The 57,671-nt window shown below is 62.7% G+C and carries 42 protein-coding genes and 1 tRNA gene (1 of these 43 running past the window's edge); 13 read left to right on the top strand and 30 right to left on the bottom strand.

What is annotated here, in order from left to right; genetic code table 11:
* The 3 genes from ABWW33_RS21715 to ABWW33_RS21705 all read right to left on the bottom strand — a co-directional run.
* Positions 1-1,483: the 5' portion of a hypothetical protein gene (locus ABWW33_RS21715; protein WP_353403721.1), read on the bottom strand. 911 nt of this gene lie to the left of the window's left edge; only the first 1,483 of its 2,394 coding nucleotides appear in the window; its start codon is at positions 1,481-1,483; its stop codon lies beyond the left edge, outside the window.
* Between the two features lie 29 nt (positions 1,484-1,512).
* A complete protein-coding gene (locus ABWW33_RS21710; RefSeq protein WP_353403720.1) occupies positions 1,513-2,163 on the bottom strand; it encodes a hypothetical protein in 651 nt (216 codons plus the stop codon).
* Between the two features lie 255 nt (positions 2,164-2,418).
* Positions 2,419-3,405: an Lnb N-terminal periplasmic domain-containing protein gene (locus ABWW33_RS21705; protein ID WP_353403719.1), complete on the bottom strand. Its 987-nt coding sequence runs from the start codon at positions 3,403-3,405 to the stop codon at positions 2,419-2,421.
* 223 nt (positions 3,406-3,628) lie between these two features.
* Here ABWW33_RS21705 and ABWW33_RS21700 point away from each other — a divergent pair, with 223 nt between their 5' ends.
* From ABWW33_RS21700 to ABWW33_RS21690, 3 genes are all read left to right on the top strand, one after another.
* Positions 3,629-4,540: a LysR family transcriptional regulator gene (locus ABWW33_RS21700; protein ID WP_353403718.1), complete on the top strand. Its 912-nt coding sequence runs from the start codon at positions 3,629-3,631 to the stop codon at positions 4,538-4,540.
* An 89-nt stretch (positions 4,541-4,629) separates the two neighbouring features.
* Positions 4,630-5,007, top strand: coding sequence for a 4-fold beta flower protein (locus ABWW33_RS21695; protein WP_353403717.1), 378 nt, complete (start codon positions 4,630-4,632; stop codon positions 5,005-5,007).
* A 99-nt stretch (positions 5,008-5,106) separates the two neighbouring features.
* Positions 5,107-6,099, top strand: a complete 993-nt coding sequence (locus ABWW33_RS21690) for a gamma-glutamyl-gamma-aminobutyrate hydrolase family protein (protein WP_176651422.1) — start codon at positions 5,107-5,109, stop codon at positions 6,097-6,099.
* 47 nt (positions 6,100-6,146) lie between these two features.
* Here ABWW33_RS21690 and ABWW33_RS21685 read toward each other — a convergent pair whose 3' ends face one another.
* Both ABWW33_RS21685 and ABWW33_RS21680 read right to left on the bottom strand, forming a co-directional pair.
* Positions 6,147-7,265, bottom strand: coding sequence for a YbdK family carboxylate-amine ligase (locus tag ABWW33_RS21685; protein ID WP_176651423.1), 1,119 nt, complete (start codon positions 7,263-7,265; stop codon positions 6,147-6,149).
* 1 nt (position 7,266) lies between these two features.
* On the bottom strand, positions 7,267-8,454 hold the full coding sequence (locus ABWW33_RS21680) for a cation:proton antiporter (RefSeq protein WP_353403716.1): 1,188 nt from the start codon (positions 8,452-8,454) through the stop codon (positions 7,267-7,269).
* An 85-nt stretch (positions 8,455-8,539) separates the two neighbouring features.
* On the opposite strand from ABWW33_RS21680, the gene fghA reads away from it, so the two are divergent.
* Entirely contained in the window at positions 8,540-9,385 is an 846-nt protein-coding gene (gene fghA / locus ABWW33_RS21675; RefSeq protein ID WP_353403715.1) for an S-formylglutathione hydrolase, read from the top strand.
* Here the strand turns inward: fghA and ABWW33_RS21670 are convergent, their stop codons facing one another.
* From ABWW33_RS21670 to ABWW33_RS21660, 3 genes are all read right to left on the bottom strand, one after another.
* The gene (locus ABWW33_RS21670) at positions 9,386-9,967 is read right to left on the bottom strand and encodes a DJ-1/PfpI family protein (RefSeq protein WP_353403714.1); all 582 of its coding nucleotides are present in this window, start codon (positions 9,965-9,967) and stop codon (positions 9,386-9,388) included.
* A 123-nt stretch (positions 9,968-10,090) separates the two neighbouring features.
* On the bottom strand, positions 10,091-11,053 hold the full coding sequence (locus ABWW33_RS21665; protein ID WP_353403713.1) for a chemotaxis protein: 963 nt from the start codon (positions 11,051-11,053) through the stop codon (positions 10,091-10,093).
* A gap of 157 nt (positions 11,054-11,210) precedes the next feature.
* Positions 11,211-11,286 (bottom strand) — tRNA-Gly (locus ABWW33_RS21660).
* A 112-nt stretch (positions 11,287-11,398) separates the two neighbouring features.
* On the opposite strand from ABWW33_RS21660, the gene ABWW33_RS21655 reads away from it, so the two are divergent.
* The 7 genes from ABWW33_RS21655 to ABWW33_RS21625 all read left to right on the top strand — a co-directional run bounded on the left by ABWW33_RS21655 (position 11,399) and on the right by ABWW33_RS21625 (position 21,166).
* Positions 11,399-13,033 carry a Na+/H+ antiporter gene (locus ABWW33_RS21655; protein WP_176651428.1) on the top strand — a complete coding sequence of 545 codons (1,635 nt, stop codon included), beginning with the start codon at positions 11,399-11,401 and terminating at the stop codon, positions 13,031-13,033.
* A gap of 19 nt (positions 13,034-13,052) precedes the next feature.
* The gene (locus ABWW33_RS21650) at positions 13,053-14,117 is read left to right on the top strand and encodes a sensor histidine kinase (RefSeq protein ID WP_353403712.1); all 1,065 of its coding nucleotides are present in this window, start codon (positions 13,053-13,055) and stop codon (positions 14,115-14,117) included.
* A complete protein-coding gene (locus ABWW33_RS21645) occupies positions 14,105-14,863 on the top strand; it encodes a LytR/AlgR family response regulator transcription factor (RefSeq protein WP_353403711.1) in 759 nt (252 codons plus the stop codon). Before ABWW33_RS21650 ends, ABWW33_RS21645 begins: the two co-directional genes overlap by 13 nt.
* A gap of 71 nt (positions 14,864-14,934) precedes the next feature.
* On the top strand, positions 14,935-15,435 hold the full coding sequence (locus ABWW33_RS21640) for a VOC family protein (protein ID WP_353403710.1): 501 nt from the start codon (positions 14,935-14,937) through the stop codon (positions 15,433-15,435).
* A gap of 130 nt (positions 15,436-15,565) precedes the next feature.
* Positions 15,566-16,762, top strand: coding sequence for an acyltransferase family protein (locus ABWW33_RS21635; RefSeq protein ID WP_353403709.1), 1,197 nt, complete (start codon positions 15,566-15,568; stop codon positions 16,760-16,762).
* Positions 16,763-16,841: 79 nt separating this feature from the next.
* A complete protein-coding gene (locus ABWW33_RS21630) occupies positions 16,842-18,902 on the top strand; it encodes a TonB-dependent receptor (protein WP_353403708.1) in 2,061 nt (686 codons plus the stop codon).
* A gap of 59 nt (positions 18,903-18,961) precedes the next feature.
* Positions 18,962-21,166 carry an OsmC domain/YcaO domain-containing protein gene (locus ABWW33_RS21625; protein WP_353403707.1) on the top strand — a complete coding sequence of 735 codons (2,205 nt, stop codon included), beginning with the start codon at positions 18,962-18,964 and terminating at the stop codon, positions 21,164-21,166.
* Positions 21,167-21,173: 7 nt separating this feature from the next.
* On the opposite strand, the gene ABWW33_RS21620 is transcribed toward ABWW33_RS21625, so the two are convergent.
* Positions 21,174-23,588, bottom strand: a complete 2,415-nt coding sequence (locus ABWW33_RS21620) for a penicillin acylase family protein (protein ID WP_353403706.1) — start codon at positions 23,586-23,588, stop codon at positions 21,174-21,176.
* A gap of 64 nt (positions 23,589-23,652) precedes the next feature.
* Entirely contained in the window at positions 23,653-24,591 is a 939-nt protein-coding gene (locus tag ABWW33_RS21615; protein WP_353403705.1) for a bifunctional helix-turn-helix transcriptional regulator/GNAT family N-acetyltransferase, read from the bottom strand.
* Between the two features lie 142 nt (positions 24,592-24,733).
* Here ABWW33_RS21615 and ABWW33_RS21610 point away from each other — a divergent pair, with 142 nt between their 5' ends.
* Positions 24,734-25,063 (top strand): four-helix bundle copper-binding protein, encoded by a 330-nt coding sequence (locus ABWW33_RS21610; RefSeq protein WP_353403704.1) that lies wholly within the window; start codon positions 24,734-24,736, stop codon positions 25,061-25,063.
* Here the strand turns inward: ABWW33_RS21610 and ABWW33_RS21605 are convergent.
* The 20 genes from ABWW33_RS21605 to ABWW33_RS21510 all read right to left on the bottom strand — a co-directional run bounded on the left by ABWW33_RS21605 (position 25,060) and on the right by ABWW33_RS21510 (position 53,247).
* On the bottom strand, positions 25,060-25,998 hold the full coding sequence (locus ABWW33_RS21605; protein ID WP_176651437.1) for a LysR family transcriptional regulator: 939 nt from the start codon (positions 25,996-25,998) through the stop codon (positions 25,060-25,062). The genes ABWW33_RS21610 and ABWW33_RS21605 overlap by 4 nt on opposite strands.
* Before the next feature lie 56 nt (positions 25,999-26,054).
* Complete coding sequence (locus tag ABWW33_RS21600) at positions 26,055-27,017, bottom strand: glycoside hydrolase family 43 protein (RefSeq protein WP_353403822.1); 963 nt, start codon at positions 27,015-27,017, stop codon at positions 26,055-26,057.
* Positions 27,018-27,040: 23 nt separating this feature from the next.
* Positions 27,041-28,030, bottom strand: coding sequence for a galactofuranose ABC transporter, permease protein YjfF (gene yjfF, locus ABWW33_RS21595; protein ID WP_353403703.1), 990 nt, complete (start codon positions 28,028-28,030; stop codon positions 27,041-27,043).
* Positions 28,027-29,049 (bottom strand): ABC transporter permease, encoded by a 1,023-nt coding sequence (locus ABWW33_RS21590; protein ID WP_353403702.1) that lies wholly within the window; start codon positions 29,047-29,049, stop codon positions 28,027-28,029. The genes yjfF and ABWW33_RS21590 overlap by 4 nt, the downstream gene beginning before the upstream one ends.
* Complete coding sequence (locus ABWW33_RS21585) at positions 29,042-30,580, bottom strand: sugar ABC transporter ATP-binding protein (protein ID WP_353403701.1); 1,539 nt, start codon at positions 30,578-30,580, stop codon at positions 29,042-29,044. The genes ABWW33_RS21590 and ABWW33_RS21585 overlap by 8 nt, the downstream gene beginning before the upstream one ends.
* A gap of 4 nt (positions 30,581-30,584) precedes the next feature.
* Complete coding sequence (locus ABWW33_RS21580; protein ID WP_353403700.1) at positions 30,585-31,547, bottom strand: ABC transporter substrate-binding protein; 963 nt, start codon at positions 31,545-31,547, stop codon at positions 30,585-30,587.
* A gap of 105 nt (positions 31,548-31,652) precedes the next feature.
* Positions 31,653-34,010 carry a beta-L-arabinofuranosidase domain-containing protein gene (locus ABWW33_RS21575; protein WP_353403699.1) on the bottom strand — a complete coding sequence of 786 codons (2,358 nt, stop codon included), beginning with the start codon at positions 34,008-34,010 and terminating at the stop codon, positions 31,653-31,655.
* A complete protein-coding gene (locus ABWW33_RS21570; protein ID WP_353403698.1) occupies positions 34,007-35,026 on the bottom strand; it encodes an arabinan endo-1,5-alpha-L-arabinosidase in 1,020 nt (339 codons plus the stop codon). Before ABWW33_RS21570 ends, ABWW33_RS21575 begins: the two co-directional genes overlap by 4 nt.
* Before the next feature lies 1 nt (position 35,027).
* On the bottom strand, positions 35,028-36,596 hold the full coding sequence (locus ABWW33_RS21565) for a glycoside hydrolase family 43 protein (RefSeq protein ID WP_353403697.1): 1,569 nt from the start codon (positions 36,594-36,596) through the stop codon (positions 35,028-35,030).
* Between the two features lie 4 nt (positions 36,597-36,600).
* Positions 36,601-38,148 (bottom strand): alpha-N-arabinofuranosidase, encoded by a 1,548-nt coding sequence (locus ABWW33_RS21560; protein ID WP_353403696.1) that lies wholly within the window; start codon positions 38,146-38,148, stop codon positions 36,601-36,603.
* Between the two features lie 14 nt (positions 38,149-38,162).
* Positions 38,163-40,085, bottom strand: coding sequence for a glycoside hydrolase family 97 protein (locus ABWW33_RS21555; RefSeq protein ID WP_353403695.1), 1,923 nt, complete (start codon positions 40,083-40,085; stop codon positions 38,163-38,165).
* Complete coding sequence (locus ABWW33_RS21550) at positions 40,082-40,849, bottom strand: SDR family NAD(P)-dependent oxidoreductase (protein WP_353403694.1); 768 nt, start codon at positions 40,847-40,849, stop codon at positions 40,082-40,084. Before ABWW33_RS21550 ends, ABWW33_RS21555 begins: the two co-directional genes overlap by 4 nt.
* 60 nt (positions 40,850-40,909) lie before the next feature.
* Positions 40,910-42,478 carry an aldehyde dehydrogenase (NADP(+)) gene (locus ABWW33_RS21545; RefSeq protein WP_353403693.1) on the bottom strand — a complete coding sequence of 523 codons (1,569 nt, stop codon included), beginning with the start codon at positions 42,476-42,478 and terminating at the stop codon, positions 40,910-40,912.
* A complete protein-coding gene (gene araD1 / locus ABWW33_RS21540; RefSeq protein ID WP_353403692.1) occupies positions 42,475-43,467 on the bottom strand; it encodes an AraD1 family protein in 993 nt (330 codons plus the stop codon). The genes ABWW33_RS21545 and araD1 overlap by 4 nt, the downstream gene beginning before the upstream one ends.
* An 18-nt stretch (positions 43,468-43,485) precedes the next feature.
* Positions 43,486-45,228, bottom strand: coding sequence for an IlvD/Edd family dehydratase (locus ABWW33_RS21535; protein WP_176651450.1), 1,743 nt, complete (start codon positions 45,226-45,228; stop codon positions 43,486-43,488).
* Between the two features lie 128 nt (positions 45,229-45,356).
* The gene (locus ABWW33_RS21530; protein ID WP_353403691.1) at positions 45,357-46,421 is read right to left on the bottom strand and encodes an aldose epimerase family protein; all 1,065 of its coding nucleotides are present in this window, start codon (positions 46,419-46,421) and stop codon (positions 45,357-45,359) included.
* A 94-nt stretch (positions 46,422-46,515) separates the two neighbouring features.
* Complete coding sequence (locus tag ABWW33_RS21525; protein WP_353403690.1) at positions 46,516-47,469, bottom strand: glycoside hydrolase family 43 protein; 954 nt, start codon at positions 47,467-47,469, stop codon at positions 46,516-46,518.
* Between the two features lie 16 nt (positions 47,470-47,485).
* A complete protein-coding gene (locus ABWW33_RS21520; protein WP_353403689.1) occupies positions 47,486-48,853 on the bottom strand; it encodes an MFS transporter in 1,368 nt (455 codons plus the stop codon).
* Positions 48,854-48,915: 62 nt separating this feature from the next.
* The gene (locus ABWW33_RS21515) at positions 48,916-51,558 is read right to left on the bottom strand and encodes a TonB-dependent receptor (RefSeq protein WP_353403688.1); all 2,643 of its coding nucleotides are present in this window, start codon (positions 51,556-51,558) and stop codon (positions 48,916-48,918) included.
* 186 nt (positions 51,559-51,744) lie between these two features.
* A complete protein-coding gene (locus ABWW33_RS21510; RefSeq protein WP_176651455.1) occupies positions 51,745-53,247 on the bottom strand; it encodes an AMP nucleosidase in 1,503 nt (500 codons plus the stop codon).
* Positions 53,248-53,382: 135 nt separating this feature from the next.
* Between ABWW33_RS21510 and ABWW33_RS21505 the strand changes: the two genes are divergently transcribed.
* A complete protein-coding gene (locus ABWW33_RS21505; RefSeq protein ID WP_353403687.1) occupies positions 53,383-57,426 on the top strand; it encodes a Pls/PosA family non-ribosomal peptide synthetase in 4,044 nt (1,347 codons plus the stop codon).
* The last annotated feature ends 245 nt before the right edge of the window (positions 57,427-57,671 follow it).

Here is a 57,671-nt window from a genome sequence, read left to right as displayed (position 1 = left end):
TATTGTAAGAATCACTATAATATCCATTTGCATCCATGGAATAGTTATGTGTTGACCCATCTGCTCCACGTTCATCCTTGCTATAGAACCCATTAGAGGATTTGTACTCCGAAGAAGTGGACCCATCTAATTTAGTGGACGACTCACTGTATGAGCCGTCAGCATTATGTAAATATTCATGAGATGAGCCATCAGCATTATGCTCATAATCCCCAAAAGAGCCGTTTGAATTTTTATAAGAATAACTCCTAGCCCCAGTTAAATAATTACGATCATCCTTATTGAAGGTGCCATCAGAATTATATACTTCGGAAAAATTTTCGGTTTTACTGCTGAACCCATCACCATATCCCCCAGAAGCATATTTAAAGAACCAATGATTCGTACCATCGGCATCAACTGAATCGCCCGTTTTATTGCCTATATTATCAGCGCTATCATGCCCTGAGGAACCATCATCCTTTTGCCAGTCGTGTTCAACATTAGTTACAACATTGAATTCATTGTAAGTTAACCGTTCAGTCTCATGTCCACTTGGAATAATTATTGGCCGTGCCACTCCAAGTTGCTGCCCAGCAGAGGTCGAATCGAAAGTGTACTCTGTACCTGTATGGAGATCGACTATATCAATCGATTGTCCTGCGGTTAACCCCAACAGGTTATTATTTTTTATGACAAAAGGATCAAATCTTAATACATCCATGTCAATCGCCACCCGATCATAAAGCTCCTTGGAGGCAATATAGGATAATTCTTTTGCACCATAATAGTTAGGGTAATTACTTGAACCCACTTTAACGTTGGGATTATAGAAGTATAATTCCCTTTCAGCATCAATATTGCTTTCGGAAAATTGAATTGTGTAATTTGAATTAAATGCCAATCCAGGCATAGCAGCCCCGCCGGCAGTCATAAAGTAATCGCCGTATCCACCGGCTGCCATGCGGTATTCACTATATAAATGGACGCCAGGTGTGCTATTAACCTCGCTGACAACAGCATTCCATCCGGCGATCTGCGCTGTTGCCTCATCAGTAGCATGCGCTTTTTGAATTGCAAGTAACGTTGCAGTGTAGTCTTGAACACCATCAAATGATGCTAAATAGTCAGCTGAGTTATGAAATTGGTTGAATGCCTCAAGGGTTGATTCAGCATTCACACTGTGGCGAACTTCATGGGCCATTACAAATACCATGGTCCCAAATGTCATACCATTGGAAAGCTCTCCAGTATTTTGATTTACGGGAATCAGAATAGTTTTACTGGAAGGATCAAATTGCCCGCCTACACCAACTACTGATGTGGGCGAAAACCCATTAATTTCACCCGAAACAATTCCGCCATTAACTGCTTCTGCCAATTCCGATGAACTCAATAGCGAATTCAAAAGCGCTTGATATGCTTGACTGTTTTCGCCGCCTGTCACGGTGGCCGCAAAGCTAATCATCTTATCCAATGTTGGTTGCTGCAACACAATTGTCATGTGAAATATCCAAAAAAATGATTAATAAATTAGTTTGCGGGAATAGATGATATGAGAATAGAGATCATGCAATGAGATTCTGAGCTAGTAGAAAATAGAATTTTTCCGTAGCCTTTTATATACTCTGTCGAGGTGAACGTAGGATTGAAATGGGTCGAGGCGCTTACCCAACCTCTACTAACGAACTCAGATGACATGTCCTCTAAGCTCACGCATAGTTTGGACCTGCCGCCGGCCATTGGAGTAGCTGGTTTATTTGGCGGATTTCCCCATCCGAAGGAAAATTCTGTTTTCCTTCCCCTTTGAGAATAAAGCATATCGAAATACCAGTTCACATATGCCGTGGTTCCATAAGTTTCAGGATTGGAAGCAGGAACCGCTAGCCGTCTCGGGTCCACCTTTGTCAGTTGCATCTTGAATTCGTGTTCAAGTAATTGTTTGCTTATAAATCCGTTTTCGCCTCCGGATAAATTCCCTAAAATTCTTACTAAATCGCGATCAGAAAAAGGAGGTTCTGCAATTTCATAATTGATCGCGCCTTGTTCGTGAGGGGCACCAATAACGGAAGGCAACGGTAAAAATGCACCGGTCAACACCCCAAGTGCTGTCCAAAAATGAGTAACACAAGTGTGCATATCCCAACAACCTTTCTCGATTTGCTGTTGCAACGATTGACGCATTGCACTAGCTTATAAAAAATTATATGGCAATTTCCGAAAGGAAATCTAACCAATAATCACATTTACATTTTTGTTGATCAATAGTTTGTGGAGTCTCCAAAACCTGCTCCACCACCTCATGGTATCGCTGTACCACGTCGCGGCGCAGCAGCTTTGCTGGCAACGCCTCGAACAAGACTTGGCGATGCACTTCGGACGCGAATTCCCATAGAGTTGCAGCACATGCCGGACTGCCCAGGCAGTGCTCTTGATTGGTTAGCGGCGGATCTCGTAAGAAAAGTCCGCAACGCCGTTTGCCTCTATGGCTTTTTCCGTAACATTGGCATGGAATCGCATGGAGTCGATGCTACCTTGCCCCGCCAGTGCACCGATATCATACAGATAGCGGTCGAGATAGCCTGATGCCAGCAACCGCCAATCCATCGGCAACCCGGGATCGATGCGCCGTGCCATCTCGAAGACGATGGTGGTGCAATTGGCGGTCAGGGTGTTGTAGAAGCGCGGGGTGCGCTTCAGCTGTTCGCCCTCGTCCAGATACGCCATGAACAGCGAACGCATCATCTCCGGCGGCATCTTCAGCCGGTACAGCCACATGTCCTCGCCGCGCACGTTGGTGCGCACACGCAGGATGTCGCGTTCGTCGGCGGCGATCAGCACGGTCTCGTATTTCTTGAAAAATCCCGCCAGGCCGTCGAAACTCTCGCCGCGCTCCTTGCGGATTTCAATGGAAAAGGTCAGGTAGCGCCCGTCCGCAAAGCCGAACGACACCAGCGTGTGCGCGATGGCCGGCCCCATCCAGTACGACATCGCCACGTCCACCGAGCTCAGCTTGTCCAGATCGTAGCTGCGCGCTTCCCAGCGCTGCGTGTAGTCGGTATCGCTGCGCCAGTCGAAGTTGCGCACCTGGTCCAGCGTGACGATGCTGCCATCCACCTTGCCAGTCACCATGCGCGACACGTCGTCGGCCCAAATGCGCTCATGCGACGGATTGATCGTGCTCCACCACGCCATCATCGCGCAGATCGCGACCAGCCACGGCAGCAGCGGCTTAATACGCCGCATCATCCACCAGCGTGCCAGCGTGATGAGGCTGAACGCCGCCCACAGCGCAGGCATGGCCTTCCGCACCAGCGGCCCGCCCGGCACCTGGAACCACAGCGCGAAGCCGCCCCAGACCGCCAGCAACACAAACAGCAACGAGCCGGAGATCATGCCGGCCAGGATCAGGTAGCGATTTTTCATGCCCCGATTATGGGGCTTAATCCTCTTTGTCGTCGACTCCGCTTGCACAGCCGATCTGGACGCATATCAGTTTTACTGCAATACTCAGCACGACGCCGATGACACCGATCAATTCCAACATGGCTGGCTCCGTGAATGAAGAAGTGACGCTTCACTTTAACCTTGTGGCCGGATACGATCCAATATCAAATACGGCGGCCAACCATCTCGAAACGGCATAACGGTGATTTCACTTAAACAGTTTAAATATTTCGTAGAAATCGTCGAGGCCGGCAGCTATTCGCGTGCGGCCGAGAAGCTGTACATCGCGCAGTCTGCCTTGAGCCGGCAGATCAAGGAACTGGAAGACGAGCTGCAAACGCAGCTGCTGACCCGCGACTCGCGCCAGTTCGAGCTGACTTCCACCGGCCAGGTATTCTTCGATCGAGCCAAACGCATCCTGGACGACATCGAAGCCACGGTAATACAGACCCGCCATGTCGGCCAGGGCGTGCAGGGCGTGATCCGCCTGCAGCATTCCAGCTCGGTGATCCTGACGCCGCAGTTCACCGGCGCGCTGAGCCAGTTGCTCGACGAATTTACCGGCGTGACGCTGGACGTCTCGATGCTGCCATCGGAAAACCAGACGCTGGAAATCGAGGAAGGCCGCGCCGATATCGGCCTGTTGCGCCTGCCCACCTTGCGCCGCCATCCGCACATCCACGTCCGCGAAATTTCCACCGAACGGCTGATGGTGGCGGTGTCGCAGCACTCGCCGCTGGCGGCGCTCGACAACGTCGACCTGGCCAGCCTGAACAACGAAGCCTTCATCTCGATCCCGCACAAGGACCGGGGCGGCTTGAGCTATCTGGTGGCCGACCTGTGCCTGGAACAGGGCTTCTTCCCCAAGCCGGCGCGCGCGCTGTCGCGCAAGTCGTCGCAGCTGAACCTGATCGAAGCCAATCTCGGCATCGCCATCGTCCCCGAATGCATGCGGCTGACGGCGCCGGCCGGCGTGCGCTTCATCCCGCTCGACCATGGCCGCTTGCACACCACTGTCGGCCTGGCCTGCCGGCGCGAGGCCGATCCGCTGGTGGCCGCCTTCGCCGATGCGCTGGTACTGAAGCTTGTGCAGATTTCCGACAAACCATCATAAAAAGCCGAGATTCGTACAGATAAGTTCGCTAGCGCACAAATCGCCCGGGTACTTCCAGCCTATTCTGGAGGCAACAAACCGAGGAGCATATGATGGCAGAGTGGATTATCGATCGCAACGGTGCGCCCGTGCTGATACAGGACGAGCACTGCTTCCGCAGCCCGCGCGGGGAAGTCGTTTCCTGGTTGTTCGGCAACGGGGTGTATGCCATCAACGGCGATCATATCGGCTGGTTCGAGATCAGCACCTTGTACGATGTCCATAACCGCATCGTCGGCATGCTGCAGCACACCTGCGCCCCGCTGCCTGCGGACCGGTTGCCGCCGCCGATGCCGGAATTTTCGCGCCGCCCGCACGTGCCGCGGCTGAAGGTGCGGCATAGCCGCCCGCCGGTTACCGTGCCGCCTGCCGCGCAGCTGCACGCCCGCCCGTATGCGGGCATGTCGATGCGGCACGCCAGCTGCTAAAAACGGCCTTCCGGGCAGTCGCGCCGCCCCGCTAAGCGGGCGACAACAGAACGCCACCTATGGCACACTTCGCCATACCAATCAACACTAGGGGTGCGCATGAGCGCAGGGCCAGACGATCAAGAACCGCAGCAGAATACCCCGCACCGACGCAGCGGCGACCAGGGCGATCGCCGCAAACAAGCCCGCAAGGATTACCAGGACACCGGCACGCCGCGCTACCTGGATCCGGGCGATACCGTCTTCAGCCTGTGGGGCCGCGTCATCATGGCGCGCTATCGCCGCATCGCGGCGGCGGCCACGCGACACATCATCCAGAGGCCGCTGCACATCGGCGTGTCGGCGCGGATCTTTCACCCGGAGCCGGGAGCGACCGGCCTGCGCAGCAAGAACCTGCAGTATCTCGAGGAATCCATCGCGCAGTGGGTGATGTCGCGCGACGTGCTGGTGTTCATGATCCCGACCGTCAATACCGACGGCCTGCTGCACCCGTCCAACATCCGCCTGCGCGACTACGCCCGCCACCTCGACGGCCTGGTGCTGCAGGGCGGCGCCGACGTCTCGCCGCAGAGTTACTCGGAAACACCCACCCGGCCGGAATGGGGCGGCGACCGCGCGCGCGACATGTACGAGCTGGAGCTGCTGCATGAGTTCATCGAGGCCGGCAAGCCGGTGCTGGGCATCTGCCGCGGCTGCCAACTGATCAATGTCGCCTTCGGCGGCACGCTGTACCAGGACATCGCCTCCGACGTGCCCGATTCGCTGGCCCACGTCAACGACGCCTACGACCGCAACCGCCACGACATCAGCTTCCCGGCCGGCTCCTCGCTGGCCAAGCTATTCCGCGGCAAGAGCAGCGGAACCGTCAACTCCATCCACCACCAGGCCGTCAAGACGCTGGGGCGCGACATGTCGGTCGAGGCGCTGTCGGTGCCGGACAATATGGTCGAGGCGATCCGCTACCGCAAGGCGCCCTTCGTCATGGGCCTGCAATGGCATCCTGAGTTCCACCGCGCCGGCGGCGTCGAACTGCTCGACTGCACCGCCATCCTCGACAACTTCCTGCGCGTCGCGCGCGAGACGCGGTTCTAGGCCCGACGCGATCGCCCGCCTCGGCAAAGGCGATCGCCGCCCGATAATCAATGCCCGCGGAAACGCTGGATCGCCGCGTCCACCATGCCTTCGGCGCTGCCGCTGCGGTCGAACTGCTGCCGCAGGTAGTGCGCGTCGCTGCCCTCGTGCGTGACCTGCACCAGGTGCTGCAGGCCCGCCGTGCCGCCCAGCGCGGCGCCGTGCGGCTCCATCTTGCGCAGCGTGGTCAGGATGTCTTCGCGCAGCGACAGGCTCTCGTAGGTCTTCGGATGCACCAGCGTGCCATCGAGCCCGAAGCGGCAGGCCTGGAAGCGGTTGTAGTTGTAGACCAGGTAGTCATCCTCGGCCGGCGCTTCCTCGCGGCGTTCCAGCAGGTAGCGGCACAGCGCCTGCAGATAAACGGCCAGCGCCGCCGCCCGCTCCACCGTCAGCGGCGTGTCGCACACGCGCAGCTCGATGGTGCCGAATTCCGGCTTCGGCCGGATGTCCCAGTAGAAGTCCTTCATGCTCTTGATCACGCCGGTGTGTTCCATCTTCGCGAAGTACTCGTGCTCGAAGCTGGACCAGTGCTGCATGAACGGCGCGCGGCCGCTCATCGGGAAGGCGAACACGGAGTTCAGCCGCGCCGAATTGAACAGCGTGTCGTTGCCCTGCACGTAAGGCGACGACGACGATAGCGCGATAAAGTGCGGCACGTAACGGCTCAGGGAATGCAGCAGGAACAAGGCGTCGTCGCCCGAGGCGCAGCCTATGTGCACGTGTTGGCCGAAGATCGTAAACTGCTTGGCCAGATAGCCATACAGCTCGGACACTTCCTTGAAGCGCGGCTTGGAGAAAATCCGCCGCTCCGACCATTTCTGGAACGGATGCGTGCCGCCGCCGCAGATGCCGATGTTGAGCTGCTCGCCGGCCTGCACCAGCGTGTCGCGGATCACCTGCAGCTGCGCCACCAATTCCGAGTGGTTGGTGTGCACGTCGCTGTTAATCTCGATCATGCTCTCGGTGATTTCCGGCGTGACGTTGCCGGGGAATGGCTTGCGCGCCAGCAGGTGCAGCAGGTCCGGGCTGGACGCGGTCAGGTCGAAGTCCGACAGGCTAACCAGTTGCAGTTCCAGCTCGACGCCCATGGTCAGCGGCTGCGATGATTTGAATGGTTCCAATGGCATGTTAATGCTCCTCTTTAGCCGGGGTTTCGTTGGCCCAGATCAGCGCGCGCTGCGTGATGACGGGGCCGATCACTTCCAGCAGCAGTGTCATCGCCGCCAGCGCGGCCAGTTCGTCGACCAGCACGATACCCATGTATTTAGTCTGCTCCAGCAGCAGGATGACGAACACCGACATCGGCGACAGCGCGATGCCGGTCAACAGTCCCTTGCGCCATGAAATGCCGCTCACCTTGGCGAATGCCGCCACCGCGCCGGCCTTGACCACAAAGCGCGCCAGCAGCAGCACCAGGCCGAGGCCCGCGCCGTCGACCACGCGGTCCCATTCCAGCGTGGAGACGGCGAACACGAACAGCAGCACCGTCAGCAGTTCGCCGATGCCGCCGAAATTGCGCTCGGTGCGGCTGAAGGCCACGCGGCTGTGGCGCGCGGCCAGGCCGAAGGTCAGCGTCGCCAGCACCGGCGAGACGTCGAAGGCGTGCGCCATCGCCACCAGCAGGATCACGCCCAGCGCGAAGGCGATGGTGCCGTCCTGCGCCAGCGCACCGAGGCGGCGCAGCACGGCCGGCACCAGGAAGCCGAATACCGCGCCCAGCGCGGCCGACACCAGCAGCTCGATCAGGCTGTGCGACACGGCCTGCGTCAGGCTGCCGGAAGTCTGGAACACCCAGAAGCCGACCACCACCTTGAACACGAACACCGCCAGCACGCAGTTGATCGCCACCAGGTGCAGCACGCGCTCGGTCACCTGCCCCGAGCTGTCCTCTTCGTTAATCACGCGCAGCACGCCGGCCGGCGACGTCGACATCGCCAGCGACGCCAGCAGCAATGAGGTCAGCGGCGGCATGCCGGTCAGGTGCGAGATCAGGTAGACCGCGCCGAACGTGGCGGCCGATTCGGCCAGGCCGCTGACGGCGATCCACGGATTAATGCGCAGCCAGTGCAGGTTGATGCGATAGCCGAATTCAAACAGGATCAGTCCAAAGGCCAGGTTGGCCAGCAAGGTCACCGTGCTCGATGCGCCGCTGCTCAGCGCGGCGGGAAACGCCTGCGCCAGCAAAAAGCCAACCAGTCCGTAAACGCTGATGCGGGGCAGACGGGTCCAACGGTGCAGGAATTCACCTGTCAGCCAGGCCACCGCGATCGCTAATGGCCAGCCTAGTTCGGTCATAACGACCTGAATATCCGGCATGTACTTCTCCTTTTTAAAGATACTTGTACAATTCTGAACAATTACCGGCGCTGTCACTGTGCGCTAAGGAACATAAGGAACCAACATGCTCGAATTAATCAGTGAACACACTTGTTTTGGCGGCGTGCAGCGCTTCTATCGCCATGTGTCGCGCGAGATCGGCCTGCCGATGCGCTTCGCCGTTTTCATTCCCGTCGAGGCGGCGGAGCGCCGCGTGCCGGCGCTGTTCTACCTGGCCGGCCTGACCTGCAACGAAGAGACTTTCATGATCAAGGGCTGCGCACAGCGCGCCGCGGCGGAAGCGGGACTGATACTGATCGCGCCGGACACCAGCCCGCGCGGCGCCGGCGTCGACGGCGAAACGGACAACTGGGATCTCGGCGTCGGCGCCGGCTTCTACCTGGACGCGACGCAGGAGCCGTGGTCCGCGCACTATCGCATGGACAGCTACCTCCACGAACTGCGCGAACTGGTGGTGAGCGAACTGCCGGTCGATGGAGAACGCATCGGCATCTTCGGCCACTCGATGGGCGGCCACGGCGCGCTGACGCTGGCGCTCAAGCGGCCGGACGTGTTCCGCTCCGTCTCGGCGTTTGCGCCGATCGCGGCGCCGTCGATGTGCCCGTGGGGGAAGAAGGCCTTCAGCGCCTACCTGGGCGAGGACACGGCGGCGTGGGAACAGCACGACGCCAGCCTGCTGATGGCGCGCCTGCAGACGCCCTTCCCGGCCGGCATTCTGATCGACCAGGGACTGGGGGATAAATTCCTGGCCGAGCAGCTGTATCCGGAAGTGTTCGAGGCGGCCTGCCGCAACGCCGCGCAGCCGCTGGAACTGCGGCGGCATGCGCGTTACGATCACGGCTACTACTTCATCTCGACGTTCATGGAAGACCACATCCGCTTCCATGCGCGCTGTCTCGCCGCGCTATAGCTACAGTTTGATCTCCGTGCCGAGGCGCTGCAGGAACTGCCCCAGCCACGCGGGATGCGCAGGCCAGGCCGGAGCGGTGACGAAGATGCCGTCGGTGACCGCCTGGTCTACCGCGATGTCGGCGTAGTTCGCGCCGGCCAGCTTGACTTCCGGCGAGCACGCGGGATACGCGGAGATCGTCTTGCCGCGTATGACGTCGGCCGCCGCCAGCACCTGCGCGCCGTGGCATACGGCGGCAATCGGCTTCGACGCCGCAGCGAACTGCTGGACGATTTCAATCACGCGCGGATTGAGCCGCAGGTATTCCGGCGCCCTTCCCCCGGCGATCATCAGCGCGTCGTACTGGGCCACGTCGACGCCGGCAAACGTGGCGTTCAGCGCGAACAGGTGGCCAGGTTTTTCGGTGTAGGTCTGGTCGCCTTCAAAGTCGTGGATGGCGGTCTTGATGGTGTCGCCGGCGTCCTTGCCGGGACAGACGGCATGCACCGTGTGCCCGACCATCTGCAGCGCCTGGAACGGCACCATGGTCTCGTAATCTTCCGCAAAGTCGCCCGTCAAAAACAGTATTTTCTTAGCTGCCACGGTATATCCTTTCGAAAAACAAGCGTAAAAAAACGGAGGGCCGCGACGTCGCCGTCACGGCCCTCCGATACTACCCTTGTTCGCGCGGACGCGCTTTGCGCCCGTCGTGCTTATGCCCTGCGATTACGCGGCGGCGTTGCCCAGCACGGTGCGGATGGTGCCGGCCAGGTCCTCGGCCGAGAACTTGGCCACATACGCATCCGCGCCCACGCCCTTGACGTGGTCTTCGTTGGTCTTGCCCGTCAGCGAAGAGTGGATCACCACGGGAATCTTGGAGAAACGCGCATCCTGCTTGATCAGGCGGGTCAGCGTGAAGCCGTCCATTTCCGGCATTTCCAGGTCGGTCAGCACCATGGCCACGCGGTCGCTGATCGGCACGCCTTCGGCCTTGGCGCCGTCGGAGATGTGCTGCAGGCGGTCCCACGCTTCCTTGCCGGACTTGGTCATGATGAAGTGCACGCCCATCGCTTCCAGACCCTTTTCGATCAGGTTGCGCGCGACCACCGAATCGTCGGCCGCCAGGATCACGGCGCCGGCCTTCAGCAGCACTTTCGGCCCGATGGTTTCCGGATCGACGTCCTTGCCTTCCGGCGGCACCAGCTCGCGCAGGATGGTTTCCACGTCCAGCACCTGCGCCAGGCGGGTGTTCTGCACGTCGCCGTCGACGCGGGCGATACTCGTGACCTTGCCGCCCGCGGTACCTTCGGCGGTCAGCACCTGGCTCCAGTCCAGGCGGACGATTTCCTCCACCGATTCCACCGCAAACGCTTGCGTGGTGCGGGCGAACTCGGTGACCAGCATGATGTTCAGACCAGTTTTTGGGGTCACACCGACGATGCCTGGCAAATCCAGCACCGTGATGATTTGTCCGCGAAGATTGACGACGCCCAGCATGTGCGGCGAGGATCCGGCCACTGCGGTGACTTCCGGCATCGCAACGATTTCGCGGATTTTGAAGACGTTAATACCGAACAACTCGGAATGTTCGCCGTTGGCGTCGCCGCCCAGGCGGAACAGCAGCAGTTCGAATTTATTGGAGTTGGTCAGATTACTGCGCTCATCAACTTCCTGCTGAACTGATTTCATAGATTTCGTCTCCGTCGGTGGTAGCTTCCATAGCGTTTCAAGTATAACGTTTGCACTAGACATACGTCACTTTTTGACGGTGGCGATCTTGATTTAAAGCACCGCATACAACAAAAAAGGAAGCCCGCAGGCTTCCTTTTGATTTGCTACCGAATTCTGGAGCGGGAGAAGAGTCTCGAACTCTCGACCTCAACCTTGGCAAGGTTGCGCTCTACCAACTGAGCTACTCCCGCAGAGGCAAGAATTATGACAGAAAGATTTCCGTTTTACTAGTGCATATCGCCAACTTTTTGCAAAATGGCCGATAGTGTAAGCTTGTCATCGTTTACTTGATTTAGGACAGGAATGGATTCTATCGAAGTCGTGCTGATCATGCTGCTGGCGGTGGTGGCGAGCGCCTACCTTACCCGTCTGCTGCCGCGCGCGGTGCCGCTGCCCATCGTGCAGATCGCCCTCGGCGCGCTGATCGCCGCCAAGTCGACCCGCGGCGTGGACCTGGAGCCGGACCTGTTCTTCCTGGTCTTCCTGCCGCCGCTGCTGTTCCTGGACGGCTGGCGCATCCCCAAGAGCGGCCTGCTGCGCGACAAGGGCACCATCCTCGAGCTGGCGCTGGGGCTGGTGATCTTCACCGTCATCGGCGCCGGCTTCCTGATCCACTGGCTGATCCCGGCCATGCCGCTGCCGGTGGCCTTCGCGCTGGCCGCCATCATCTCGCCGACCGATCCGGTCGCCGTCAGTTCGATCGCCGCCACCACGCCCATCCCCAAGCGCCTGATGCACATCCTGGAAGGCGAATCGCTGCTGAACGACGCCAGCGGCCTGGTGTGCTTCCGCTTCGCCGTGGCCGCCGCGCTGACCGGCGCGTTCTCGGTCGGCACCGCCGCCCTCACCTTCGTCTGGCTGGTGGTGGCCGGCATCGCCGCCGGCGTCGGCGTGACGTGGGTCGTGACCTGGGTGCAGCGCTGGCTGACCCGCCATTTCGGCGAGCCGGTCGGCTCGCCCATCCTGGTCAACCTGCTGCTGCCGTTCGGCGCCTACCTGGTGGCGGAGCGTCTGCACGCTTCCGGCATCCTGGCGGCGGTGGCGGCCGGCATCACGATGAGCTACGTGGAACTGAGCGGCCACGCGCTGGCCAACACCCGCATCCAGCGCTCCGCCGTGTGGGACACCGTGCAGTTCGCGCTGAACGGCATCATGTTCGTGCTGCTGGGCGAGCAGTTACCGGACGTGTTCAAGGGCGCCAGCGCGTCGATCGAGGAAAGCGGCCACCTGAATCCGTGGTGGCTGGCCGTGTACGCCGTCGCCATCAACGTCGGCCTGCTGGTGATGCGCATGCTGTGGGTATGGGCCTCGCTGCGGCTGACCATCTACAAACAGAAGATGCGCCACCAGCCGCGCATGAAGATCAAGCTGCGGCTGCTGCTGGCCACCACGCTGGCCGGCGCGCGCGGTGCGATCACGCTGGCGGGCGTGCTGACGCTGCCGCTGACGATGCCGGACGGCTCGCCCTTCCCGGCCCGGGCGCTGACCATTTTCCTGGCCTGTTCGGTGATCCTGGTGTCGCTGCTGGTCGCCAGCCTTGGCTTGCCGCGCCTGCTGGGCGGCATGACCTTCCCGGCCGAACCCGAGGAACAGCAGGAAGAAGACCTGGCGCGGCGCGAAGCGGCCAACGCCGCCATCGCCGCCATCGAGCACACGCAGGTCGCCCTGATGGAGGCAGAGACCTGCATCGACCCGGAAGCCTATCCCGAAGCGGCGGCGCGGGTGATCGCCTTCTATGAACACAAGCTGAAGGAAGTCGATCCGGAAAACGACGCCGCCTGGCGCAAGACCGACCACGCCGAAAAGGAACTGCGGCTGGCCGCGCTGGAGGCCGAGCGCCACACCGTGTGGGAACTGGCGCGGCACGACCGCATCTCCGACGAAATCTCGCGCAAGCTGGTGCGGGAAATCGATTTGATGGAAGCGCGCTACCGCTAGGCCCATATCCCATATCGCCATGCTGCCAAAACGCACCCAGATCACCATCGCCGTCGCCTGGATTTTATTCTGGGTGCTGATGAACACCACCGCCGTGCAGGAATACCTGCGCGACCATCATCACGAGGTGTGGAAGCCGATCCTGTGGGAATCGTCGTCGGCGCTGACCGGCACCATGCTGCTGCTGTTGCAGCGCCACTTCACCCGCAAGTACGACTACCTGCTGCATGCGCCGGTGCGCTGGTTCGCGCGCCAGCTGGTGTGGCTGCCGATCTACTGGGCGCTGTTCGTGCCGGTCGCCTTCGGCATCCGCCATGCGGTGTATGCGATGGCCGGGCAAACCTACACGCACACGCCGTGGCCGCAGACCTATCTGTATGAAGACATCAAGATGACGGTGTACTTCAGCATCTTCACCACCATCATGTTCGGCGTGCTGTCCTACCACGCCATGCAGAACGAAAAGCTGCGCGTCGAACGCGCCAACGCGGCGATGCGCGAAGCCCAGCTGCTGACCCTCACGCAGCAGATGCAGCCGCACTTCCTGTTCAATGCCCTCAACACGATATCGTCGCTGATGCACAGCGACGTGATGCGCGCCGACGCCATGCTGATCCAGCTGGCCGACGTGCTGCGCACCACGCTCGACGTCAGCGGCAAGCCCAGCGTGCCGCTGGAAGTGGAGCTGCGCCTGCTGCGTGGCTATGCGGCGTTGATGGCGGAACGGTTTTCCGACCGCGTGCACATCGCCTGGCACATCGACGACGCGCTGCTGGGCTGCCAGGTGCCGGTGATGAGCATGCAGCCGCTGCTGGAGAATATCTTCAAGCACACCGTCGAAAAGCATCGCCAGGCGACGTCCATCGCGATTTCCGCCAGCCGCGAGCAGGATGCCGTGGTGCTGCGGCTGGAAGACGACGGCGGCATGCTGCCTGCCGACGGCGCATCGGCCTCCGGAGGCATCGGCGTGCGCAACCTGCGGGAGCGCTTGTCCACGCTGTACGGCGCCGGCGCTTCCTTCGATCTGATCCAACTGTCGCCCGCCGGTGTGCGGGCAGAAATGCGGCTGCCATGCGTATCCTGATCGTCGACGACGAGCGCCCTGCGCGCGACAAGATGCGGCGCCTGCTGGAACAGGAGCCCGGCATCACGGCCATCGAGGAAGCGCGCGACGGCGTCGAAGCGCTCGAGCTCCTGCCCTCCTTCGCGCCCGACGTGCTGCTGCTGGACATCCAGATGCCCGAAGTCAGCGGCCTGGACGTCGCCGCCTCGCTGCCGTCGCCGGCGCCGCTGGTGGTGTTCGTCACTGCCTACGACCAGTACGCGATCCAGGCTTTCGACGCCAATGCCGTCGACTACCTGCTCAAGCCCTACGACCAGCAGCGCCTGCAACGCGCGCTGCAGCGCGTGCGCGAACGGCTGGCGCATCCCCAGGCCGCGCCGGCCGTGCATCCGCTGCCCGCCATCAGCCAGTTGCTGATCCCCGAACGCGGCGGCACGCGCATCGTCAAGGTCGAGCAGATCCAGTGGATAGAAACGGCCGACAACTACGTCGTGCTGCATACCGCCGACGCCCAGCCGCTGATGCGCCAGACGCTGGCCGGCCTGGTCGACAAGCTGGGCCCGCGCTTCCAGCGCTGCCACCGCCGCGCGGCGGTGCAACTGGACTGGATCGCCGGCGTGCAAAACCTCGACAAGGGCGATAGTGAACTGGTGCTGCGCAGCGGCGCGCGCGTGCCCTGTTCGCGCCAATACCGCGCCGAAGTCATGGATCGTTTGCAGGCTCCGCAATCGCCCATCCGTGCGCCGGAGCGACCGCCATCCTGCTAGGCTTTTCGGCAGCAAAGGGCCGGCCTGCGCCCGGACAGCAGGCGCCGTCTACATCGATCAGGAGCAATGACATGCACAGTCTTCAAAAGATCACCCCCTTCCTGTGGTTCTCCGGCCAAGCGGAAGAAGCGGCCGAATATTACGTCGGCATTTTCCGCAACTCGAAGATCTGTCACATCGCCCGCTACACCGAGGCCGGCAAGGAGCAGCACGGCCAGCCGCCCGGCAGCGCGATGACCGTCGCGCTGGAACTGGACGGCCAGAAGTTCACGCTGCTGAATGGCGGTCCGGTGTTCCAGTTCACGCCGGCGGTGTCGTTCGTCGTCAATTGCGAAAGCCAGGAGGAGATCGACCATTTCTGGGACCGCCTGTCGGAAGGCGGCGCGCCGGAAGCCCAGCAATGCGGCTGGCTGGCCGATAAATTCGGCCTGTCCTGGCAGGTTGTGCCGACGGCGCTGCCGACCATGCTGATGGATCAGGACGCCGAAAAAGCCGGCCGCGTGATGAGCGCTTTGATGACGATGAAAAAGCTCGACCTCGCGGCCTTGAAAAAAGCTTACGCCGCTGCCTGACCTGCTTATTGCAAACCCCTGCAAGCCCCTGTCCTTCCCGATTCGCCCCATCCGGCTCCCATTTCGCCCCATGACGCTGGACCCTGGTGGCGGGTGTGGCTAATCTGGCTACATTAAAAAGGAGCTTGCAATGAATAACCAACGCCTCTACTTCCTCGACTGGATCCGCATCTTCGCCTTCTTCGTGCTGATTTTTTATCACACCGGGATGTACTACGTGACCTGGGACTGGCACGTCAAAAGCCCTTACGCCAGCGATGCCATCGAGCCGCTGATGCTGTTGTCCTCGCCGTGGCGCCTCGGCTTGCTGTTCATGATCTCCGGCGTCGCCACCGCCTTCATGCTGAAAAAGGTCCGCGTCGGCGCGCTGCTCAAGCAGCGCAGCTGGCGCCTGCTGGTGCCGCTGGTGTTCGGCATGCTGGTCATCGTGCCGCCGCAGTCGTACTTTGAAGTGGTGGAGAAGCTGAACTACGCCGGCAGCTACATGAATTTCATGCGCCTGTATATCCAGGGCTACCACGGCTTCTGCAAGGATGGCCACTGCCTCGACCTGCCGACCTGGAACCACCTGTGGTTCGTCGTCTACCTGTGGGCCTACACCATGGTGATCGGCGCGATCGCCGTGCTGGCCGGCGCCGCGCGCCTGCAATCCTGGTCCGACAAGCTGGGGCGCCTGCTGAACGGCTGGAAGATCATCGTGCTGCCGGTGCTGGTGCTGTTCATCGTCCGCTATGCGCTGGTCGAAAGCTTCCCGGCCACCCACGCCCTGGTCAACGACTGGTACAACCACGCCCACTACTTCTTCCTGTTCATGATGGGCGCCATGCTGGCGATGCAAAACGGCTTCTGGGCCAACGTCGACAAGCTGCGCTGGACCAGCCTGGCGCTGTGGCTGGGCAGCTGGGCGGTGGTGACCTGCCTGCACCTGATGCCTGAATCGATGGGCGACCTGCCGCTCATCGCGCAATTGAAGCCGCTATGGCGCATGGTCTTCTGCATCGGCCAATGGGCGCCGATCATGGCGATCTGCGGCTTCGGCCATCGCCACCTGGCCTTCGACAGCGCCAAGCGCCGCTACCTGACCGAAGCCGTGTTCCCGGTCTACATCCTGCACCAGACGCTGATCGTCGGCATGGCGCACACGCTCAAGCCGGTGAAGATGGCGCCCGGCGTGGAAGGCGCGGTGCTGATCGTGCTGACCTTTGTCCTCAGCTTCGGCATATTCGAAGTGGTCCGCCGCGTCGCCGTGCTGAGGCCGCTGTTCGGATTGGGGAGGACACAGGCGCCGCCCGTATCGCACCTGAACAGTAATTTTTTACCAAATTAGAGGTTTTTTACATCCGATTCATCGCTTGCTCCGTATATACGCTACCTGACATTGGCGAATATAACTTCGGAGCAAGAGAATGACATGCAAGAAAACCGCACTCCATCTGGCGATCCTGTCGGCTTTCACCTGCAACCAGAATAGCTGGGCCGCGGAACCGGGGATGCCGCCAGGCGCAATTGTCAAGATCACGGGACACTACGACAACGCGGTGGGAACCTCGGATGCGGCCAGCCAGGGAACCATCACCGCCGACCTGATCGCCAACCGCCCCGCCCTCCGCACAGGCGAACTGCTCGAATTCGTGCCCGGCATGATCGTCACGCAGCACAGCGGCGACGGCAAGGCCAACCAGTACTTCCTGCGCGGCTTCAACCTCGACCACGGTACCGACTTTGCCGCCGTCGTCGACGGCATGCCGGTCAACATGCGCTCGCACGCACATGGCCAAGGCTATTCGGATTTGAATTTCCTTATCCCGGAACTGGTGCAGCGCATCGACTACAAGAAAGGCACCTACTTCGCCAACGAAGGCGACTTCGCCTCGGCCGGCGCAGCGCACATCCGGCTGGCGGACAGCCTGCCGCAGGGACTGGCCAGCGTGTCGCTGGGCAGCTTCGGCTACCAGCGCGGCGTGCTGGCGGATTCCTTCAGGGCGGCCGGCGGCACCCTGCTGTATGGACTGGAGATCAACCGCAACGACGGTCCATGGGACACACCGGAGCGCGTGCGCAAGTACAGCGGCACGCTGCGCTACAGCCGGGGCAACGCCGACGACGGCTTCAGCCTCACCGGCATGGCCTACCACAACAGCTGGAATTCCACCGACCAGATTCCGCTGCGCGCGGTGGAATCCGGCCAGATCGGCCGCTTCGGCAGCATCGACCCAAGCGACGGCGGCGACAGCGCCCGCTACAGCCTGTCCTACGCGATGCGCAAGCGCGGCGGCAACGGCCTGTTCGAGTTCGACGCCTATCTGTTGCACTCCAGCCTGGATCTGTTCAGCAACTTCACCTACTATCTCGCCGATCCGGATCACGGCGACCAGTTCAACCAGAGCGAGCGCCGCAACATGGCCGGCGCCAACGTGGCGCAGTCCTGGGTGAATACGGTCGGTGGCTTCGAGATGCGCAACAAGATAGGTCTGCAGACACGTTACGACCGCCTTTCGCCGGTCGGCATCTACGACACCGTGGCGCGCGTGCGCACCGGCACCATCCGCGAAGACCGCGTGCGCGAAACCAGCGCCGGCCTGTATGCCGAAAACGTGACGCAGTGGGCGCCATGGTTGCGCAGCATCGCCGGCGTGCGCTACGACGCCTATCGCTTCAACGTCGCCAGCAGCATAGAAGGCGACAGCGGCAAGGCCGGCGACCATATCGCCTCGCCCAAGCTGTCGCTGATTTTCGGACCGTGGGACAAGACCGAGTATTTCGTCAACTACGGCAAGGGATTCCACAGCAACGATGCGCGCGGCACGACGCAAACCCGCCTGCCCGACGGCGGCGCGTCGACGCCGGTGACGCCGCTGGTGCCGACCAGGGGCGGCGAGATCGGCGTCCGCACCGAGATCATCCCCGGCCTGCAAAGCTCCGCGGCGCTGTGGCGGCTCGACATCGACTCCGAACTGCTGTTCGTCGGCGACGCCGGCGAGACGGAGCCGAGCCGCGCCAGCCGCCGCACCGGCATCGAATGGAACAACCACTACATCGCCGCGCCATGGCTGCTGTTCGACCTGGACCTGGCGGCGTCGCGCGCCCGCTACACCCAGGACGACCCGGTCGGCAACCGCATCCCCGGTTCGCTGAACCGCGTGCTGTCGTTCGGCGTGACGGTGAATGACCTGGGCCGCTGGTATGGCGGATTCGACCTGCGCCATTTCGGACCGCGTCCGCTGACCGAGGACAACAGCGTGCGCTCGGCGTCGACCACCCTCGCCTACGCACGCCTCGGCTACAAGTTCAGCAAGAACACCAGGATGACGCTGGACGTGTTCAACCTGTTCGACAAGCAGGCCAGCGACATCGATTACTACTACCAGTCCCGCCTGCAGGGTGAACCGGAAGACGGCGCCAGCGACGTGCACTTCCATCCGGTGGAACGCCGTTCGCTGCGCCTGACGCTGTCGCACGCGTTCTGATCCGGCCGAGAGCCTATAATAGCGCCCAAATCATTTTGCGCACAGTTTAGGACTCTCCCATGGAAATTAAGGTCAACTTTCTCGACAAGCTACGTCTCGAAGCCAAGTTCGATGATTTTACGGTGATCGCCGACCAGCCGATCCGCTATAAAGGCGATGGCTCGGCGCCCGGTCCGTTCGATTATTTTCTGGCATCATCGGCCTTGTGCGCAGCTTACTTCGTGAAGTTGTATTGTGTAACTCGCAATATTCCTACCGAAAATATCCGCCTGTCGCAGAATAATATTGTTGATCCGGAAAACCGCTACCAGCAGATTTTCAAGATCCAGGTCGAGCTGCCGGAGGATATCTCCGCCAAGGACCGCCTGGGCATCTTGCGCTCCATCGACCGCTGCACGGTGAAAAAAGTGGTGCAGGCCGGCCCCGAGTTCGTGATTGAAGAGGTAGCGAACCTGGATGCCGACGCCCAGGCGTTGCTGACGCTGAATCCGGATTCCGATGCAAGCACCTATATTCCGGGCAAGGATCTGCCGCTGGAACAAACCATCGCCAATATGTCGGGCGTTCTGGCGCACCTGGGCATCAAGATCGAAATCGCATCGTGGCGCAATATCGTTCCCAATGTGTGGTCGCTGCACATCCGCGACGCGCACTCGCCGATGTGCTTCACCAACGGCAAGGGAGCGACCAAGGAAAGTGCGTTGGCGTCGGCGCTGGGCGAGTATATCGAGCGACTGAACAACAACCACTTCTACGCGGGTGCGTTTTGGGGCGAGGACATCGCCAACGCCGATTTCGTCCATTACCCGAACGAGCGCTGGTTCAAGCCCGGCCGCAAAGACGCGCTGCCGGCTGAAATCCTCGATGAATACTGCCGGAAGATTTACGACCCCGATGGCGAGCTGCGTGGTTCGCACCTGATCGACACCAACTCCGGCAATGTGAAGCGCGGTATCTGTTCGCTGCCGTATGTGCGGCAGTCGGACGGCGAGGTCGTCTACTTCCCGTCCAACCTGATCGAGAACCTCTACGTCAGCAACGGCATGAGCGCCGGTAACACGCTGGCCGAAGCGCAGGTGCAATGCCTGTCGGAGATTTTCGAGCGCGCGGTCAAGCGCGAAATCCTGGAAGGCGAAATCGCACTGCCCGATGTGCCGCAGGAAGTGCTGGCGAAATACCCCGGCATTCTGGCCGGCATCCAGGGCCTGGAAGAGCAAGGCTTTCCGGTGTTGGTGAAGGACGCGTCGCTGGGCGGCGTGTACCCGTTGATGTGCGTGACCTTGATGAACCCGCGTACCGGCGGTGTGTTTGCCTCGTTCGGCGCGCACCCGAGCCTGGAGGTGGCGCTGGAACGCAGCCTGACGGAATTACTGCAGGGCCGCAGTTTTGAAGGCCTGAACGATTTACCTCGGCCCACCTTTGCCAGTAACGCCGTGACCGAGCCGAATAACTTTGTCGAACACTTCATCGATTCCAGCGGCATCGTGTCATGGCGCTTCTTCAGTGCCAAGGCGGATTACGATTTTGTCGAGTGGGATTTTTCCGGCCAGGGTGAAAACTCCAACGCCGAGGAAGCCGCGACCTTGTTCGGCATTCTCAAAGATATGGGCAAGGAAGCGTACATGGCGGTGTATGACGATCTGGGCGCCACCGCCTGCCGCATCCTGGTGCCGGGTTACTCGGAAGTCTATCCGGTGGACGATCTGGTCTGGGATAACACCAACAAGGCGCTGCTGTTCCGCGCCGATATCCTGAACCTGCACCGCCTGGACGATGCCAGCCTGGAGGCGCTGCTTGATCGTCTGGAGAACAACGAGCTGGATGATTACGGCGACATCGCCACATTGATCGGCGTCGAATTTGACGAGAATACGGACTGGGGCCAGCTGACGGTGCTGGAGTTGAAGCTGCTGATACATCTCGCCTTGCAGCAGTTTGAAGAGGCGCAGGAACTGGTCGAGGCCTTCCTCCAGTACAACGACAACACGGCCGAGCGCAGATTGTTTTATCAGGCCTTGAATGTGGTACTGGAGGTCGAGCTGGACGACGAGCTGGAACTGGACGATTACGAAGTCAATTTCCGCCGGATGTATGGCAACCCGCGGATGGACGCGGTAATGGGCTCGGTGGACGGCAGCGTGCGCTTCTTCGGCTTGACGCCAACCAGCATCAAGCTGGAGGGGCTCGACCGGCACGAGCGCCTGATCGACAGCTACAAAAAACTGCACGCTGCGCGGGCCAAGGCAGCGGCCACCTCCAGCTAGGATCGGATCACTTCACAAACGTCAGCGTATGCTGCGCCGGTCCGGGCAGCAGCGGCGTCTCGCGCCCGCTGACCCAGTCGCCGCGGCCATCCAGGAAATATGGCGACAATGGATGGCCGCTCTGCCCTCCGGGCATATTGAATATCCCCTGCTCCTCGTGGCCCGGCGACACCGTCAGCCGTTCCGACTGGCCGAACGACGGCCCGGAGACGCGCGGCATGTGCTGGTCGCCCGGCAGCATGTCCGGCGCCACCTTCAGGTACTTGCCCAGCACCGGCACCACCGCCGCGAACGGATGCGCGCTGGCTGCCGTGTTGCGCTGCCCCCAGGTGGCGGCCGACAGCGGCTGGCCGTCCTTGGTCAGGCTGTCGACCGCACGGTCCAGCGCGGCCAGCTGCAAGGCTTGCCAGCTGGCGTACTGCGGCGGCAGCCAGCCGGCGGGCTGCCGGTCCAGCAGGCGCGCCAGCACCACCGGCCAGCGCGACGTCACCGACGCCATGTTTGCCTTCGCATCGATCTTGGTCATTTCCTCGTTGGCGCTTTCGAACAGGATGTCGTGCAGCGCGTACATGTAGGCGCGCGTGATGCGATAGCCGACCGAGTCCACGCTGGCCCTGCCGGTCCAGCTGTCCTTCAGCAGCTTCAGTGCTTCGATGCGTTTCGGATGCCCGTCCACGGCCTTGGCGTCCAGCGCCGCAATGGCGCGCTCGTGCCACGCCGTCAGAAACACGGCGCGGTCGTCCAGCGTGATCGCGTAGGCTTTTTTCACGTCGGTTTTGGCGCCCAGCGCGGTCAGGTCGTCGCGCACCTGGTGCGTGCGCGCGCCGAGGTCGAAGCCGCCGTCGCCCAGCAGCTCCGCGCCGGCGTTCGCCAGCTGGCGGCTGTTGGCCGTGGCCAGCTGGCCGCCGGCGGGATTGACGATTTTCGGATATTCCTCCGGCGTCAGCCAGCCGGTCCACACGCCGGCCTGGTCGTCCGCGCTCAGCGGATAGGTGGCCGCCACGCCGGCCGGCGCGCGGCGCGGCAGCGGGCCGGCGATGGTCCAGCCGATATTGCCCTTGTCGTCGCCGGCCACGAAATTCTGCGCCGGGATGCCCATCGTCGGCGCGATCGCCAGCGCCTGGCCCAGCGTATCGGCAAACTCCAGCTTGCGCGCATTGAGGTTGACGGCGGCGGCCGTGTGAGCTACCCAGTGGATCGCGTAGCTGCGGCCCATCGCCTCGCGGATCGGACCGAGCGAGGTTTCGCGCACCGCCAGCGTTTGCGCCGGCGCGCCTTTGATGAGTATCGTTTCATTGTGCACCGCCGGCGTTTCCCAGCCGGCTTGCGTGCGCACCTGGCCCGGCTTGGCGGGATCGGTATCGAGCGCGATCAGGTCCAGGTAGTCGCCGTAGCTGTTGGTGAAGCCCCAGGCCACGTGGCCATTGCTGCCGACCACCACCGCCGGCGTGCCGGGCAGCGTGACACCGACGATGCGGCGCTGACCGCCCTTCCCGTCCGGGAACTGCAGCGCGGCGCGGTACCAGATCGCCGGCAGCTGGATGCCGAGGTGCATATCGTCCGAGACGATGGCCGCGCCGCTGTCGCTGCGGCTGCCCGCCACCGCCCAGTTGTTGCTGCCCACCGTGTTGAGGAATTCGACCGCCGCCACTTTCGGATCGGTCAGCGTCTGCGCGCCGGAGGCTTTCGGCTTGCCCCACCACGCGGGCGCCGCCGCAGGTATCGCGACGTCGCCGGCGATGACGGACTGCGCGTCGAGCGGCGCATCCCACTGCGTGGACTCGGGCGCCAGGAAGGCGCGCTGCTCTTCGGTGGCGTGGTCCTTGAACCAGCCGCGCGCCAGTTCACGCGGTTCCTGGCCGCCTTGCAGGTCGAAGTACATGGCCCAGATGACCAGCAGCGAATCGGCGGCGGACCAGGCGCGCGGCGGCAAGCCTATCAGCGCATACTCGAACGGCCTGGCGCTCAAGGCGCCCAGGCCGGCATTGACGCCCGCCGTGTAACGCTCCAGCAGCGCAAGGTCGGCGGCCGGCATGGCCTTCAGCGCCAGTTCGGCGCGGGCGCGGAAGCGGTGCAGCCGGTGGGATTTATCGAGCGGCAGCGCGCGCTCGCCGAACAGTTCGGACAATTCGCCCGCAGCTACGCGGCGCAGCAGATCCATCTGGAAGTAGCGCTCCTGCGCGTGCACGAAGCCGGTGGCGTAGACCACATCGAGCCGGCTGCCGCCGCTGATCAATGGAACACCGTGCTCGTCGCGCGCCACGCTGACCGTGGTTTCCAGGCCGGCGGCTTGCCGCGTCCCGTCGAGCTGCGCCAGGCTGCCGCGCAAATACAGCCAGGCCGCCGCAACAGCCAGCACCAGCAATCCCACCGCGGCCAACAAGACACGCCCGGACCATACCGCCAGCCTGTTCTTTTGCATAGCATCCCCGTTATTCGTAGAAGTATCGGGATAGTGCCAGAGAACCGGCTTTGCAGTCCACTGTCTAGAGTTCAAGCTCCCAGGTCTCGTTGACCATGTCCTGGCCGAAGGCGTGCACCGGCTCCTCGCCCACCAGCACGTAGCCTTTGCTGCGGTAGATCTGGCGCGCCTCCTTTTGCTGGTCGGTGGTCCACAGCCGCATCCTGCGGTAGCCGGCGGCGCGCGCGAAGCGGTGACACTCGTCCACCAGCCGCGATCCCAGGCCGTAGCCGCGCGCCTGCTCGTCCACCAGCAACAGCCGCAGCTTGGCCACGCCTTCCTCGCCGCTGCGCGCCAGCGCGATCGAACCGACCGGCTGTCCGCCCATCTCGGCGATCCAGCAATGCTCCAGCGCCGGATCGAAGTTGCGTTCGAAGTCCTCGCAAATCTGGCCGACCAGCGCGCCGAAGCTGGCATCCCAGCCCTGCTCCGCCGTGTACATCTCGCCGTGGCGGCGCGTGATCCACGCCATGTCGCCAGGCCGGTGGGCACGCAGCACGAAGGGCTGGGCGTACTTCATGCCGCCGCCTGAATCGAGCACCTGCTGGATGGTGCGCATCGCGTCGAGCATGCGCAACTGGTCGGATTCGTCGAAGCGGCCCAGCAGGTCGCCCACCTCCTCGCGCGAACGGCGGTCGAACGGCTCGAACACGGCATGGCCATGCCCGGTCATATGCAGCAGCTTGGTACGGCCGTCGGTGGCCGACGGCACCTTGGCCACCATGCCGGCGGCCTCGAACTTGGCCAGGATGCGGCTCAGGTAACCGCGATCGAGTCCCAGGTCGCGGCCCAGCGTGGCGGCGGGCTGGTCGCCGTGATGCGCCAGTTCATACAGCACGCGCATCTCGGTCAGCGTGTATTCGCTGTGCAGCAGGCCTTCGCGCAGCACGCCGATCTGGCGCGTGAAAAAACGGTTGAAGGAACGGACCGCGGCAACGCGGTCGTCAAAAGCAGGGACAGCCATTGCAGACTCCGACTAGGAAAGTCCAGTCATTTTGCAATATATGGTTGACTGAGTCAACAACATGATGCCTGCGAGGTTAGGCAACGCACAGAATCCGGCTTGGCGCAGGCATAGCATGGTCTTCTCCCTGAAAGGAACCGCCATGGACTCGCCACCCGACATGCAGGACTGTATAGACGCCTGCGCCAACTGCCACCAGGCCTGCCTGCAGACCGCACTCACCCATTGCCTGCAGGTGGGCGGGCGCCATGTCGAGCCGGCGCACTTCCGGTTGATGATGGATTGCGCCAGCATCTGCGAGTCCTGCGCCAACCTTCAGTTGAGCGGATCGCCGTATGCGCCGCGCCTGTGCGCGCTGTGCGCGGACATCTGCCATGCCTGCGCACTGAGCTGCCTGGAACTGGACGGCATGGAGGAATGCGCCCGCGCCTGCGAAGCCTGCGAGCACACCTGCCACAAGATGATGGCTTAGTAGAGTTCCTTGGCCACTTCGCGCACAGCCTTCAGCAGCAGTTCGGCGCCAGGCGACATGATGTGTCCGTCCACCGTGACGATGCCGTAGGCATCCATGCGGCACGGCAGTTCGATCGGCAGGATGTTGAGCACATTCTGCGACTCATAATATTTCGCCACCGCGATCGGCATGACGTTGAGCGCGTCCGTCTGCTGCAGCAGCGGTTTAATCAGCAGCACGGCGGTGGTGTCGACCACGTTGACCGGCACCTCGAGGCCGGCGCGGCGGAACATCAGTTCGCAGCGCGCGCGCAGGATGCTGCCTTGCGGCGGCAGTATCCACGGCTGGTTGGCGATGTCGCGCAGCGTCAGGTTGCGCGCCTTCAGCAGCGGATGGCCGGGCCGCACCACGGCGCACGCCGGCTCGTCGCCCAGTTCTTCGTAGCTCAGGCCCTCGGCGCTCTGCCGTTCGGGAATGCGGCCGATCATGAAATCCAGCCGCCCCCGCTGCAACTGCTCCAGCAGGATGTTGGACTGCTCCATCTCGACGCCGATGCGCAGCTTGGGAGCCTGCTGCTTGGTCTTGGTGATCGCCTGCGGCAGCAGCGCGATCCCCGGCGTCATGATGGTGCCGATGTCCACCTGTCCGCTCAAGCCGGCCTTGATGGCGACGATGTCCTCGTGCGCCAGCGAGAGGCTGGTCAATGCCATGCGCGCGTGGCGTATCATCGTCTCGCCGTAGATGGTCGGCTCCATGCCGCGCGGCAGGCGCTCGAACAGCTGCACGCCCAGCATCTCCTCCAGGTCCTTGAGCTGCTTGGACGCGGCGGGCTGGGTCATGTGCAGCTCTTCGGCGGCGCGGTGGATATTGCGTTGTTCGTCGAGCGCGATCAGCAGCAGCAGCTGGCGCGTTTTGAGGCGCGCGCGCAAGAACCAGTTCGGGTTAGTTTCCATGGAAAAATGATATCACAATCAGTATTGAGAAGAACAGGATACCGACTGTTTAGTTATCACTTGCATGCCGGGCTGGGGTTGGCGGCCGGGCCTTCCGCGGTCTGCTTGACGAACGGGATGGTGCCGTCGGCGTTGTACGCAAACTCTTCCACCGCCACCGAACGGCGGTACTCGCCGCCGCCGGGCAGCTTGGCGTTGTGATAGAAGATGTAGGATTTGCCGTTGAAGTCGATGATGGCCTGATGGATGGTCTTGACCTTGGCGTTCTTCGACATGATCGTGCCGCGATACTGCCACGGGCCGGTGGCGCTCGGCCCCGTCATGTACGCCGTCTCCTCGGGGAAGTTGCGCGAATAGGATAAATAGTATGTGCCGTTATGCTTGTGCAGGTAGGACGCCTCGGTGAACATGTCCATGCCGACGGTCTGGATCGGGCCATCCAACTCGGTCATGTTCGGCTTCAGCTTTGCGTACTTCAGCACTGTGTTGCCCCAATAGAGATAAGCCTGGCCGTCGTCGTCCTGGAAGATGGCCGGGTCAATATCGTCCCAGGTGATCGCCGTTTGCCGCGTCATGTCGTTGGTGACCAGCGCCGAGCCGCGCGCATCGACGAAGGGACCGGTGGGGCTGTCGGAGACGGCGACGCCGATGGCGAAGCCCGGTATCGTCGCGTGATCGACCGTCGAATAGAAATAGTATTTGCCATCGCGCTTGGTGACGTCGGCCGCCCAGGCCTGGCCCTTGGCCCACTTGAAGGTCAAGGCCTGCAGCGGCGAGCCGCGGTCGGTCCAATTCTTCATGTCGCAGCTGCTGTAGACACGCCATTCCTTCATCAAGTAGTCGCGGCCTTTCGGCGTGGCCTCGTCATGGCCGACGTACAGGTAGACGGTGCCGTTGTCCACGTAGGCCGACGGATCGGCGGTGAACAGCTTGGGGAACAGCGGATTGGCCGCCTGCGCACCGGCCGCCGCCAGCAATACAGCAGCAACGCCGGCAGCAATTGCGGCGTGTTTGATCATATTCTTCATGGCTATCTCCGGTATTATTTTTTTGATGCGGCGCCCATCGCCATCAGACGCTGCACGACGCAGAATACGAACAGCAGGCCTCCGATGACGATCTTGGTCCACCACGAGCTGAGCGTGCCGTCGAAGGCGATCAGCGTCTGGATGGTGCCCAGCACCAGCACGCCGGACAGCGAACCGGCCACGTAGCCGTATCCGCCGCTCAGCAGCGTGCCACCGATGACCACGGCGGCGATGGCATCGAGCTCCGTGCCCTGCGCATGCAGGCCGTAGCCAGAGAGCATGTAGAACGAGAACAGCACGCCCGCCAGCGCGGCGCAGAAACCGCTGAAGGCATAGATCAGCACCTTGGTGCGCCCTACCCGCAAGCCCATCATCAGCGCCGACTGCTCGTTGCCGCCGACCGCGTAGATGGCGCGGCCGAACGGCGTGCAGTGGGCGACGTAGATGGCGGCGGCCAGCGTCAGCAGCGCGATCAATGCACCGGGCGAGATGAAGCCGCCAAGTATCGGCAACTGGGTTTGCGACATCGCCACGTACAGCGGATCATCGATGGTGATCGAGTTAATGCTGATCAGATAGCACAGGCCGCGCGCCAGGAACATGCCGGCCAGCGTGACGATGAAAGGCTGCAGCTTGAAGTAGTGGATCATCGCGCCCATCGCCGCGCCGAAGCCGGCACCCAGCAACAGCACGATGGCGATCACCAGCAGCGGCGGCAGGTGCCAGCTTTGCAACAGCGTTGCGGATACCATCGTCGTCAGCGCCAGCACCGAACCGACCGACAGATCGATGCCGCCGGAAAGGATGACGAAGCTCATGCCGACGGCGATCACCAGCAGGAAGGCGTTATCGATCAGGAGATTGAACAGCACCTGCAACGACAGGAAGCCGGGATAGGCGAAGCCGCCGGCGGCCAGCAGCACGATCAGCAACCCGACCGTGACCAGCGAAGTGAAATATGGCGACGCCATCCAGGCGCGCCCGTTTTTAATCATCGTGCTCATGCTGCCTTGCCTTTTACATTCGTACGAATAGCCCGCCACGTGTTCTTGAATTCGGCCGACTGCGACAGACAGACCAGGAATACCACCACCGACTTGACCACCATGTTGATCTCCGGCGGCAAGCCGAGCGAATAGATCGTGTAAGTCAGCGTCTGGATGATCAGCGCACCGATCACGCTGCCGGCCAGGCTGAATTTACCGCCCGCGAGGGAGGTGCCGCCCAGCGTGACCGCCAGGATCGCATCCAGCTCCAGTAACAGGCCGGCGTTGTTGGCGTCCGCGCTCTTGATGTTCGCGCTGATCATCAGGCCCGCCAATCCGGCGCAGGCGCTGCAGAATACGTAGACGAAGAAGATCAGCACCGCCGTCTTCAAGCCGGCCAGCCGGGCGGCCACCGGATTGATGCCGACAGCCTGGATGAACAGGCCGAGCGCGGTCTTGCGCATCAACAGCGCAGTGACCAGGAACACGGCGGCCACGATGAACAGCGAGAACGGCAGGCCAAACAGGTAGCCACTGCCCAGGAAGAAGAACGGCTTGTAGTAGACGGTGACGATCTGGCCGTCCGTCAGCAGTTGCGCCAGGCCGCGCCCCGCCACCATCAGGATCAGCGTCGCGACGATGGGTTGCAGGCCCAGTCCCGCCACCAGCAGGCCGTTCCAGGCGCCGCACAGCAGCGCAGCCCCCATGGCCGCACACAAGGCCCAGACCATCGGCGTGTTGGCGACGTATTCGGGTACGCCGTTCTGCATCACCATCGTGCCGCCGATCAGCATGGCCGCCACGGTGCCGCTGATCGCGACCACAGCGCCGACCGAGATATCGATGCCGCGCGTGGCGATCACCAGCGTCATGCCCAACGCGGCCAGTACCAGAGGCGCCGCGCGGTTGGCGATGTCGATCAGGCTGCCGTACAGGTGACCGTCCTTGATCTCGAGATGGAAGAAGCCCGGCACCAGCAGCAGGTCGATCAGCAGCAGGGCCGCCAGCGCGGCCAGGGGACGGAACAGGTTATTCATGCGCGTCTCCCGCCGCGATCACATGCAGCACCGAGGTTTCGTCCAGCGCACCGCGTGGATACTCGCCGCCGGCCTTGCGGTCGCGCATGACGACGATGCGATCGCTGCAGCGCAGTACTTCCGGCAGCTCGGATGAAATGAATAATATCGCCATACCTTTGCGGCACAAGGCCGTTACGTAGTCCATGATCTCCTGCTTGGCGCGCACGTCGATGCCGCGCGTCGGCTCGTCCAGGATCAGCATTTTCGGTTCGGTGGCCATCCAGCGCGCCAGCAGTACCTTTTGCTGGTTGCCGCCGGAGAGCGTGCCGATCGGAGTCTCGATGCTGGCGGTCTTGATGCCGAGCGCCTTGACGTAGTCCTCGGCCAGCTGCTGCTGGCGCTTCATCGGGATGGCGCGCATGATGCCGAGACGAGCCTGCAATGCGAGGATCAGGTTTTCGCGCACCGAGAGTTCCAGGACGGCGCCTTCATGCTTGCGATCTTCCGAACAGAAGCCGATGCCTGCGGCGATGGCGTCGCGCGGGGAGTTGAAGTTGTGGTCTTTGCCGTCGATGGAGATGGTGCCGCTGTCCGCGCGGTCGGCGCCGAACAGCAGGCGTGCCGCCTCTGTGCGGCCGGAGCCCAGCAGGCCTGCAAGGCCCAGCAGTTCGCCTTGACGCAGCTCGATATCCATCGGCGCCAATGCACCCTTGCGTCCCAGCCCCAGCGCGCGGAGGAAGGCCGGCAGCTTGGACGACGCGTCGGCCGGAGCCGCGGTCGCTGGTGCGGCTGCGGGTTCTGCTGCTGTATCGCCGGCCGGCGCGCCAACCATCTTGTTCACCAGCTCAAGCCGCGACAGCTCGCTGCAGGCGTACTCGCCTTCCCGCTCGCCGTTGCGCATGACCGTGATGCGGTCCGAGATCGCATAGGTCTGGTCCAGGAAGTGCGTCACAAACAGAATCGCCATGCCCTGCTCGCGCAAGCCGCGCAGGACGCTGAACAACAGCTCCACTTCCTTCTCATCGAGGCTGGAAGTCGGCTCGTCCAATATCAGCACCTTGGCCGACACCAGCAATGCCCGCGAAATCGCCACCATCTGCTGAATCGCCAGCGGATAGCGCGCCAGCGGCTGCGTCACGTCGATCCGTATCTGCATCCGCTCCAGCAGCGATGTGGCCTGCTGCTGCATGCCGCGCCAGTCGATGCGGCCCAGTTTGCGCGGATAGCGGCCGATAAAAATATTCTCTGCCACCGACAGATTCGGGCAAAGATTCACTTCCTGATAAACGGTGCTGATGCCCAGGTTTTGCGCCTCCAGCGTGGAAGCAGGCTGTATCGGCGTCCCTTCCAGCAGGATCTGTCCCGCGTCGGGCGTGTACACACCGGTCAGCACCTTGATCAAGGTCGACTTGCCGGCGCCGTTCTGTCCCATCAGCGTATGCACCTCACCCGGATACAGGTTCAGCGCCACGCCGCTCAAAGCCTTCACGCCGGGGAAAGACTTGCTGATCCCCCGCAGTTCAAGGACCGGCGAAGATAAAGTACTCATCGGATCAGTATTTACGATTCGGGAATTCCTTGGCCGCGACTTCAGCCGGGAACACGCTCTCTTGGGTGGTAATGCGCTTTGGTACAGGCTTGTTGGCCACCACATCGCGCGCGATCTGCATCAGTTGGGGGCCGAGCAGCGGGCTGCATTCCACCGTCACGTTCAGCTTCCCGGCGATCATCGCCTCGAACGCGCCCTTGACGCCGTCGATCGAAATCACCACGATGTCCTTGCCAGGCTTCATGCCGGCTTCCTCGATCGCCTGGATCGCGCCGATAGCCATGTCGTCGTTGTGCGCGTACAGCACGTTGATCTTCTTGCCTTCGGCCTTGAGGAAGGCTTCCATCACTTCCTTGCCCTTGGCGCGGGTGAAGTCGCCGGTCTGCGAGCGGATCACCTTCAGCTTCGGATTGGTGGCGATGACTTCTTCAAAGCCCTTCTTGCGGTCCAGCGCCGGCGCCGAACCGACGGTGCCTTGCAGTTCGACGATATTGATGACGGCATCGGGCGTCTTCTTCGCGCGATCGAGCAGCCAGCGGCCTGCGCGCCGGCCTTCCTCGACGAAGTCCGAACCGATGAAGGTCACGTACAGCGAAGGATCGCTGACATTGACCGCGCGGTCGGTCAGGATGACGGGAATTTTGGCGGCCTTGGCTTCGCGCAACACGGTGTCCCAACCCGATTCCACCACCGGCGAAAACGCGATCACGTCCACGCGCTGGGCGATGAAGGAGCGGATCGCCTTGACCTGGTTTTCCTGCTTCTGCTGGGCATCCGCAAATTTGAGGGTGATGCCGTCCTTCTTGGCGGCGTCCTTGATCGAAACGGTGTTTGCGGTGCGCCACTCGCTTTCGGCGCCGACCTGCGAAAAGCCGATCACCAGCGGCTTGGCCGCAAAGACGGGAGTGACGGCTGTGAAAGCGGCCAGGAGTGCGGCGGCCAGTACGGTTCTGCGATTACATGTCATAGCGAAGTCTCCGAATGAATTTGTGTATTTTATGGTTCATATACTATGAGAAAGGGAAATATCTATCCAATGATATTTTCCATCATATCGATATTGATTTCGATATCAACGCAGCAATCTCAGGCCGTACAAGCCGCCCGCCATCGATCCCTGGCGGGCGACAAATTTGACCACCAGCTTGCCGCCGCCCAGCATAGCCGCTGGAATGGCGTAGTCCCGGGTGTAGATTTCCTGCGGCGCGGCGCCATCCAGCGCAACCTCGGCCAGCAGCCGGTCGTTGATAAAGATATCGAAACGGCGTCCGGCATCCAAAGTTGAATATGTCAGCCGCAATGTGCGGGCTTCGGCCTTCTTGTCGGTCAGCTCGTAGCTGAACCAGCCGCTCGCATGGCGCCAGTGGCGGCCCTTGTTGATGCCGGCGTCGGCGCCCTCGCCTTTGAAGAAGTGATCGGACTCGGGCTGCTGCTCGCCCGGCGCCACCTGATCGATCGTCTGCGCATCCAGTGCCAGGCGCTCCGCCTCGTCCTGTGCGGCCCTGGCCTGCATGGACGCAAGGTTGGCCGGCGTGGAATACGGCCAGTAGACCACGTAGCGCGAATCGTGCAGCCGGAAGAACGGGATGAAGGTCACGTTGCCGACATTCCTCCCCTGCACCAGCCCCGGCGCGGTGAACGTCAGCGGCCTGCCGGGCACCGGCTTGAAGCGGTCCATGAAGGCCTTGGTGTCGCTGACCAGCATCGGCGCCGACTCCATCGGGCATACCTGTCCTTGCGCCACATGGCCCATGCGCGAGTCGTCGGCGAAGAAGTTCAGCTTTTCGCCGGCAAACGGATCGGTCTTCGCCGCCAGCACGATGGGGCCGTGCAGCACCGCATAGTAGTTGGACTTGTCCGGCATCTGCTCCAGATGGGTTTTCATCGGCAGGCGTATCTCGACCTTGTCGCCATCGCGCCATTGACGGCGCAGACTGACGTAGCCGTCCGCGCCGGCACTAGCCACCACAGGCTTGCCGTTGACGGTGATGCGCAAAGCACCGCGCGCCACCCACTCGGGATAGCGGATCTTCATCGTGAAAGCTTTGCTCCCCTGGACCACCAACGTGCTGGTGTCTTCGTCGGGGAAGCGGTTGGCTTGCGTGATCGTCACGCCCTGTTCGCGCCAGTTCAGCGTCGATGGAATGAACAGGTTCACGTAAAGATCGTCGCCGCGATGCGCGTAGATGAACTCCCCGTATTTTGCATGGCTTTCGATGCCGGAGCCCACGCAGCACCACATGGCCTTGTCGACCTGCGAGTAGACGCGGTAGTGGTTCGGCCGCATCGGCGTGAAGTAGACGAAGCCACCGCTGTCGGGCCGCTGCGACGACAGGATGTGGTTGTACAACGCCCGCTCATAGTAGTCGCTGTAGCTGCCTTTGGCGTCGCCTAGGAACAGCAGCTCGGTGAGCTTGAGCATGTTGTAGGTGTTGCAGGTTTCCGGGCCTTCGACTTCTTCCACCATCGGCGAGAAGTCCTTGTCGTCGTGGAAGTGCTCCTTGACGCTGTTGCCGCCGATGGCGACGGTGCGGTGATCGTGCACCGTCTGCCAGAAGAATTGCGCCGCCTGCTGCCAGTCGCGGCGGCCGGTGATGTCGCCGATGCGCTTGAAGCCGATCACCTTGGGGATCTGCGTGTTGGCGTGCAGCCCGGTGAGCTGGTCCTTGCCCTCTTCCAGCGGACGCAGGATGGCCTGGTGTGAGAAGCGTATCGCCAGGTCCATGTATTTCTTCTGGCCGGTCATCTGGGCGACGTCGGCCAGCACCTCGTTCATGCCGCCGTGCTCACTGCGCAGCATGGACTGCATTTGTTCTTCGCTCAGGTAGGAGGTCAGCTCCAGCGCCCAGTCGGACATCGCGATCAGCATGGCGCGGGCATCCTGGTTGCCGGTATAGGTGTAGGCGTCGCGCAGGCCGGCGTAGACCTTGTGCAGGTTGTACCACGGGACCCATTTGCCGTTGACGGAGAAGTTGTCGGCATGGAGTTCGCCCTTGGCGATGGCTTGCCACGCAGCGCCGCCGTCCGGGATGCCGCCGATGTAGCCGTTGCCGTTCTTCTGCTGGCAGCGCTTGAGTTCCGCGACGAAGTAGTTCAGCCGCTTGAGGACTTCCTCGTCGCCGGTCGAGGCGTACATCAGCGCGAGGGCCGAGAGATAGTGGCCGCCAAGGTGGCCGTCAAGGCCGCTGGATTCCCAGTTGCCGTAGCTGGGCTGCTTCAGCGGCAGGCCGGCTTCGCGCAGGAATGGCGCCAGCAGGCGGTCCGGCTCCATCTCGAGCAGGTAATGCAGGTCCGTGCGCTGCGCTTCCAGGAAGGGACTATCGCCCAGCCGCACGTCGGCGAGCGGAAACAACTGCAACGGCGCCGCCGGCGCCGCGCCGGCGGCAAACGCGATGGCAACGGCGGCAGCGAGGCTGCGCAATATCTTCATGGCGATGGCAGCTGGTTGCTGCGATACTTGTTGAGATCCGCAGGATCGACCACCGGCCAACCGCTGGCGTCCCACTTCATCTCCATGATCTTCAGCTTCTGCAGATAGTCGTCCGCGGTCTCGTAGGCGTGCAGCACCATGTAGTCCTTGCCGTCGATGGTGTAGGCGCTGTTGTGGCCCAGCGCCTTCCAGTCCTTGTCGCCGGCGATCACCGTGGAACCGCCGCCCTTCAGCATGTCCACGCCGTCCTTGTCCAGATAAGGACCGGTGACGTTCCTGGCTCTTCCGACGACGACGTAGTAGGTGCTGTTGGATTTCTGGCAGCACAGGCCGAACGAAGCGAAGAGATAGTAGTAGCCGCCTTTCTTGAAGATGAACGGCGCCTCGATTTCGTCCGGCGCGGACACCTTGCCGCCCACGGAAGGCACGCGCAGACGGCTGGCGATTGCCTGCCATTCCTGCGGTGCGGCCAGACCGGTCCAATCCGGGTTCAACTTCGCCAGCTTCAATCCGCTCCAGAACGAGCCGAAGGCAAGCCAGGCCTCGCCTTTGTCATCTTCGACGACATTCGGATCGATGGCATTCCAATCGTCTCGCGACGGTACGGATTGCAGCAGCAGGCCCTTGTCTTCCCAGCGATAGTCGGGCGAGCGAGGGTTCAGCGTCTTGTTGACGGTGACGCCGATGCCCGAGGCATTCTTGCCGAAGCCTGAGACGGAATAGTACAAATAGTATTTCCCGTTATGGAAATGCACATCCGGCGCCCAGACATGGCCGTCGAAGCCAGGCGCCACACTCTTGGCCCACACCGGCTGGTCCTTGAAGATGCGGCCTTCGGGTGTCCAGTCCTTCATGTTTTTCGAACTGTAGAACGTGATACCCGGTCCGGTGCTGAACACGTACCAGGTATCGCCCTCCTTCGCCATGACAGGATCATGGACGCTGACTTCCTTGGCGGCGCAGGCAGGAAGCGCGGAAAGCGCCGCCAGCCCCAATGCAAATACAACAGACTTCATCTCAACTCCCTGTGCGCGCGCCCCAGATCGACACGCCGTCAACCGACTGCGCGGTCCACGTCACCACGAAGGCGCTGGCGTTGGTATTCCACTGGCGCGACAGCACGCCATTGAAAGTACCGGCAGCCCCCAGCGAAATCGTAATCTTGTTGGCGCCGTTATGCTTCCACGTGCCGGTTGCCGCACCCGACACGGTACCGTCGGCCGCCAGCTTGATGGCCTGCGAAGGCTTGATGGCCGTCGTAATATCCTTGCCGTGGTTGATCATCTTGTACGAACCGGCCGCATCGGCCGCCGTCACCTCGGCCGCCAGCGGCATCGAGTTCTTGCTGAGCGGCGCGTAGCGGAACGGCGCCACGACGATCCAGCCATCCTCGTTGATGAACATCTCGTGCACGCGGATCTGATGCAGCTCGCCGGTTCCCGGGAAGCGGGTATGAAACACCAGGAAGTACTGGCCCGTGGACGCTTCGTAATAGGCCGAATTATGGCCCGGCGATACATAGCCCAGCGGCGTGCCCGTTTCGCCGTCAGCCAGCGCGAACTGGTAGTTACCCATGATCTTCTGGCCGAACGGCGCGATGCTGGCGTCGTCGAACAAAGGCAGCGCGGGATTGGCCTTGACGTTGGCCATGTCGTTGCCCTTGGCGTCCACATACGGCCCGTCCGGGTTCAGCGAGCGGGCCACGCGCATGTTGTAGGCACCGTTTGCATCCAGTCCGCCGAAGGACGTGAACAGGTAGTAGTACTTCGACTGCGGGCTGTACATCACGTACGCGCCTTCGATGCGGCTGTGGTTCCCGCCCATCAGGTGCTTGCCGTAGCCCTGGCCGGGCTTCTGCAGGCCAGTCGCCGGATCCATCGCCAGGATGAAGATGCCGCCGGAATAGGATCCGTAGATCATCCACAGCTTGCCATCCTTGTCGAAGAAGGTGTTCGGGTCGACCACGTTTGGCATCGTCAGCGCGTCGTAGACGTTCACGCCGTCTTCGCTGACCAGGCCCCACATGCCGGATTTGAGCATGATCTGCTTGTTGACGTACGGGCCTTCCACCTTGTCCGCCACAGCCACGCCCAGCGCCGAACGGGGCGAGTCGCCTTTGCAGGCGTTGTAGTAGAAGTAGAACTTTCCGTCGCCCAGCTTGACCACATCCGGCGCCCACAGGTCGGTGACCTGCGCCCAGGTGAAGGTGTCGGCCAGCGAGGTCACCACGTTGTTGAACAACGGATTGGTGGCGTTGACGCCGTCGGCGAACTTGGTCCAGTTCATCAGGTCCGTCGACTTGGCCGCGGCCAGGTGCGAGCCGAAGACGTAGTAGGTACCGTCCACCTTGATCAGGGCGGGATCGTGGACCGAGGCGTCGGCGAACGTGATGGTGGTCGGCGTTGGCGTTGGCGTTGGCGTTGGCGTCGGTGTGGGTGTTGGCGTAGGCGTCGGCGCAGGTGTCGGCGTCGGAGTTGCGGCAACTGGATTGCCGCCGCCTCCTCCACCGCCGCAACCAGCCAGCAGCATGGCCACGCCACCGGCGATGGCCTTACGGCGCGACAGGGAAATATCGTGCACCGTCATGCCCTCACTCCACCGCCACCACGATCACAGCCTTGGCAGGAATCTTCACCGTCACCTTGCCATCAACGCCGGTGGCGGTGAATGGCGCAGGTTTCACTGCTTGCGGCGATTGGAAGGTATTGTGCGCATCCATCGCAGCGGCAGTCAGCACGCGCCCCTTCAATGCCTTGATCGTCTGGCCCGGAATATTGACCGCCACGTCGGCAGCCTGTCCCGGATTGGTGTTCACCAGCGCCAGATACAGCTTGCCATCCGCGCCGCGTGCGGCCGATGCGCTGATCTCGGGAATACCGGTACCATCCACTGTGTACTGCGGGTTGTTCGACAGCGTCAGCGGCAGCGTGGTCGCGCCCTGGAACGGCGCATACATTTCAAAGGCGTGATAGGTCGGCGTCAGCACCATCTTGTCCTTGTCGGTGATGATCATCGACTGCAGCACATTGACCATCTGCGCGATATTGGTCATGCGCACCCGGTCTGCGTGGGCATGGAAGATGTTGAAGTTAAGCGCTGCAACAACCGCATCGCGCAGGGTATTCTGCTGAAACAGGAAGCCGGCGTTGGTGCCCTTCTCCACGTCGTACCAGGTGCCCCATTCATCGACGAACAGGCCAAGTTTTTTCTCCGGATCGTTCTTGTCCATCACTGCGGCATTTTTGCGGATGTGGTCATCCATGCGCAGTGTGGCGCTCAGCGTGGACAGCCATTCTTTTTCAGGGAATCCGGTTGCCGCGCCCTTCACTTCCCACTTCCCGGTCGGGATGGTGTAGTAGTGGAAGCTGATGCCGTCGGTCTGGCGCTTGAGCTGCTTGCTCAGCACATCGGACCAGCTGGTATCGCTGTCGTTGCCGCCGCTGGCGATCAGCTTCGGACGGCTGGACGACGGCGCCTTCAGGAACGTCTCGACGTTCTTGTACAGGTCCGCGTAGTGTTCCGGCGTCATATTGCCGCCGCAGCCCCACGCCTCGTTACCGACGGCGAAATAGGCGACCTTGAACGGTTTCTCATGGCCGTTCTTGCGGCGCAGCTCGGCCAGCGTGGACTTGCTGTCGGACGTCATGTACTCGATCCACTCCGACATCTCCTGGACGCTGCCGGAACCAAGGTTGCCGTTGACGTAGGCGTCAGCGCCCAGCAGGTCGACCAGGTCGAAGAACTCGTGCGTACCGACGGCATTGGACTCCGCCACGCCGCCCCAGTTGGTGTTGACCTTGACCGGGCGCTTCTCGCGCGGGCCGACGCCGTCCTTCCAGTGATATTCGTCGGCGAAGCAGCCGCCCGGCCAGCGCACCAGCGGCACGTGCATCGCCTTCAGCGCGCCGACCACGTCGTTGCGCCAGCCCTTGGTGTTGGGGATCTTCGATTTTGGACCGACCCACATGCCTTCGTAGATGCCGGTACCCAGGTGCTCGGCGAACTGGCCGTAGACATCCTTGTTGATGACCGCACCGGGCTTGCCGGCGTCGATGGTGAGGCCGATCGTGTCGGCCGCGAAGGCGCCGCCGGAAGCCAGCAGGCACAAGGCGAATACGCCGCGTTTAATTTGATTCATGGTCTATCTCCTGTTTATAGTTTTATGACGAATCCGCCGTGCGGCTTGATCGTTACTGCTACTTTCTTGCCTGCGGCGATATCGCGCCGGCTGAAACTGCGTTCGCCATCGCCGTCGGCGATGATCGTTCCCTGTTTGGCTCCGGCAAAGGACAAGTCCAGCGTCAGCGTCTTGTCGGACTCGGTGGCGTTGATGCCGGAGATGTACCAGCTGTCGCCCGAGCGGCGCGCGATAACGGCGTATTGGCCCGGATAGCCGTCGACCAGGCGGCTGTCGTCCCAGCTGCGCGGCAGCTCCTGGAGGAAGCTCTTCACGTAGGCCGGCACGGTGGCCATGCCTTCGGGGATCTCGGCGAAGTGCTGGATGCCCGAAATGTACAGCACCGACGTGGCCAGCTCGAAGCCGTTACTGGAAGTGCGCTTGATCTTCGGGATGTCGCCGAAGACCATCGGCGTGAAGTCCATCGGATCGAACAGGTTGCGGGCGAACGGCAGCATGGCGGCGTGGGTCGGCATCTTGTCTTCGTCGGCCTGCTCGAAGGTGGTGAACTCCATGCCGCGCACGGCTTCCATCGTCATCAGGTTGGGCCAGGTGCGGGTCCAGCCGCGCGGCAGCGTGGCGCCGTGGAAGTTGACCAGCAGTCCGGCGTCGGCCGCATCGCGCAGGATGGCGACGTAGTAAGCGATCATCGACTGGGCATCGCCGTTGAAGAAGTCGATCTTGACGCCCTTGACGCCCATGTCATGCAGGCGCTTGAATTCGGCGATGCGCTGTTCGTGGGTCAGCAGCTTGCTTTTCGGCGAGTACTCGGTGGAGTTCCATGGGCCGGACGAGTTGTACCACAGCAGAATGCCGACGTTCCTGGCGGCGGCGTAGTCGACCAGCTCCTTGACCTTTTCGTAGCCGATCTTGCGATCCCAGTCGGCATCGATCAGGGTGTAGTCCCAGTGCATATCGGCGGCGTAGTCGATAAACTTTTTCTGGACGTCATAGACGGTGGCGTCGTCCTTCATCAGCGCCCAGCTCCATGAAGCATGACCAGGCTTGACCAGCGATTTATCGAAAGCGATGGCAGGCGCGGCAAGGTCGGTGCCGAGCGTGGAATCGGTCACCGTCTGCAAGGAGCCCAGTGCCAGCAGGCGCCACGGCGTGGTGAGCGTGCCGTCGACTTCGGCCATCAGGCGGCCGTCGGTGTAGACCTCTTCGGCCATCGGATTGCCGATGCTGTATTTTCCGCCGACGGATTGCGGCGCCAGGCGGGAAGCCTGGAAGCTGCCATCCATGCCGGCTTCGGAGATCGCCACCCAGTTGGCGCCGGACTTGAACAGCGCCGGAAACACCCAGCCAGCCGGCGAAGGCGATGGCGTACCGACCGGGACGTCCATCAGATAGTGTTCTTCATATGACGGGTTGGTCCTGCCCCAACCTGTTTGCGCGACAGCTATCGGCTGCATCCAGGCCTTGGCTTCGGATGGCAGCGCGAACGTGGTGCGCTCCTGGATCAGTTTTTTGTGCGGCAGCGATGAATCGGCGACCACATAGCGGAAGGCGACGCCATCGTTCGACACGCGGAAGACGATGTCCATCTTCTGCTTCTGCGCGTTTTGTACCGAATAGGTCTGCTCGTTGGCGCGGTAGGTGATGTCGCGCCGCTTGCCGACAGCCATCTGGTAATGATCGCTGACGGCATGCGCCTTGCTGGTACCGATGATCTTCAAACCGCTGGCCAGGTCGGCGCCCTGCAACTGCAGGCCGAGATCGGAAGCCAGCAATACGGGCTTGCCGTCACGCGTGATCGTGTAGGCCAGCGTGCCGACGGCGGTGGATTGCAGCTTGACGGCGATGTGGCGGTCCGGGCTGGTCAGCGCGGCGGGAGACGCGGCGGCGCCTGCCGACACCGCCGCCATGATTACTGCTGCATAGCTGGTTGTATTCATACCCATCCCCCATCGACGATAAACTCTTGAGCGGTGCACATGGCACCATCTTCAGCGGCCAGGAACAGGATCATCGAGGCCACGTGCTGCGGCATCAGCTTGGTCGGCAGGCACTGGTTGCGTTTGATGTCCTGCTCGCCCGCATCGTCCAGCCACAGGTCAATCTGGCGCTGCGTCATCACCCAACCCGGCGTGACCGTGTTGACGCGGATGCCGTGCTCTCCGAACTCCCGGGCCAGTCCGCGCGTCAGGCCGTGCACCGCCGCCTTCGACGTGGCGTACACCGGGTAGCCTGCATTCTTGACGTGCCACGAAATCGAGCCGACATTGATGATCGATCCGGCGCCTTTTTTCTTCATGCCTTCCAGGACAGTCTGGCAAGTGAAGAACATCGGACGCTGGTTGATGGCGATGCGCTCGTTCCAGTATTCCAGCGTGACTTCGGCGGTCTCGTGGCGCTGGTCGTTGGCCGCGTTGTTGACAAGGATGTCGAAGTCGCCGACCAGCGTCGCCATCTCGACCATGGTCGCCTGCAGCGCGGGGATGTTGGTGATGTCGCACTGGCGAAACAGCGGCTCGGGGTAGCCGGCTTCCTTCACGCGGCGCGTCAGCGCCAGGCTGGCGTCGCGGGCGATGTCGACAAAGGCGACTTGCGCGCCCTGCTCCGCGAAGGAAATCACCATCGCTTCGCCGATGCCGGTGCCGCCACCGGTGATGAATACGCGCTTGCCGCGCAGGCTGGCGAACTTAGCCAATTGGGTCATACAGTCTCCGTTTTTATTATGGTGAGGTCCCCGTCATCGCGGGGATTCCTCGATACTGCGCTAGTCGCGAGTCAGTTCGCCTTCGCGGCGGCGCCACGCGGCGTTGCCGCTGTCGCGCAAGACTTCCGGCAACAGCGCTTGCGACAAGTTCTGGTAGCACACCGGACGCAGGAAGCGCACGATGGCGCCCGTTCCTACGGAGGTGCTGCGGCCGTCGGACGTCGACGGGAACGGACCGCCGTGCACCATCGCGCTGCAGACTTCCACGCCGGTCGGGAAGCCGTTGGCCAGGATGCGACCGGCCTTGCGTTCCAGTACCGGCAGCAGCGCATGGGCGGCGTCGAGATCCGCATCGTCCAGCTGCAGCGTGGCGGTCAACTGGCCTTCCAGGCTCTCGGCGATATGGCGCAGTTCCGCCATATCCTTGCATGCCACGACCAGCGAGGCCGGGCCGAACACCTCTTCCGACAACGCATGCTGCGACAGGAATGCCGCGCCGCTGGTGACGAACAGCGCCGGAGCGCCCTTGCCTTCGGCCTGAGGCGCCAGCGCCAGCGTCTTCACGTCCGCATGCTCGGCCAGTTGTGTGATACCGCGCTGGAAGCTGCCTGCGATCCCCGGCGACAGCATCGCGCACGCCGCGCCGCCGGCCAGCGCTTGCGCGGCGGCGTTGGCGAAGCGATCCAGATCGGGACCGGCGACGCCGATCACCAGGCCGGGATTGGTGCACATCTGCCCCACGCCCAGCACCAGCGAGCCGGCGAAGCCCGCGCCGATTTCCTCGGCACGCGCAGCCAGCGCCGCAGGCATCAGGAACACCGGATTGATCGAGCTCATTTCCGCATAGACGGGAATCGGCACGGGACGCGCCGCAGCCACCGCCATCAGCGCGACACCGCCGCTGCGCGAACCGGTGAAGCCGACCGCCTTGATCGATGGATGACGCACCAGCTCCTGGCCGATGCCGTTGCCGCTGCCGGTCAACAGCGCGAACACGCCGGCGGGCAGGCCGCACAGCTCTACCGCCTTGACGATGGCGCGGCCCACCAGTTCGGACGTGCCGGGATGCGCGGAGTGCGCCTTCAGCACGACCGGGCAGCCGGCCGCCAGGGCCGACGCGGTGTCGCCACCGGCCACAGAAAACGCCAACGGGAAGTTACTGGCCGCGAAAACCGCCACCGGACCGACACCGATCATGCGCATACGCAGGTCGGGACGCGGCGGCGTCCGTTCCGGCAACGCCTTGTCGATACGGACATCGTTCCACGAGCCTTCGCGCAGCAGGTTGGCAAACAGTTTCAGCTGGCCGACGGTGCGGCCGCGCTCACCCTCGATGCGCGGACGCGGCAGGCCGCTTTCGGCCATCACGCGTTCAACCAGCACATCGCCCAGCGCCATGATCTGTTCGGCGATGGTTTCCAGGAAAACGGCGCGCTGCTCGTCGCTCAGCGCGCGCAAGGTATCGAATGCGGCATCGGCCGCACGGCAGGCCTGGTCGATCTGCGCGACATCGACAGCGAGGAACTCCGGGTCCATCGACTGCTGCGTAGTGGGGTTCCAGGCGCGGATGGCGCCACCGGTACCCTTGACGGCGCGGCCGCCGATCAGCGCTTCGCCGGTAATGATCATAGTGTTTTCACTTTCGCGATTTCAGTTTTGTAGACAGTCAGCGTGTTGCGCAGGGCCGGGCCGAATTGCGGCGCGTCGATTTCAAACGTTTCGCCTGGCTTGACGACGATGTTGTCGGCCACGCTCAATGTGGCGGTGCCGAAGAAGTGGATATGCACGTCGCCCGGACGCTTGAACAGCGGGTACTTGAAGTGGTGGTGTTCCAGGTTGCCGATGGTGTGCGACATATTCTGCTCGCCGCTGAAGAAGGCCTTTTCCCAGCGTACCTTGCCTTCAACGTCGTAGATGCGCGACGTGCCCTCGATGTGCGCCGGCGCCTCGCCGACCAGCAGCGCGGGACCGACGCCGCAGGCGCGCAGTTTCGAGTGGGCGAGATACAGGTAGTTCTGGCGCTCGGTCACGTGGTCCGAGAACTCGTTGCCGATGGCGTAGCCGACGCGGTAAGGCTGGCCGTCGTCGCCGATCACATACAGGCCGGCCACTTCCGGCTCTTCGCCGCCGTCCAGCGCGAAGTCGGGCATGCTCAGTGGCTGGCCGCTGGCGGCCACGATGGAGCCGTCGCCCTTGTAGAACCATTCCGGCTGCACGCCTGCCTGGCCTGCGGCGGGCTTGCCGCCTTCGACGCCAAGACGGAACATTTTCATCGAATCGCTGAGCGACTCGACGTCGCCGCCGATTTTCTTGTGCATGGAGTCGCGGGTATCGGCGCTGCCCAGGTGGGTCAGGCCGGTGCCGGTGACGAAGCAGTGCGCGTCGTCGCTGTGATCCAGCGGCGGCAGCAGGCGGCCGGCGGCGGCGACGGCGTCGAACGCCAATACGCCGTTGCCGACGGACTTGGCGGCCAGGTCGGCCAGGCCGACGGACTGGCGTATCGCCGCCTGCGCCAGGGCGTAGGTCGTATCGTAGCCTTCGATGACGCGGATGGTGTTCTGTTCCAGCACACCGACCTGGCGTGCGCCTTGTTCGTTCTTGAATTGTACGAGCAGCATAATGTCTCCGTATTTTTATTAATGCGAATGGCGGGGCACGGCCGAGCCGCGGTTGCCGACCAGGAAATCGAAGTCGCAGCCCTCGTCGGCCTGCAGCACGTGTTCGATGTACAGCTTCTGGTAGCCGGTCTTCGGACCCGGCGCGCTGCCGATGACGCGGGCAGCCTGGCGCTCGGCCATCTCCGCTTCCGAAATCTCCAGGTTCAGCAGGCCGCCGGCGCAGTCGAGCGTGATCCAGTCGCCATCCTTGACGATGCCCAGCGGGCCGCCGGCCATCGCTTCCGGCGCCACGTGCAGGACCACGGTGCCGTAGGCGGTACCGCTCATACGCGCATCCGAGATGCGGACCATGTCCTTCACGCCGGCCGCCAGCAGTTTCGGCGGCAGGCCCATATTCCCCACTTCGGCCATGCCCGGATAACCTTTCGGGCCGCAGTTCTTCATCACCAGTATCGAGCTGGCCTCGACGTCCAGGTCCGGATCGACGATGCGGCTCTTGTAATGCTCGAAGTCCTCGAACACCACGGCACGGCCGCGATGCTGCATCAGCTCCGGCGTGGCGGCCGACGGCTTCAGCACGGCGCCGCGCGGCGCCAGGTTGCCGCGCAGGATGCAGATGCCGCCATCCTTGAGCAGCGGATTCTCCAGCGGACGTATCACCTCGTCGTCGTAGATCGGCGCGTCCTTGCAGTTCTCCCACAGGCTCTTGCCGTTGACCGTCAACGCATCCGGATGCGGCACGAAATTGCCCTCGCCCATGCGACGGATCGCGCCGGGCAGGCCGCCGGCGTAGTAGAACTCTTCCATCAGGAAGCGGCCCGACGGCAGCAGGTCGACGATGGTCGGCGTGCCGCGGCCGACGCGGGTCCAGTCTTCCAGTTCCAGGTCGACGCCGATGCGGCCGGCGATGGCCTTCAGGTGGATCACGGCGTTGGTCGAACCGCCGATGGCGGCGTTGACGCGGATCGCGTTTTCAAAATTCTCGCGCTTGAGGATCTTCGACAGGTTCAGGCCTTCCTTCACCATCTCGACGATGCGGATGCCGGACATGTGCGCCAGGATGTAGCGGCGCGAATCGACGGCGGGAATGGCGGCGTTGTGCGGCAGCGTGGTGCCCAGCGCTTCGGCCATGCAGGCCATCGTCGAGGCGGTGCCCATGGTGTTGCAGGTGCCGGCCGAACGGGAGTGGCCCGATTCCGCCGACATGAATTCGTGCATGGTGATTTCGCCGGCCTTGACCTGCTCGTGCAGCTGCCACACGGCGGTGCCGGAGCCGATGTTCTTGCCGTTCAGCTTACCGTTCAGCATGGGGCCGCCGCTGACGACGATGGTCGGGATGTCGACGGAGGCCGCGCCCATCAGCAGCGCCGGCGTGGTCTTGTCGCAGCCGACCAGCAGCACGACGCCGTCCATCGGATTGCCGCGGATGGATTCTTCGACGTCCATGCTGGCCAGGTTACGGGTCAGCATGGCGGTGGGACGCAGGTTCGATTCGCCGTTGGAGAAAACCGGGAACTCGACCGGGAAGCCGCCGGCTTCGAGGATGCCGCGCTTGACGTGTTCCGCCAGCTTGCGGAAATGCGCATTGCAAGGAGTCAGTTCCGACCAGGTGTTGCAGATGCCGATGATGGGTTTGCCCTGGAATTCGTGATCAGGGATGCCCTGGTTCTTCATCCAGCTGCGGTACATGAAACCGTTTTTGTCCTGGGTGCCGAACCACTCGGCGGAGCGCAGCTTCACCTTTTTGTCATTTTCAGACATGAATATCTCCTCAGTATGTTCTTGTGCGGGGACGTGGATGTCATGCCCCCGCATCGATAAGGCATACTAAGTTGTAGTGAGATATCTTTCCAATAAATTATTATTCGACTTCGATACCCAAATCGATATCAGTCGGCGACGCCGAGGCGGTAGGCCATCACCGTCGTGTATTCCTCGCCGGGACGCAGGACCGTCGACGGGAAGCCCGGCTGGTTCGGCGAGTCCGGATAGTGCTGCGGTTCGAGGCAGAAGCCGCTGCGATGGCCGTAGATGCGGCCTTTTCCGCGCATGCCGTCATGCAAAAAGTTGCCACTATAGAACTGCACTCCCGGCTCCTGCGACAGCACTTCCAGCATCCGGCCGGACGCCGGGTCGACCACCCGCGCCACCACTTCCAGCGCGCCGGACTGCGATTTACTCAGCACGAAGTTGTGGTCGTAGCCCGAACCGTGGCGCAGTTGCTCATGCTCCTGCGCGATGCGGGCGCCGATGGCCTGCGGCGCGCGGAAGTCGAACGGCGTGCCGGCCACCGGCGCCAGTTCGCCGGTCGGGATCAAGCCGCCGTCGACCGGCGTGTAGGCATCGGCCGGTATCGTCAGCTCGTGCGACAGGATGTCGCCCTTGCCGGCCAGGTTGAAATACGCGTGGTTGGTCAGGTTGACCGGCGTCGCCTTGTCGGTGATTGCGTGGAAAGCGATACGCAATTCGTTATCGTTGCGCAGTTCGTAGATGACGGTCACTTCCAGATTGCCCGGGTAGCCCTGCTCGCCGTCCGCGCTCAGGTAGCTCAGGATCAGGCCCGCCGACTTGGGCGTGGCGAAGGTTTCGGCGTCCCACAGCCGGCGGTGAAAGCCTTCGCTGCCGCCGTGCAGGTGATTGGCGCCGTTGTTGACGTCGAGCTGATATGCCTCGCCGTCGAGCGTGAAGCGGCCGCCGGCGATGCGGTTGCCGTAGCGGCCGATCAGCGCGCCGAAGTAATGCGATTCGCCGAGGTAGTCGGCCAGGTTGTCGAAGCCGAGCGCCACGTCGGCCATGGCGCCGTCGCGGTCCGGCGCGTGCAGCTCGGCGATCACGCCGCCCAGGTTGCTGATTTTGGCGATCATGCCGTGGGCGTTGGTCAGGGTGAAAAGCGTGGCCTCACGGCCGTCCGGCAGGTGGCCGAAGGAAGATTCAGTGATGGTTGCTTGCGACATTCTGGACTTTCAAATGCACGACGGCCGGCGGAAATTTATCCGAGCCGGCCGCCGCATGTGTTCTATGGGTTCCCGCGCACGCGGGATGACGACATTAAGCCATCGACGGTTTTCCGAATACAGGCATACCCTGCCCGTCCCATTTCAGCGGTTTGACATAGGTGTGACGGTCCGGATTCCACAGCGGGTCGCCGATGATCTCGGTGTAGGTGCGTGCATGATAAACCAACATGACGGTTTCGCCATCATCGCCGACGGTAAAACTGTTATGACCGGGTCCGTAGACGCCGTGTTCGAAGCAGGTTTGCAGCACCGGTTGCGGGCTTTTGGTCCACGATGCCGGGTCCAGCGGGTCCGCGTCTTGGTCCGCCCACAGCAGGCCCATGGCGTAGTTTTCGTCGGTGGCGCTGGCCGAATAGCTGATGAAGATCTTGCCGTTCTTCTTCAGCACCGAAGGACCTTCGTTGACCCAGAAGCCGCGTATCTCCCAGTCGAACTCCGGTTTGCTCAGCATGACCGGCGGGCCGCCCAGCTGCCACGGCGTCTTCATCGGCGCGATGTAGAGGTTGGAATTGCCCTCGATGGCGACATCCTTCTGCGCCCACAGGTAGTACAGCTGCCCCTTGTGGGTGAAGGTGGTGGCGTCCAGGCAGAAGGTGTCGATGCCGGTGTCGACCTGCCCCATGAACTCCCACTCGCCTTCCAGGGGGTTGGCGTTGGCGTTGCGGATCGCGTACATGCGGTGCTGGAAAAGCTTGTGCTTGATCTCGCGGCTGGGTGCGGCGGCGAAGTACACATACCAGGCGCCGTCGTTGAAATGGAGCTCCGGCGCCCAAACCAGTTCGCTGTAGGGGCCCGTATCCGGCTTGTGCCAGACGTCGACCTTCTCCGCGTCCGCCAGGCCGGCGATGGTTTTCGCGCGGCGCAGCTCGATGCGGTCGTACTGCGGCACCGAGGCGGTGAAGTAGTAATAGCCGTCGCTGTGACGGATGATAAAGGGATCGGCGCGCTGTTCGATCAGCGGCTGCAATACATCGTTGCTTTCCATCTCTGCTTCCAAAAAATTAGACTGCCACATAGGATTGGACTCCCATCTGTTTCTTCACTTCCGTGTAGTACTCGTCGGTGACGCGGTATTTGAACATCAACAGGCCCATCACCGTATGGAAGAAGCCCGGTATCAGCGTCACCATCAGCACGATGCCGTGCAGCGCGAAGGCGGTCTGCTCGTGGTTCGGCTGATATTCAAAATAGGTCAGCAGCACGCCGACCAGCGCGCCGGCGATGCCCATGCCGGCCTTCTGGCACACCGAAATGCCGCCGAAGGCGAAGCCCGATACGCGCTTGCCGGTCTTGACCTGGCCGTAGTCGATGGTCTCGGCGATGGCCGACCAGAACACCGGCGCATGCAGGTCCACCACGAAGGACAGCAGGAAGTACAGCACAAAAGCCAGCATCACGTCGCCCGGCTTGACCGCGAAGTAGATCACGGCGCTGATGATGCCGACGCCGATCTGGGTCCAGCGGAACAGCTTGACCTTGCAATAGAACTTGGTGATCCAGGTCGAGGCGATCATCGACAGGATGGCCGCCACCACGCCGATCGACAGGAAGGTGGCGACGGTGGCGGTGTCGCCGCCCAGGTAGTACTTGGCATAGTAGATCGCCGCCGAGGCGCGCACCACGTAGCCGATGGTGCCGGTCACGCAGACGCCGCACAGGATCAGCCACTGGTCGTTTTTCAACAGCACCTTCAGCTGCGCCGGCAGCGATTGCCGCTGCACCACGTGGCGCACGCGCTCGGTGGTGGTGAAAAAGCAGAACAGGAACAGCGCGATGCCGATCACCGCCATCACCGCCATCGCGGCCTGGTAGCCGACGGCCGCGCTGCCGCCGCCCCAGCGCTCGGACAGGATGGGCACCACCACCGTCACCATGAAGGCGCCGATCTTGGCGAAGAACAGGCGGTAGCCGTTGGCCGACAGGCGCTGTTGCGGATCGTCGGTCAGGCTGCTGGGCAGCGAGATATAGGCGATGCCGACGCCGGAAGTCATCACCGTCATGATGATGTAGGTGGAATAAGCCCAGATCAGCTTTGCGCTGTAGGCCCAGTCGGGCGTGGTGAAGACGAAGAACACGCTGACGCCGTAGGGGATCGCCAGGAACAGCAGGTACGGGCGGTAGCGGCCCATGCGCGGACTGTCGTAGCGGTCGGTGATCTGGCCCATCACCAGGTCGGACAAGGCACCGATGAATTTGACGGCGACGAACAGCAAGGCCAGGTCCGAGGTTTTCAGGCCGTAGATATCGGTGTAGAAGAACGTGATGATCAACATCATCGACGAGATCACCACGTTCAGCGCCATGTCGCCGGCGCCGAAACCTACTTTTTCCAACAGCGACAACTTTTGATTCGACTTTTGATTCGACATCGATTACCTCTCAATGCCACATCCCCGCATGGGCGGGGACGTGGCGGTGTTAAGCAGCTGCCTTAGTTCTTCCAGCTCAGCGACAAGCCCACGGTGCGGTCATAGCGACGGGTATCGCGTGGGAAGATCACCGGGTCCTGCCAGTAGTCCTGATACTTGAAGTTCAGCAGGTTGGTACCGGTCAGGTTGACCGACAGCTGCGGCGTGATCTTGTAGCTCAGCGAGCCGTCCAGCGTCGACATCGCCGCCGCGATCAGGTCCTTGCCGGCCAGGTGCGCCGGATCCGGGGTGTCGCCATACAGCTGGGTGAACTTGGAGCGCCAGTTATACGCCAGGCGCGCGGACCAGCCCTGCTTTTCATACAGTCCGACGATGTTATAGGACAGCTTGGACATGCCGGCGAACGGCTTGTCTTCCAGTCCCGGCACCGCCGACGACGTCGCGCCGCCCTGCGAGAAGGTGACGTTGGCCTGCAGACCGAAGCCATTCAACCAGCCCGGCAGGCCATCGTAGAACTGCTGGTAGGCCAGTTCCAGACCTTGCAGGTGGCCCTTGTCGGTATTGAACGGACGGGTGGTCAGGTAGTTCACGCCCTGGAAGGTCTCCTGCACGCCCTTGCCCATGATGTAGCCGTCGAAGTTATGGCGGAACAGCGTACCGCTGACATAGCCGGTCGGGGCGAAGTACCATTCCAGCGTGCCGTCGAAGTTCTGCGCGGTGACCGGCTTCAGGTCCGGATTGCCGCCCGACGCCGTGGCCAGCGTGGTGGTGCCGTTCGAGTTGACGTAGGCGGTGGCCGGATTGAGCGCCGCGAAGTCGGGACGGGTCAGCGTCTTGGCATAGGCAAAGCGGGCCAGCAGGTCGGGCCGCAGCGTGACCTTGATGTTCGCGCTCGGCAGCACGTCGGTGTTGGAGTTGGACTTGCTGACCGGGACATACACCAGGCCACTGGAGGTCACGATGTTGTTGTTGGCCAGCAGATCGGCGTCGGTCTTGGTCACCCGCACGCCAAACACACCGTCGACCGGGATGCCACCCATGTCGAAGCCGATCTTGGCTTTGCCGTAGACGGCGATATTCTGCTCCTTATCCTGGAAGAAGGAGGCCGGATCCAGGGCCTTGGCGGCCGAACTGCCGGTGACGGCCTTGCGCACCACGCCGGTCTGGTCGATCATGAAGCCGGCGCAAGGGGTGCTCCACTTCGGCGTGCCATAGTTGACCGAGAACGGCTGGGTGGTGCACGACAGGCCCGGAATGCTGCCCATCGTCACGCCGGGAATGGCGCCCACGCTGCCTTCCAGCGACTTGATCGAGTCGGCGCGGCGTTCGCTGCCACGCACACCTATATTGAACTCCTTGAACAAGCCTTCCGCCTCCGGCGTGTAAGTCGCATCCGCGCGCCAGTCGGTGGAGCTGCCACGGTCATGGCCATAGCGGTCGAAGAACTGGAACAGGTAGATCTTGCTCGGATCGTTCAAGGCCGCGCCCTGGTACTGGGCGAACGCTCCGCCATCGACATTGGTCTTGATATGCACCTTGTCGACGTTCAGATTGGTGTCCAGGATGGGATTGACCCAGTCGAACGAGCTGGTGGTGCGCGATACTTCGGCGCTGGTGCGCAGACCCGGAGCGACCCGCCATTTTCCGCCGATCGCATACTGGGAGGCGATGCTTTCCGCGGCGCGCGCCTGGGTCGACAGGATGGTGAAGGCGTTGGTCGAGTCGATGGTGTCGGTCTGGTTGGTGCCCGGGATCTTGGTCACCTTGATCTGGTCCGGCGAGGTGGCCCATGGCAAGCCGACGAAGAAGTCGGTCTCGTCCTGGCCCTTGAGCGCCGAGTGCAGGCCTTCGGCATACAGCTCGACGTCGGCGTTCGGCTTCCATTGCAGGGCAAAGTTCTCGGCGATGCGCTTGCGCTGGCCGTAGATGTCCTGGATGCCGACCAGGTCCGGGCCCGTCAGATTCGGGGCGGCGAAGCTTTTATCGATCGGGAAGGTCTCGAAGCCGCGCTCCTCGTGGAAGTGGTTCTTGACGTAGGAGACGCCGAACAAGGCGCCAAATTCACCGGCGCCGGTCTTCCAGCGGTTGGAGATCATGCCCGAAGCTTCCGGATCGGTGGCGTTGGCCTTGTCGGTATTCTTCCCGCCCGCCTGGGCGCTGACCTGGAAGCCCTTGAAGTCGAATGGACGGTTGGTGCGCACGTCGATGGCGCCGGCGATGCCGCCTTCGATCATCTCGGCGCTTTGCGATTTATAGACGTCGGCGCGCTGCAGCATGGTCGACGGGATATCGGCCAGCTGGATGTAGCGGCCGGTGGTGGTGAACATCTCGCGGCCGTTGATGAAGGTCGAGATGAACGGCAGGCCGCGGATCAGCACCGTGTTGGCCTCGCCGGCGTCGCGCCGCACCTGGATGCCGCTGACGCGGGCCAGGGTCTCGGCGACGTTGGTGTCAGGGAATTTGCCGATATCGTCGGCAACGATGGAATCGATGACGTTGTCCGAGTCCTGCTTGATTTTCTGGGCGCTCTGGGCTGCCTTGCGCACGCCGGTGACCACCACCACGCTGTCGCTGGCTGGCGCGTCCTGCGCCAGTACCGGGAAAGCGCTCATCAGGCCGGCCGTGGCCAGTACTGCGACGCCGGTTTTTAAAACGAGGCGATGCTTCGCCTGGGACTCGCAAGTCCCGGATGTCAGATGTTTCATACGTCTCCTGTGTTATCTGTTTTATAGTTATGTTGCTGCGACTTCGGAATTCATCTTAGGGGCTGGGCAAAAAACAAACCAATCAATTTTTTGGGGTTTTTGATATCAAAAAAAGTATCGGAACGGGTGGCGTAAGTGAAAAAAAAAGCCCGCACAAGCGGGCTTTCATGATTTTTTCGCATATTGCTACTGGAACGCCACCTCGGTGAAACTGCGCAGCTTGCGACTGTGAAGTTTGTCCACGCCCAGCGCCCGCAGCAGTTCCAAAGCGCGGATGCCGATGCGTAAGTGCTGGTCAACCCGGTCGCGGTAAAACTGGTTGGCCATGCCCGGCAGCTTGATTTCTCCGTGCATAGGCTTGTCGCTCACACACAACAAAGTGCCATAGGGCACGCGGAAGCGGAAGCCGTTGGCGGCGATGGTGGCGCTTTCCATGTCCAGCGCGATTGCCCTGCTCTGGCTGAAACGGCGTTCCGGCGTGCGCTGCGGCAGCAGTTCCCAGTTGCGGTTGTCGGTGCTGGCGACGGTGCCGGTGCGCATGACGCGCTTCAGGTCGTGGCCGGTCAGCTGCGTCACCTCGGCCACCGCCGCCTCGATCGCCACCTGCACCTCGGCCAGCGGCGGGATCGGCACCCACAGCGGCAAGTCCTCGTCGAGCACGTGGTCTTCGCGCACATAGCCGTGCGCCAGCACGTAGTCGCCCAGTTCCTGCGTGTTGCGCAGGCCGGCGCAATGGCCCAGCATCAGCCACGCATGCGGACGCAGCACGGCGATGTGGTCGGTGATGGTCTTGGCGTTGGCCGGGCCGACGCCGATGTTGACCATCGAGATGCCGGTGCCGTCGGCGCGTATCAGGTGGTAGCCAGGCATCTGCGGCAGGCGCGGCAGCGGCGCGCCCAGCGCATCGCCCGCCTCCACCGCCTGGCCGACGCGGCGCGTGACCAGGTTGCCCGGCTCGACAAAGGCGATGTAGTCGTCGCCCGGCGCGGTGGACGCCAGCGCCATCAGCTCATGGCCCAGCTTGACGAATTCGTCGATGTAGAACTGGTAATTGGTGAACAGCACGAACTTCTGGAAGTGCTCGCAGGACGTGCCGGTGTAGTGGCGCAGGCGCTGCAGCGAGTAGTCGACGCGCGGCGCCGTGAACAGCGCCAGCGGATGCGCCTCGCCCGGCGGCGGCTCGTGTGTGCCGTTGGCGATGCCGTCGTCCATCGCGGCGAGATTCGGCAAATCGAATACATCGCGCATCAACAACCGCCGTTCGGCGCTCATATTGCCTTCAATGTGCTCGTGCTCGGCAAACGAGAAATGAATCGGGATCGGCTGCGCGCTGGTGCCGACCTCGATCCGCAACTGGTGCTTGCCGTGATTTTTCAACAGCAGCTTGAATTGCTGCTGGTAGTAGCGGGCATACAGGTCGGGCCGCGTCAGCGTGGTTTCGTAGGTGCCGGGGCCGGCGACGAAACCGAAGGCCAGCGTGGAATCGGCGCGGGCCACGGTGTCGGTATGGACGCGGACAAAGGGATAGCAGGCGCGCACGTGCTCGCCGACATCCTCGCCGGCGACAAAGCGTTTCATGGCGTCGCGCAGGTGCGCGATGTTGGCATCGTAGATGGCGCGGACTTGCTCATAAGCGGCAATCGGATCGTCAAATTGCATGGGGGCGATAAACGGGCGGCTCGGTGACATGCGACTCCTTCGGTGCAAGGGGAAGATCCCATATTTCTTATTGTAAAGGCTGTAAGCGGAACTTGCATTCTTCCTCTATGGGAACCAACTGACGTACCGTACAATGACAGCGCCAACACAAAATAAAGTATCAGCATGAACGACCCAGTATCGCTACACATTTCCCAATCGCACCCGGATGTTCTTTACGGTAAGCCGCAAGGCGAGCTGTTGCGCGAGGAGATACTGGCCGACCTGCTGGAAGCCAGCGCCGCGCGCGATCCCGACCAGCTCGCCTTGATTTTCGGCGAGCGCAAGCTGACTTATCGCGAACTGAACGCGCAGGCCGACCTGGTGGCGTCGCGGCTGATCGACGCGGGCGTGCGGCCGGGACAGATCGTCGGACTGTGGCTGCCACGCGGCATCGAGCTGCTGGTGCTGCAAGCCGGCATCGCCAAGGCCAGCGCCGCCTGGCTGCCGGTCGACGAAGACACGCCGGTCGACCGCCTGCAAGTGTGCCTCGACGACGCGCAAGGCGCCGGCGTGCTGACCTGCGCCGCCTTCGCTCCGCGCCTGGCCGCGCTGGCCGATTTCGACCGGCCCGTGTGGACCGCCGAGGCGCTGCTGGCCGCGCCCGCGGCCGATGCCGTGTTATCCCGCCGCGGCGCCGTGTCGCCGGACGTGCCGGCCTATGTGATCTACACCTCCGGCTCGACCGGCAAGCCGAAAGGCATCCTGATCACCCAGCGCAGCATCTGCCACTTCCTGCGCAGCGAGAACGAAGTGCTGGGTGTGCGCGCCGCCGACAAGGTGTACCAGGGCTTCTCGGTCGCCTTCGACATGTCGTTCGAGGAAATCTGGATCGCCTACCTGGTCGGCGCCACGCTGTGGATAGGTCCCAAGGAAATCAGCGGCGACCCGGAAACGCTGCCGCGCATGCTGGATGAAAACCAGGTCACCGTGCTGCACGCCGTGCCCACGCTGCTGGCGCTGTTCAATCAGGAAGTACCGAGCCTGCGCCTGATTAACCTCGGCGGCGAGATGTGCCCGGAATCGCTGGTGGAGCGCTGGTCGCGCGCGGGCCGCCAGATGTTCAACACCTACGGCCCGACCGAAGCGACGGTGTCGGCCAGCCTGGCGCGCCTGCAGCCCGGCCACCCGGTCACGATCGGCACGCCGCTGCCGAACTACGGCCTGCTGGTGATCGATGCGAACACGGAATCTGAAGGAAAAGGGGAATTGCGCCTGCTGCCGCGCGGCGAGATCGGCGAGTTGTGCATCACCGGCCCGGGCCTGGCGGCCGGCTACCTCGGCCGCCCCGACCTGACGGCAGAAAAATTCCTGGCCAATCCCTGGTCCAGCGGCGTGCACGACGCGCGGCTGTACCGCACCGGCGACCTCGCGCGCATCGGCGCCGACGGCGAAGTGGTGTGCCTGGGCCGCGCCGACGACCAGGTCAAGATACGCGGCTTCCGCGTCGAACTGGGCGAGATCGAAGCGCTGCTGGCGCAGCAGCCGGGCGTTGGCACCGTCGCCGTCCTGCTGCGCAAGGACGACGGCATCGACCAGTTGGTGGCCTACATCGTGCCCGATGCCGGCGTCGAAATCGACACCAGAGCGCTGCGCGCCGGCCTGGCCGCCAAGCTGCCGCCCTACATGGTCCCCAGCCGCTACGAAATGCAGGAAGCCATGCCGCGCCTGACCTCCGGCAAAATCGACCGCAAGGCCTTGAAGGCAATGCCTTTGAGCGCGCCGTCGGCCGGCAGCGCCGAAGATTCCGACCTGCCCGAGACGCCGGCCGAGGCGGCGCTGTTCGCCGCGCTATCCACGCTGTTCCCCGGCCAGCCCATCCTGCGCAACGCCGACTTCTTCACCGACCTTGGCGGCCACTCCTTCTTCGCCGCGCGCCTGGCTTCCGCCTTGCGCGCCGATCCGCGCTTCGCCCACATCACCGTGCGCGACATCTACCAGCAGCGCCAGGTCGGCAAGATCGCGCAAGTGCTGGCCGACGCGCCGAAGGCCGCCGAGCAGGAAGCCGACTGGACGCCGCCCTCCGCGATCAAGCGCTGGACCTGCGGCCTGGCGCAAGCGGTCGCCATGCCGGCGTTGGTGGCACTGCGCATGGCGCAGTGGCTGGCGCCGTTCTTCACCTACCACTTCTTCACCGGCGATCCCGGCGACTCGGTGCCGCGCGCGATCGCCGCGTCGGTCGGTGTGTTCCTGCTTGCCACGGTCATGGAATTTGCCATCGCCATCGCCGGCAAATGGCTGATCGCCGGCCGCCTGCAGGCGGGCAGCTATCCGCTGTGGGGCATCACCTACTACCGCTGGTGGCTGGCGGACCGGCTGGTCGAATCGGCGCCGGCCTATCTGTTGAGCGGTTCCTCGCTCAACGCCTGGTGGCTGCGCGCGCTGGGCGCCAAGGTCGGCAAGGAAGTCATCATCGGCTCGATGACGCTGCGTTCGCCGGATCTGCTGACCATCGGCGACAACGTCAGCATCGGCAACGCCGTCAATTTCGAGAACGCCCGCGTGCAGCGCGGCCGCCTGCTGCTCGGCCGGATCACGCTGGAGGACGACGCCTGCGTCAGCTCCTTCGCTATTTTGGAAGGCAATACGCATGTCGAAGCGCTGGGCCATCTTGAAGGCCAATCCGCGCTGGGCGACGGCGGCCGCGTACCGGCGGGCCGCGTCTGGGCCGGTTCTCCAGCGCGCGACATGGGGCCTTTCGACACCACGCGCCTGCCGCCGCGCCCACAAGCCAGCGCCGCGCGCCGCATGGGCGAAGGCGTGTTCTTCGTGTTCGGCATCCTGCTGATCGTCACGCTGTTCTTCATGCCGGTGTTCCCCAGCTTCGTGCTGATCGACTGGTTCGACGAAGCCGGCTGGCTGCCGTGGATACAGGGCGACGACATGCGCATCCGCCTGCTGCGCTACTTCCTGCTGGCCTTCCCCGCCAGCACGGTGTTGATCATCCTGACGGCGCTGCTGTCGGCCGGCATCCGCTGGAGCGTGCTGCCCCGCTTGCAGCCCGGCCGTTCGGCGATCCACAGCAATACCTACTGCGCCAAGTGGCTGGTCAGCCAGATCCAGGAATCGAGCCTGAACGTTTTGCACGGCATCTACGCCACCGTGTTCGCGCCGTACTGGTATCGCCTGCTGGGCGCCAAGGTCGGCAAGGATGCAGAGATCTCCACCGCGCTCGGCGTGGTGCCGGACATGCTGACCCTCGGCGACGAAACCTTCATCGCCGACGCGGTCATGCTGGGCGACGAGGAGATCGACGGCGGCTGGATGATCATGCAGCCGACCGTGATATCGCACCGCAGCTTCGTCGGCAATGGCGCCTATATCCCTGACGGCACGGTGCTGCCCGAGCACGTGCTGATCGGCGTGCATTCGCGCGCGCCGGACAACGACCAGATGAAGAGCGGCGACACCTGGCTGGGTTCCCCGCCGATCAACCTGCCGGCGCGCGAGCAGACCAGCGGCTATCCGGAATGGCTGACCTTCCATCCGTCGCCGATGCGCCGCCTGGGCCGCGGCCTGATCGAAGCGTTCCGCATCGTCGCGCCGCATGCGCTGGTGATCGCGGTCGGCTACACGCTGGTGCTGGCGGTGATGCCGGCCGCCGGCGCCGGCCGCTGGGCCGAGGTGACATGGGACTTGACCTTGGCCGGCCTGGGCTACGGCATCGGCAACTACGTCTTCGTGGTGCTGCTGAAATGGCTGCTGATCGGCCGCTATCGCAAGCAATCGGAGCCGATGTGGACGCCGTTCGTGTGGTTGTCGGAAGGCGTGACCAACCTGTACGAGGGCATCGCCGTGCCCAACTTCATGCGCTACCTGCGCGGCACGCCGTGGCTGCCGCTGGCGTTCAACCTGCTCGGTTCGCGCATCGGCAAGGGCGTGTACCTGGACACCACCGACATCACGGAATTCGACTGCGTGCACATCGGCGATCACAGCGAGCTGAATGCACTGACCTGCCCGCAGACGCACCTGTTCGAGGACCGCGTGATGAAGATCGACCATGTCACCATCGGCGAGCGCGTGTACATGGGGCCGCGCAGTGCGGTGCTGTACAGCGCCGTCGTCGGCGACAACGCCCGCCTCGGCGCGCTGACGCTGGTGATGAAGGGCGAGCAGATTCCCGCCAACGGCTACTGGTCCGGCTGCCCGGCCGCGCCGGCGCAATGACCCCGGCACTGGCCGTCCACCTCTGGCCCGGCCCCGTGCCGGCTGCGCCGGACGGTGTGTGCGTCATCGGCATAAAGGCGGGGTCAGTAAAGGCGGGGTCAGTTCCGGCAATCGTAAAGGCGGGGTCAGTTCCGGCAATCGGACATGAGCTGAGCTCATGTCCGATTGCCGGAACTGACCCCGCCTTTATCCGCTCGGCCCAGCGTGCCAACCTCCCGCGCGCGGCGCGCGAGGTGCTGGCCGCG

This window comes from Duganella hordei (genome assembly GCF_040369125.1).
Classification (GTDB): Bacteria; Pseudomonadota; Gammaproteobacteria; order Burkholderiales; family Burkholderiaceae_D; genus Rugamonas; species Rugamonas hordei.
This window is presented reverse-complemented; position numbering and strand designations above follow the sequence as displayed.

Excerpts from the sequence above, each read along its gene's own strand:
- ABWW33_RS21550 (WP_353403694.1), bottom strand. The coding sequence starts at position 40,849 with ATGACCCAATTGGCTAAGTTCGCCAGCCTGCGCGGCAAGCGCGTATTC.
- ABWW33_RS21690 (WP_176651422.1), top strand. The coding sequence starts at position 5,107 with ATGAGCGCAGGGCCAGACGATCAAGAACCGCAGCAGAATACCCCGCAC.
- ABWW33_RS21680 (WP_353403716.1), bottom strand. The coding sequence starts at position 8,454 with ATGCCGGATATTCAGGTCGTTATGACCGAACTAGGCTGGCCATTAGCG.
- ABWW33_RS21560 (WP_353403696.1), bottom strand. The coding sequence starts at position 38,148 with ATGAATCAAATTAAACGCGGCGTATTCGCCTTGTGCCTGCTGGCTTCC.
- ABWW33_RS21590 (WP_353403702.1), bottom strand. The coding sequence starts at position 29,049 with ATGAATAACCTGTTCCGTCCCCTGGCCGCGCTGGCGGCCCTGCTGCTG.
- ABWW33_RS21640 (WP_353403710.1), top strand. The coding sequence starts at position 14,935 with ATGCACAGTCTTCAAAAGATCACCCCCTTCCTGTGGTTCTCCGGCCAA.
- ABWW33_RS21610 (WP_353403704.1), top strand. The coding sequence starts at position 24,734 with ATGGACTCGCCACCCGACATGCAGGACTGTATAGACGCCTGCGCCAAC.
- ABWW33_RS21650 (WP_353403712.1), top strand. The coding sequence starts at position 13,053 with ATGCTGCCAAAACGCACCCAGATCACCATCGCCGTCGCCTGGATTTTA.
- ABWW33_RS21630 (WP_353403708.1), top strand. The coding sequence starts at position 16,842 with ATGACATGCAAGAAAACCGCACTCCATCTGGCGATCCTGTCGGCTTTC.
- ABWW33_RS21575 (WP_353403699.1), bottom strand. The coding sequence starts at position 34,010 with ATGAAGATATTGCGCAGCCTCGCTGCCGCCGTTGCCATCGCGTTTGCC.
- ABWW33_RS21705 (WP_353403719.1), bottom strand. The coding sequence starts at position 3,405 with ATGAAAAATCGCTACCTGATCCTGGCCGGCATGATCTCCGGCTCGTTG.
- ABWW33_RS21635 (WP_353403709.1), top strand. The coding sequence starts at position 15,566 with ATGAATAACCAACGCCTCTACTTCCTCGACTGGATCCGCATCTTCGCC.
- ABWW33_RS21605 (WP_176651437.1), bottom strand. The coding sequence starts at position 25,998 with ATGGAAACTAACCCGAACTGGTTCTTGCGCGCGCGCCTCAAAACGCGC.
- ABWW33_RS21515 (WP_353403688.1), bottom strand. The coding sequence starts at position 51,558 with ATGAAACATCTGACATCCGGGACTTGCGAGTCCCAGGCGAAGCATCGC.
- ABWW33_RS21570 (WP_353403698.1), bottom strand. The coding sequence starts at position 35,026 with ATGAAGTCTGTTGTATTTGCATTGGGGCTGGCGGCGCTTTCCGCGCTT.
- ABWW33_RS21525 (WP_353403690.1), bottom strand. The coding sequence starts at position 47,469 with ATGGAAAGCAACGATGTATTGCAGCCGCTGATCGAACAGCGCGCCGAT.
- ABWW33_RS21565 (WP_353403697.1), bottom strand. The coding sequence starts at position 36,596 with ATGACGGTGCACGATATTTCCCTGTCGCGCCGTAAGGCCATCGCCGGT.
- ABWW33_RS21695 (WP_353403717.1), top strand. The coding sequence starts at position 4,630 with ATGATGGCAGAGTGGATTATCGATCGCAACGGTGCGCCCGTGCTGATA.
- ABWW33_RS21535 (WP_176651450.1), bottom strand. The coding sequence starts at position 45,228 with ATGTCTGAAAATGACAAAAAGGTGAAGCTGCGCTCCGCCGAGTGGTTC.
- ABWW33_RS21625 (WP_353403707.1), top strand. The coding sequence starts at position 18,962 with ATGGAAATTAAGGTCAACTTTCTCGACAAGCTACGTCTCGAAGCCAAG.
- ABWW33_RS21580 (WP_353403700.1), bottom strand. The coding sequence starts at position 31,547 with ATGACATGTAATCGCAGAACCGTACTGGCCGCCGCACTCCTGGCCGCT.
- ABWW33_RS21585 (WP_353403701.1), bottom strand. The coding sequence starts at position 30,580 with ATGAGTACTTTATCTTCGCCGGTCCTTGAACTGCGGGGGATCAGCAAG.
- ABWW33_RS21545 (WP_353403693.1), bottom strand. The coding sequence starts at position 42,478 with ATGATCATTACCGGCGAAGCGCTGATCGGCGGCCGCGCCGTCAAGGGT.
- ABWW33_RS21710 (WP_353403720.1), bottom strand. The coding sequence starts at position 2,163 with ATGCGTCAATCGTTGCAACAGCAAATCGAGAAAGGTTGTTGGGATATG.
- ABWW33_RS21645 (WP_353403711.1), top strand. The coding sequence starts at position 14,105 with ATGCGTATCCTGATCGTCGACGACGAGCGCCCTGCGCGCGACAAGATG.
- ABWW33_RS21520 (WP_353403689.1), bottom strand. The coding sequence starts at position 48,853 with ATGTCGAATCAAAAGTCGAATCAAAAGTTGTCGCTGTTGGAAAAAGTA.
- ABWW33_RS21505 (WP_353403687.1), top strand. The coding sequence starts at position 53,383 with ATGAACGACCCAGTATCGCTACACATTTCCCAATCGCACCCGGATGTT.
- ABWW33_RS21555 (WP_353403695.1), bottom strand. The coding sequence starts at position 40,085 with ATGAATACAACCAGCTATGCAGCAGTAATCATGGCGGCGGTGTCGGCA.
- ABWW33_RS21665 (WP_353403713.1), bottom strand. The coding sequence starts at position 11,053 with ATGAAATCAGTTCAGCAGGAAGTTGATGAGCGCAGTAATCTGACCAAC.
- ABWW33_RS21685 (WP_176651423.1), bottom strand. The coding sequence starts at position 7,265 with ATGCCATTGGAACCATTCAAATCATCGCAGCCGCTGACCATGGGCGTC.
- ABWW33_RS21510 (WP_176651455.1), bottom strand. The coding sequence starts at position 53,247 with ATGTCACCGAGCCGCCCGTTTATCGCCCCCATGCAATTTGACGATCCG.
- yjfF (WP_353403703.1), bottom strand. The coding sequence starts at position 28,030 with ATGAGCACGATGATTAAAAACGGGCGCGCCTGGATGGCGTCGCCATAT.
- ABWW33_RS21530 (WP_353403691.1), bottom strand. The coding sequence starts at position 46,421 with ATGTCGCAAGCAACCATCACTGAATCTTCCTTCGGCCACCTGCCGGAC.
- araD1 (WP_353403692.1), bottom strand. The coding sequence starts at position 43,467 with ATGCTGCTCGTACAATTCAAGAACGAACAAGGCGCACGCCAGGTCGGT.
- ABWW33_RS21655 (WP_176651428.1), top strand. The coding sequence starts at position 11,399 with ATGGATTCTATCGAAGTCGTGCTGATCATGCTGCTGGCGGTGGTGGCG.
- ABWW33_RS21615 (WP_353403705.1), bottom strand. The coding sequence starts at position 24,591 with ATGGCTGTCCCTGCTTTTGACGACCGCGTTGCCGCGGTCCGTTCCTTC.
- ABWW33_RS21600 (WP_353403822.1), bottom strand. The coding sequence starts at position 27,017 with ATGATCAAACACGCCGCAATTGCTGCCGGCGTTGCTGCTGTATTGCTG.
- fghA (WP_353403715.1), top strand. The coding sequence starts at position 8,540 with ATGCTCGAATTAATCAGTGAACACACTTGTTTTGGCGGCGTGCAGCGC.
- ABWW33_RS21620 (WP_353403706.1), bottom strand. The coding sequence starts at position 23,588 with ATGCAAAAGAACAGGCTGGCGGTATGGTCCGGGCGTGTCTTGTTGGCC.